Annotated in this window: 57 protein-coding genes and 2 pseudogenes (1 of these 59 running past the window's edge); 27 read left to right on the top strand and 32 right to left on the bottom strand. The window is 71.2% G+C overall.

The genetic code is table 11. The features are described from left to right. Positions 1–920, top strand: partial view of an SAV2148 family HEPN domain-containing protein gene (locus NW895_RS19910; RefSeq protein ID WP_289937391.1) — the 3' portion only. 349 nt of this gene lie to the left of the window's left edge; only the last 920 of its 1,269 coding nucleotides appear in the window; the start codon falls outside the window, past its left edge; the stop codon is at positions 918–920. 119 nt (positions 921–1,039) lie between these two features. Next, positions 1,040–1,762 (top strand): 3'-5' exonuclease, encoded by a 723-nt coding sequence (locus NW895_RS19905; protein ID WP_289937084.1) that lies wholly within the window; start codon positions 1,040–1,042, stop codon positions 1,760–1,762. Positions 1,763–1,816: 54 nt separating this feature from the next. Here NW895_RS19905 and NW895_RS19900 read toward each other — a convergent pair whose 3' ends face one another. Further along, positions 1,817–2,680 carry an aminoglycoside phosphotransferase family protein gene (locus NW895_RS19900; protein ID WP_289937083.1) on the bottom strand — a complete coding sequence of 288 codons (864 nt, stop codon included), beginning with the start codon at positions 2,678–2,680 and terminating at the stop codon, positions 1,817–1,819. Positions 2,681–2,907: 227 nt separating this feature from the next. Between NW895_RS19900 and NW895_RS19895 the strand changes: the two genes are divergently transcribed. From NW895_RS19895 to mgt, 5 genes and pseudogenes are all read left to right on the top strand, one after another. Further along, on the top strand, positions 2,908–3,843 hold the full coding sequence (locus tag NW895_RS19895) for a sugar ABC transporter permease (RefSeq protein ID WP_289937082.1): 936 nt from the start codon (positions 2,908–2,910) through the stop codon (positions 3,841–3,843). After that, positions 3,840–4,673 carry a carbohydrate ABC transporter permease gene (locus NW895_RS19890; RefSeq protein ID WP_289937081.1) on the top strand — a complete coding sequence of 278 codons (834 nt, stop codon included), beginning with the start codon at positions 3,840–3,842 and terminating at the stop codon, positions 4,671–4,673. Before NW895_RS19895 ends, NW895_RS19890 begins: the two co-directional genes overlap by 4 nt. Next, the gene (locus NW895_RS19885; RefSeq protein ID WP_289937080.1) at positions 4,673–5,953 is read left to right on the top strand and encodes a sugar ABC transporter substrate-binding protein; all 1,281 of its coding nucleotides are present in this window, start codon (positions 4,673–4,675) and stop codon (positions 5,951–5,953) included. The genes NW895_RS19890 and NW895_RS19885 overlap by 1 nt, the downstream gene beginning before the upstream one ends. 435 nt (positions 5,954–6,388) lie before the next feature. After that, on the top strand, positions 6,389–7,171 hold the full coding sequence (erm, locus tag NW895_RS19880) for an ErmE/ErmH/ErmO/ErmR family 23S rRNA (adenine(2058)-N(6))-methyltransferase (protein WP_289937079.1): 783 nt from the start codon (positions 6,389–6,391) through the stop codon (positions 7,169–7,171). Positions 7,172–7,185: 14 nt separating this feature from the next. Further along, positions 7,186–8,425, top strand: a pseudogene (gene mgt / locus NW895_RS19875) (macrolide-inactivating glycosyltransferase). Between the two features lie 63 nt (positions 8,426–8,488). On the opposite strand, the gene NW895_RS19870 reads toward mgt, so the two are convergent. Further along, positions 8,489–10,735, bottom strand: a complete 2,247-nt coding sequence (locus tag NW895_RS19870; RefSeq protein WP_289937078.1) for an MMPL family transporter — start codon at positions 10,733–10,735, stop codon at positions 8,489–8,491. Positions 10,736–11,090: 355 nt separating this feature from the next. Here NW895_RS19870 and NW895_RS19865 point away from each other — a divergent pair, with 355 nt between their 5' ends. Next, a complete protein-coding gene (locus NW895_RS19865; protein WP_289937077.1) occupies positions 11,091–11,639 on the top strand; it encodes a DUF1697 domain-containing protein in 549 nt (182 codons plus the stop codon). Beyond that, a complete protein-coding gene (locus tag NW895_RS19860) occupies positions 11,632–12,006 on the top strand; it encodes a DUF4440 domain-containing protein (RefSeq protein ID WP_289937076.1) in 375 nt (124 codons plus the stop codon). The genes NW895_RS19865 and NW895_RS19860 overlap by 8 nt, the downstream gene beginning before the upstream one ends. On the opposite strand, the gene NW895_RS19855 is transcribed toward NW895_RS19860, so the two are convergent. After that, positions 11,987–12,835: a transglutaminase domain-containing protein gene (locus NW895_RS19855; RefSeq protein ID WP_289937075.1), complete on the bottom strand. Its 849-nt coding sequence runs from the start codon at positions 12,833–12,835 to the stop codon at positions 11,987–11,989. The genes NW895_RS19860 and NW895_RS19855 overlap by 20 nt on opposite strands. 120 nt (positions 12,836–12,955) lie before the next feature. Here NW895_RS19855 and NW895_RS19850 point away from each other — a divergent pair, with 120 nt between their 5' ends. The 8 genes from NW895_RS19850 to NW895_RS19815 all read left to right on the top strand — a co-directional run bounded on the left by NW895_RS19850 (position 12,956) and on the right by NW895_RS19815 (position 16,468). Further along, the gene (locus NW895_RS19850; RefSeq protein ID WP_289937074.1) at positions 12,956–13,294 is read left to right on the top strand and encodes a gas vesicle protein; all 339 of its coding nucleotides are present in this window, start codon (positions 12,956–12,958) and stop codon (positions 13,292–13,294) included. A 160-nt stretch (positions 13,295–13,454) separates the two neighbouring features. Continuing rightward, the gene (gene gvpJ / locus NW895_RS19845) at positions 13,455–13,820 is read left to right on the top strand and encodes a gas vesicle protein GvpJ (RefSeq protein ID WP_289937390.1); all 366 of its coding nucleotides are present in this window, start codon (positions 13,455–13,457) and stop codon (positions 13,818–13,820) included. Then, positions 13,817–14,551, top strand: coding sequence for a GvpL/GvpF family gas vesicle protein (locus NW895_RS19840; RefSeq protein WP_289937073.1), 735 nt, complete (start codon positions 13,817–13,819; stop codon positions 14,549–14,551). Before gvpJ ends, NW895_RS19840 begins: the two co-directional genes overlap by 4 nt. Before the next feature lie 3 nt (positions 14,552–14,554). Further along, entirely contained in the window at positions 14,555–14,806 is a 252-nt protein-coding gene (locus NW895_RS19835) for a gas vesicle protein GvpG (protein WP_289937072.1), read from the top strand. A gap of 47 nt (positions 14,807–14,853) precedes the next feature. Beyond that, positions 14,854–15,171 (top strand): gas vesicle protein, encoded by a 318-nt coding sequence (locus tag NW895_RS19830; protein ID WP_289937389.1) that lies wholly within the window; start codon positions 14,854–14,856, stop codon positions 15,169–15,171. Beyond that, entirely contained in the window at positions 15,168–15,971 is an 804-nt protein-coding gene (locus tag NW895_RS19825; RefSeq protein WP_289937071.1) for a GvpL/GvpF family gas vesicle protein, read from the top strand. Before NW895_RS19830 ends, NW895_RS19825 begins: the two co-directional genes overlap by 4 nt. Continuing rightward, entirely contained in the window at positions 15,968–16,153 is a 186-nt protein-coding gene (locus NW895_RS19820) for a gas vesicle protein (RefSeq protein ID WP_289937070.1), read from the top strand. The genes NW895_RS19825 and NW895_RS19820 overlap by 4 nt, the downstream gene beginning before the upstream one ends. A gap of 6 nt (positions 16,154–16,159) precedes the next feature. After that, a complete protein-coding gene (locus tag NW895_RS19815) occupies positions 16,160–16,468 on the top strand; it encodes a gas vesicle protein K (protein WP_289937069.1) in 309 nt (102 codons plus the stop codon). 5 nt (positions 16,469–16,473) lie between these two features. Here NW895_RS19815 and NW895_RS19810 read toward each other — a convergent pair whose 3' ends face one another. The 17 genes from NW895_RS19810 to NW895_RS19735 form a co-directional block, all read right to left on the bottom strand. After that, the gene (locus NW895_RS19810; RefSeq protein ID WP_289937068.1) at positions 16,474–17,271 is read right to left on the bottom strand and encodes a hypothetical protein; all 798 of its coding nucleotides are present in this window, start codon (positions 17,269–17,271) and stop codon (positions 16,474–16,476) included. Further along, entirely contained in the window at positions 17,268–21,284 is a 4,017-nt protein-coding gene (locus NW895_RS19805) for a WD40 repeat domain-containing protein (RefSeq protein WP_289937067.1), read from the bottom strand. The genes NW895_RS19810 and NW895_RS19805 overlap by 4 nt, the downstream gene beginning before the upstream one ends. A 96-nt stretch (positions 21,285–21,380) precedes the next feature. Continuing rightward, entirely contained in the window at positions 21,381–22,118 is a 738-nt protein-coding gene (locus tag NW895_RS19800) for a sirohydrochlorin chelatase (RefSeq protein WP_289937066.1), read from the bottom strand. A 5-nt stretch (positions 22,119–22,123) separates the two neighbouring features. Further along, the gene (locus tag NW895_RS19795; protein WP_289937065.1) at positions 22,124–23,008 is read right to left on the bottom strand and encodes an ABC transporter permease; all 885 of its coding nucleotides are present in this window, start codon (positions 23,006–23,008) and stop codon (positions 22,124–22,126) included. Further along, positions 22,995–23,774 (bottom strand): ABC transporter ATP-binding protein, encoded by a 780-nt coding sequence (locus NW895_RS19790; RefSeq protein WP_289937064.1) that lies wholly within the window; start codon positions 23,772–23,774, stop codon positions 22,995–22,997. The genes NW895_RS19795 and NW895_RS19790 overlap by 14 nt, the downstream gene beginning before the upstream one ends. 32 nt (positions 23,775–23,806) lie before the next feature. Continuing rightward, positions 23,807–24,916: an aliphatic sulfonate ABC transporter substrate-binding protein gene (locus tag NW895_RS19785; protein WP_289937063.1), complete on the bottom strand. Its 1,110-nt coding sequence runs from the start codon at positions 24,914–24,916 to the stop codon at positions 23,807–23,809. Positions 24,917–25,151: 235 nt separating this feature from the next. Further along, on the bottom strand, positions 25,152–26,486 hold the full coding sequence (locus NW895_RS19780) for a GTP-binding protein (protein WP_289937062.1): 1,335 nt from the start codon (positions 26,484–26,486) through the stop codon (positions 25,152–25,154). Positions 26,487–26,488: 2 nt separating this feature from the next. Further along, positions 26,489–27,427 carry a sulfate adenylyltransferase subunit CysD gene (gene cysD / locus NW895_RS19775; protein ID WP_289937061.1) on the bottom strand — a complete coding sequence of 313 codons (939 nt, stop codon included), beginning with the start codon at positions 27,425–27,427 and terminating at the stop codon, positions 26,489–26,491. Beyond that, positions 27,424–27,960 (bottom strand): adenylyl-sulfate kinase, encoded by a 537-nt coding sequence (gene cysC, locus NW895_RS19770; RefSeq protein ID WP_289937060.1) that lies wholly within the window; start codon positions 27,958–27,960, stop codon positions 27,424–27,426. Before cysC ends, cysD begins: the two co-directional genes overlap by 4 nt. A gap of 35 nt (positions 27,961–27,995) precedes the next feature. After that, a complete protein-coding gene (locus NW895_RS19765; protein WP_289937059.1) occupies positions 27,996–28,706 on the bottom strand; it encodes a phosphoadenylyl-sulfate reductase in 711 nt (236 codons plus the stop codon). After that, positions 28,703–28,882, bottom strand: a complete 180-nt coding sequence (locus tag NW895_RS19760; RefSeq protein WP_289937058.1) for a hypothetical protein — start codon at positions 28,880–28,882, stop codon at positions 28,703–28,705. The genes NW895_RS19765 and NW895_RS19760 overlap by 4 nt, the downstream gene beginning before the upstream one ends. A 28-nt stretch (positions 28,883–28,910) precedes the next feature. Then, on the bottom strand, positions 28,911–30,608 hold the full coding sequence (locus NW895_RS19755; protein ID WP_289937057.1) for a nitrite/sulfite reductase: 1,698 nt from the start codon (positions 30,606–30,608) through the stop codon (positions 28,911–28,913). Between the two features lie 127 nt (positions 30,609–30,735). After that, positions 30,736–30,819, bottom strand: a complete 84-nt coding sequence (locus tag NW895_RS41225; protein ID WP_310591794.1) for a putative leader peptide — start codon at positions 30,817–30,819, stop codon at positions 30,736–30,738. A gap of 127 nt (positions 30,820–30,946) precedes the next feature. Then, positions 30,947–31,519, bottom strand: a complete 573-nt coding sequence (locus NW895_RS19750) for a GNAT family N-acetyltransferase (protein ID WP_289937056.1) — start codon at positions 31,517–31,519, stop codon at positions 30,947–30,949. A gap of 51 nt (positions 31,520–31,570) precedes the next feature. Continuing rightward, on the bottom strand, positions 31,571–32,857 hold the full coding sequence (locus NW895_RS19745; protein WP_289937055.1) for a hypothetical protein: 1,287 nt from the start codon (positions 32,855–32,857) through the stop codon (positions 31,571–31,573). Positions 32,858–33,010: 153 nt separating this feature from the next. Continuing rightward, complete coding sequence (locus NW895_RS19740) at positions 33,011–34,300, bottom strand: GAF domain-containing protein (RefSeq protein ID WP_289937054.1); 1,290 nt, start codon at positions 34,298–34,300, stop codon at positions 33,011–33,013. A 289-nt stretch (positions 34,301–34,589) separates the two neighbouring features. Then, the gene (locus tag NW895_RS19735) at positions 34,590–36,224 is read right to left on the bottom strand and encodes an acyl-CoA dehydrogenase family protein (RefSeq protein ID WP_289937053.1); all 1,635 of its coding nucleotides are present in this window, start codon (positions 36,222–36,224) and stop codon (positions 34,590–34,592) included. A gap of 121 nt (positions 36,225–36,345) precedes the next feature. Here NW895_RS19735 and NW895_RS19730 point away from each other — a divergent pair, with 121 nt between their 5' ends. Next, positions 36,346–37,470: a YihY/virulence factor BrkB family protein gene (locus NW895_RS19730; RefSeq protein WP_289937052.1), complete on the top strand. Its 1,125-nt coding sequence runs from the start codon at positions 36,346–36,348 to the stop codon at positions 37,468–37,470. 93 nt (positions 37,471–37,563) lie between these two features. On the opposite strand, the gene NW895_RS19725 is transcribed toward NW895_RS19730, so the two are convergent. Next, positions 37,564–38,400 carry an NmrA family NAD(P)-binding protein gene (locus NW895_RS19725; protein ID WP_289937051.1) on the bottom strand — a complete coding sequence of 279 codons (837 nt, stop codon included), beginning with the start codon at positions 38,398–38,400 and terminating at the stop codon, positions 37,564–37,566. 81 nt (positions 38,401–38,481) lie between these two features. On the opposite strand from NW895_RS19725, the gene NW895_RS19720 reads away from it, so the two are divergent. The 5 genes from NW895_RS19720 to NW895_RS19700 all read left to right on the top strand — a co-directional run bounded on the left by NW895_RS19720 (position 38,482) and on the right by NW895_RS19700 (position 41,337). Next, complete coding sequence (locus tag NW895_RS19720) at positions 38,482–39,420, top strand: AraC family transcriptional regulator (RefSeq protein ID WP_289937050.1); 939 nt, start codon at positions 38,482–38,484, stop codon at positions 39,418–39,420. Between the two features lie 143 nt (positions 39,421–39,563). Next, the gene (locus NW895_RS19715; RefSeq protein WP_289937049.1) at positions 39,564–39,983 is read left to right on the top strand and encodes a hypothetical protein; all 420 of its coding nucleotides are present in this window, start codon (positions 39,564–39,566) and stop codon (positions 39,981–39,983) included. Then, positions 39,980–40,372, top strand: coding sequence for a hypothetical protein (locus tag NW895_RS19710; protein WP_289937048.1), 393 nt, complete (start codon positions 39,980–39,982; stop codon positions 40,370–40,372). The genes NW895_RS19715 and NW895_RS19710 overlap by 4 nt, the downstream gene beginning before the upstream one ends. Positions 40,373–40,431: 59 nt before the next feature. Beyond that, positions 40,432–40,629, top strand: a complete 198-nt coding sequence (locus tag NW895_RS19705; RefSeq protein WP_289937047.1) for a hypothetical protein — start codon at positions 40,432–40,434, stop codon at positions 40,627–40,629. 24 nt (positions 40,630–40,653) lie between these two features. Beyond that, positions 40,654–41,337: a helix-turn-helix transcriptional regulator gene (locus NW895_RS19700; RefSeq protein WP_289937046.1), complete on the top strand. Its 684-nt coding sequence runs from the start codon at positions 40,654–40,656 to the stop codon at positions 41,335–41,337. Here the strand turns inward: NW895_RS19700 and NW895_RS19695 are convergent. Together NW895_RS19695 and NW895_RS19690 are read right to left on the bottom strand one after the other, a co-directional pair. Beyond that, positions 41,323–41,721, bottom strand: a complete 399-nt coding sequence (locus NW895_RS19695) for a VOC family protein (protein WP_289937045.1) — start codon at positions 41,719–41,721, stop codon at positions 41,323–41,325. The two genes, NW895_RS19700 and NW895_RS19695, sit on opposite strands and share 15 nt — an antisense overlap. Positions 41,722–41,951: 230 nt before the next feature. After that, positions 41,952–42,968 (bottom strand): DUF5954 family protein, encoded by a 1,017-nt coding sequence (locus tag NW895_RS19690; protein ID WP_289937044.1) that lies wholly within the window; start codon positions 42,966–42,968, stop codon positions 41,952–41,954. Positions 42,969–43,339: 371 nt separating this feature from the next. Between NW895_RS19690 and NW895_RS19685 the strand changes: the two genes are divergently transcribed. Further along, positions 43,340–43,879, top strand: coding sequence for a peptidoglycan-binding protein (locus tag NW895_RS19685; RefSeq protein ID WP_289937043.1), 540 nt, complete (start codon positions 43,340–43,342; stop codon positions 43,877–43,879). A 54-nt stretch (positions 43,880–43,933) separates the two neighbouring features. Here NW895_RS19685 and NW895_RS19680 read toward each other — a convergent pair whose 3' ends face one another. Beyond that, on the bottom strand, positions 43,934–44,356 hold the full coding sequence (locus NW895_RS19680) for a helix-turn-helix transcriptional regulator (RefSeq protein WP_289937042.1): 423 nt from the start codon (positions 44,354–44,356) through the stop codon (positions 43,934–43,936). 800 nt (positions 44,357–45,156) lie between these two features. Further along, a complete protein-coding gene (locus NW895_RS19675) occupies positions 45,157–45,492 on the bottom strand; it encodes a hypothetical protein (RefSeq protein WP_289937406.1) in 336 nt (111 codons plus the stop codon). Between NW895_RS19675 and NW895_RS19670 the strand changes: the two are divergent. Further along, positions 45,485–45,855 (top strand): annotated as a pseudogene (locus NW895_RS19670) (IS3 family transposase); the annotation flags it as partial. The gene NW895_RS19675 and the pseudogene NW895_RS19670 overlap by 8 nt on opposite strands. 607 nt (positions 45,856–46,462) lie before the next feature. Here the strand turns inward: NW895_RS19670 and NW895_RS19665 are convergent. Further along, on the bottom strand, positions 46,463–46,846 hold the full coding sequence (locus tag NW895_RS19665) for a nuclear transport factor 2 family protein (RefSeq protein WP_289937041.1): 384 nt from the start codon (positions 46,844–46,846) through the stop codon (positions 46,463–46,465). Between the two features lie 27 nt (positions 46,847–46,873). Then, entirely contained in the window at positions 46,874–48,046 is a 1,173-nt protein-coding gene (locus NW895_RS19660; protein WP_289937040.1) for an FAD-dependent monooxygenase, read from the bottom strand. An 82-nt stretch (positions 48,047–48,128) separates the two neighbouring features. Here NW895_RS19660 and NW895_RS19655 point away from each other — a divergent pair, with 82 nt between their 5' ends. Next, complete coding sequence (locus NW895_RS19655) at positions 48,129–48,833, top strand: TetR/AcrR family transcriptional regulator (protein ID WP_289937039.1); 705 nt, start codon at positions 48,129–48,131, stop codon at positions 48,831–48,833. 304 nt (positions 48,834–49,137) lie between these two features. Here the strand turns inward: NW895_RS19655 and NW895_RS19650 are convergent, their stop codons facing one another. The 5 genes from NW895_RS19650 to NW895_RS19630 all read right to left on the bottom strand — a co-directional run bounded on the left by NW895_RS19650 (position 49,138) and on the right by NW895_RS19630 (position 54,553). Then, positions 49,138–49,809: a response regulator transcription factor gene (locus NW895_RS19650; protein ID WP_289937038.1), complete on the bottom strand. Its 672-nt coding sequence runs from the start codon at positions 49,807–49,809 to the stop codon at positions 49,138–49,140. Beyond that, entirely contained in the window at positions 49,806–51,110 is a 1,305-nt protein-coding gene (locus NW895_RS19645; protein ID WP_289937037.1) for a histidine kinase, read from the bottom strand. The genes NW895_RS19650 and NW895_RS19645 overlap by 4 nt, the downstream gene beginning before the upstream one ends. A gap of 136 nt (positions 51,111–51,246) precedes the next feature. Beyond that, entirely contained in the window at positions 51,247–52,095 is an 849-nt protein-coding gene (locus NW895_RS19640) for an ABC transporter permease (protein ID WP_289937036.1), read from the bottom strand. Then, entirely contained in the window at positions 52,095–53,027 is a 933-nt protein-coding gene (locus NW895_RS19635; protein WP_289937035.1) for an ABC transporter ATP-binding protein, read from the bottom strand. Before NW895_RS19635 ends, NW895_RS19640 begins: the two co-directional genes overlap by 1 nt. A gap of 608 nt (positions 53,028–53,635) precedes the next feature. Beyond that, entirely contained in the window at positions 53,636–54,553 is a 918-nt protein-coding gene (locus NW895_RS19630) for a LysR family transcriptional regulator (RefSeq protein WP_289937034.1), read from the bottom strand. A 193-nt stretch (positions 54,554–54,746) separates the two neighbouring features. On the opposite strand from NW895_RS19630, the gene NW895_RS19625 reads away from it, so the two are divergent. Then, the coding region (locus NW895_RS19625; protein WP_289937033.1) for an NAD(P)-binding protein at positions 54,747–55,475 on the top strand (729 nt) is incomplete at its 3' end.

The following is a 55,475-nucleotide window of genomic DNA, read 5'->3' as shown; positions in this document are numbered from 1 at the left end:
AGCGCGCGGTCGCCGTGCGCGAGGTCAGCCGTCGCAAGGGCTATCTGCTCGACCCGGCCGACGACAACGTCCTCAGCTTCCTCACGCTGCCCCAGCTGCGCGAACTGATGGTGCAGCACTGGCCCTGCTTCGAGCCGTACGTCGATGAGCGCCGGGACGTCGAACTCGCCCTGGACGAGCTGGAGGTCACCCGCAACGTCGTCTCCCGCAACCGGGCGCTGTCCGAGGCCGTCCTCGCCCAGGCCGAGCGGGCCTCGGCACGGCTGCTGGAGATCCTCGGCGCGGGCAGCGACGTGCCGTCCGCGCGCCGGCTTCCCGTCGACGCGGTCGAGGACCTCGTCGGCGACCGGTACGCCGACGTGGTCGCCGTCCACCCGGACCGGGTGCGGCTGCTGCGGCAGTTCCCGGCCGAGGACATCTTCGGCGGCGCCCGTCGCCTCGACGCCATCGGCATCGGCCTCAACCTGCTCGTGCAGAACTTCTCCGGCCGGCGCCTGGTACGCCTCGCCGAGTCCGGCTGCCGGGTGCGGCTGCTGTTCCTGAACCCGGCCTCCAGCGCAGTCAAGCGGCGCGAGCGCGAACTCGGCATCAAACGGGGCGAACTGAGCCGCGCCGTCGAGATGAACATCCTGCACATGCGCCGGGTGCGCGCCCGGCTGCGCGACCCCGGCGCCTTCGAGATCCAGGTCTTCGACGAGACCCCCCGCTTCACGGCGTACCTCGTCGACGGGGACGGGGCGGACGGCATCGCGGTCGTGCAGTCCTATCTGCGGCGTACACGGGGGATGGAGGCGCCGGTGTTCGTCCTGCGCAACGGCAACAAGGTGGTCAAGTCGGGTCAGCTCGACGAAGGTGGCCTCTTCCCCACCTACCGCGAGGAGTTCGAGGTGATGTGGGCGGATTCGCGGCCAGTGTCGTGAAGTGCCCCGTGTCGTGAACTGCCGGAGCGGGTAAACGGAATGCGGTCCTCTGATTGTCAGTGGCGCATGCGATGGTGGAGGCCACTGGGGGAAAGCACCACCGAGAAGGGGGACGGCCCATGGGCTGGCACCGGGAGCTGCTGATCGGCTTCGACCTGGAGACGACGGGCACCGACCCGCGTGAGGCGCGCATCGTCACGGGCGCCGTGATAGAGGTCAGGGGCGGGGAGCCGATGGGGCGCCGGGAGTGGCTGGCCGACCCCGGAGTGGAGATCCCGGCGGACGCGGTGGCGGTCCACGGCATCAGCAACGAGCGGGCGGCCGCCGAGGGCAGGCCTGCCGACCAGGTCGCGGACGCCATCGCCGACGTCCTGGTGACGTACTGGAAGACGGGCGTCCCGGTCGTCGCCTACAACGCCGCCTTCGACCTCACCCTGCTCTCCGCCGAACTGCGGCGCCATGAACTGCCGTCACTGGGCGACCGTCTCGGCGGCCTCGCCCCCGCACCGGTCATCGACCCTTACACGATCGACCGCTCCGTCGACCGCTACCGCCGCGGCAAGCGCAACCTCGAAGCGGTCTGCGCCGAGTACGGCATCGAACTCGACTCCGCCCACGACGCCTCGGCCGACGCCCTCGCCGCGGCCCGGCTGGCCTGCGCGATAGCCGACCGCCACCCCAAGGTCGCGTCCCTCGGCCCGGCGGAACTGCACCGCCGCCAGATCGAGTGGTACGCCGAATGGGCGGCGGACTTCCAGAACTTCCTGCGCCGCAAGGGCGACCCGACGGCGATGGTCGACGGGACATGGCCGGTGCGGGAGTTGGCGGACGAGCGGGTCTGAGCCGGGCGTACGGGCAGGAACCGCTCAGCACGACCCACGGACCGCGTGCCGGGATCAGAACGGATACCACCGCACCGTCTCGTCCCCGTCCCGCAGCGACGCCACCCGGCGCTCGAACTCGGCCAGCGCCTCGGGGTTGCTCGGCGCGTGCTGGGCGACCCACGCGCAGCTGGCCGTCTCGCGGGCGCCGCGCAGCACCCCGCAGCCCTCCCACTCGCGTACGTCCCAGCCGTACGCGGATGTGAAGGAGTCGTAGGCCTCGGCCGGCAGCCCGTACCGGTCGCGGGACAGGGCCATGACCACCAGGTCGTGCTCGCGCAGGTCGGCGGAGAAGGTCTCCAGGTCGACCAGGACGGGCCCGTCGGGACCGACGTGCACATTGCGGGGCAGGGCGTCGCCATGGATGGGCCCCGGCGTCAGACGGGGCGTCAGCGCCGCCGCGGCCGCCGCGAAGCCGTCCCGGCGCTCGCGCAGGTATGCGGCGTCCGCGGGGTCGATCGCGTCGCCCGCGAGCCGCAGCCAGCGTTCCACACCGCCCAGCAGATCGCGGGGCGGCAGTGCGAAGGAAGGGGAGGGGAGCGTGTGCACGACCCGTAGCAGTTCGGCCAAATCCCGCGCCTGCGCGGGCCGTACCGGATCGGGCAGCCGGTGCCACACGGTCACTGGGTGCCCCTCGACCAGCAGCGCCTTCGGCTCGGCCGCCCGCACCGCAGGCACGCCCGCCTCGGCGAGCCACACCGCGATGGCCAGCTCGCGGCGCGCCCGGTCCAGGAGTTTGGCGTCCCGGCCCACCTTGACGACCAGGTCACCGGCGGCGAACACCGCGTTCTCGCCCAGGGCGAGCAGCCGCGCGTCCCGTGCCGGGCCCGGCAGCACACCCGCCGCGGCCAGTACGTCCCGCGCCCGTGCCTCGTCCATCGTCCGCCTCCGTGTCCGTCCTCGTCCGTGCCCGCGGCCTGCGCCGCCCTCGATGGCCGGTTCGCCACGACGGGTTCGTACCCGCCGCCGGGCACCGTCGGGTTCCCGCCATCCGTCGGCCAGTGTCGCATTCGCACAGGTCGGGCGGTGTGCGCGGTGCCTTGACGAGGCACAGCACCTTCACGACCATGACGTGGCCACCCGAGCCGTGCAAAGGGGCTGATTCCGTGACATCGGCGACCGAGGTGAGGAGACCGGCGCGATCCGCGCCCGGCCCGGGCCCCAGGCGGCGCGCCACCGACCACGGCGCCTGGTTCCTGGTGCTGCCCGCCCTGCTCCCGATCCTCGTCCTGAGTGCCGGACCGCTGCTCTACGGCATCCTGCTGGCGTTCACCGACGCCCAGTCGGGACGCACCGAGCCCACCCAGTGGATCGGCGGTCTCAACTTCCGGGACCTGCTGCACGACACACTGTTCTGGGAGTCGTTCCGCATCGGGCTGGTCTGGGCCGTCGGGGTGACCGTCCCGCAGTTCCTGCTCGCCCTCGGCCTCGCCCTGCTGCTCAACCAGGACCTGCGCCTGAGATGGCTGGCCCGCGCCCTGGCGATCATCCCCTGGGCGATGCCCGAGGTCGTCGTCGGCATCATGTGGCGGCTCGTCTACCACCCCGACGCGGGCATCCTCAACGAAACCCTGCGCGACCTCGGTCTCGGTGACGGCCGCGACTGGCTCAGCGGCCTGGCGACCGCCCTGCCCGCGGTGATCGTCGTCGGCGTCTGGGCGGGCATGCCGCAGACGACGGTCGCCCTGCTGGCCGGCCTGCAGAACACCCCGCGCGAACTGCACGAGGCCGCAGCGGTCGACGGTGCCGGCGCCTGGCGCCGCTTCCGCACCGTCACCTGGCCCGCCCTGAGACCGATCGCCCTCGCCATCACCGCCCTCAACCTCATCTGGAACTTCAACTCCTTCGCGCTGGTCTACGTCCTGACGAACGGCGGCCCCGGCGGACGTACCCGCCTGCCCATGCTCTTCGCCTACGAAGAGGCCTTCCGCTACGGGCAGTTCGGTTACGCGGCGGCGATGGGATGCGTCATGGTCGCCGTGATCTCGATCCTGCTGGCCGTCTTCCTGGCCGGCCGCCTCAGGGGAGGTGAGGAAGCGTGAGGACCGGTCGGGTCGCCCGTGTCGGCCAGTACGCCGCCCTGCTCGCGTATCTCGTCTTCCTCGCCTTCCCGTTCCTCTGGCTGCTCTCCACGGCGTTCAAACCACCGCGCGAGCTGGGCAGCCTGCACCCCACCTGGATCCCGAAGGACCCCACTCTCGCCAACTTCCGGCAGGCCTTCGACGAGCAGCCGCTGCTGCACGCCGCGGTCAACTCCCTGCTCGCCGCGCTCGCCGCGGCGGTGATCGCCGTACTGATCGCGACCCCGATGGCCTATGCGATGGCCCGGCACCGCGGTCCGCTCACCAAGGCGGCCACCGGGTGGGTGGTGGTCAGCCAGGCGTTTCCGTTCGTGCTGCTGATCATCCCGCTCTTCCTCGTGCTGAAGAACATCGGGCTGGTCGACTCCGTGCCGGGGCTGGTGATGGTGTACGTGGTGTGGGCGCTGCCGTTCGCACTGTGGATGCTCGTGGGATACGTACGGGCCGTACCGGCCGAGGTGGAGGAGGCCGCGGCGGTCGACGGGGCCGGGCGGGTACGGACGCTGGTGTCGGTGACCGCGCCGCTGCTCGCGCCGGGGATCGTGGCGACGGCGCTGTTCGCGTTCATCACCGCGTGGAACGAGTTCTTCTTCGCGCTCGTGCTGCTGAAGACCCCGGAGAAACAGACCCTGCCGGTCGTGCTCACCCACTTCATCGGCGCCGAGGGCGTCGCGGACCTCGGCCCGCTCGCGGCGGCCGCGTTCCTCGCGACGCTGCCCTCGCTGGTCGTCTTCGCGATCATCCAGCGGCGGATCACGGGCGGCATGCTCACCGGGGCGGTGAAGAGCTGATGCGCAGAAGAGTCCTGGCGGCACTCATCACGACCGCCCTGCTTCTTGCGGGGTGCTCATCGGGCGGCGGGCACGACGACGGCCGGATCACCCTGCGTTTCCAGTCCCTGGCCTGGCAGCAGCAGTCGGTCGAGGCGAACCGGGAGCTGGTGAGGGAGTGGAACGCCGGCCACCCGGACGTCCGGGTCGAGTACGTCCAGGGCAGTTGGGACAGCGTCCACGACCAGCTCCTCACCTCCTTCGAGGGCGGTGAGGCCCCGGACATCATCCACGACGCCTCCGACGACCTCGCGGACTTCGCCTACGGCGGCTACCTCGCCGACCTGACCGACCTGCTGCCCCAGCGGCTGAAGTCCGACATCCCCCGGCGCAGTTGGGAGACCGCCACCTTCGGGGACGGGATCTACGGCGTGCCGTTCCTGCAGGAGCCACGGGTGCTGATCGCCAACACCACCTGGCTGAAGAAGTCGGGCGTACGGATCCCGACATCCGAACGGCCCTGGTCCTGGGCCGAGTTCCGGCAGGTGGCGAAGAAGCTGAGCGGCGCGGGAAAGTACGGCGTGGCCTGGCCGCTCAAGGAACCCGTCTCCGCCACGCTCAACCTGTCGCTGTCGGCGGGCGGACAGCTCTTCCACCGCGGCGCGGACGGCAAGGTCACCGTCCGGTTCGACACGGCCGACCAGACCGTGCCGCGCACGATCCACGACCAGGCCACCACCGACCGCAGCGCCTCACCCACGACCCTGGGCAGCGGCGGCTCCGACACCCTGCCCGGGTTCTTCGCCGGCAAGTACGCCATGGTCCCGCTCGGCTTCTCCTACCGCCAGCAGATCGTGCAGCAGGCGCCGGAGGGCTTCGACTGGCAGGTCCTGCCCGCCCCGGCGGGCGCCGGCGGGCTCACCCAGGGGGTCAGCCCGCAGACGCTCTCCATCGCCGAGGACAGCCCGCACAAGAAGGAGGCCGCCGAGTTCATCGACTTCCTCCTCCAGCCGGAGAACATGGTCCGCCTGGCCCTCGGCGACTGGATGCTGCCCACCGGCAGCCAGGCACTGAAGGACCCCGCCCTGCGCACGACCGAGCACGGCTGGGCCACCGGCACCGCTCTCGCCGCCCACCTCCGCCCGGCGCCCGCCCAGTCCGTCCGGGGCTACCCCGAGTGGAAGGACAAGGTGGCGACCCCCGCGTTCCAGGAGTACTACAGCGGGGCCATCGGCCTCGACGAGCTGCGCGAACGGCTGGAGGAGGACGGCAATCTGGTGCTCGCGCGGTATCAGCGCTGAGCTGTCCGCACGGACCGGCGGGCGCTACCGCGTGGTGAAAGCGAGCGTCTCCGGGAAGCACGGCTCGTCGATGGGCTGCCGGAACGCGAACGCACCCGGCTCATCGCGCTGCCGGACAAGCTGATGGCCGACGTCCGGCACCGCGCGGCCCCCGGAAGCCGAGCCCCGGGAAAACCTGTTGCCCGTCGCTCCGGGCCCCGCCTAACGTGCCTCTCGTGGCAGCGAACAACGCGATCTCCATCTCCGGTCACGGCCGGGGCTGCACGCATTCCGTCCGGATGCGCCGCGGCCCCGGTGCCCTGACCGGCCCGGGGACCCCCGCCCGCTGATTCCTCGCGGCCGGGTACGCCTCCGCTTCTCACGTCACCTTCTGTCTTCCGGTCAGGGCCTTCGGCTGCCCTCTTTCCCCCTCACGGAAGACAAGGACCGCTGGCCATGGCCCGCCCCACCCCTCGCTCCCGCGCGCTCTCGCAGCACTTCCTCGCCGACCGCGCCGCCACCGCACGCTTCGCCCGACTGGCCGTCCCGGACGGCCGCGCCGCACCCCTGCTGCTCGAAGTCGGTGCGGGCAAGGGCGCGTTGACCGAGACACTCGCCCCCCGCTGCCGGAAACTGATCGCCTATGAGATCGACCCGCGGCTCGTGCCCGGGCTGCGCGCCCGCTTCTCGGGCGTCCCCCAAGTCCGGGTGACCGCCGGGGACTTCCTCGCCGCACGGCCCCCGCGCACGCCGTTCTCCGTCGCCGGCAACGTGCCCTTCTCGCGTACCGCCGCCATCGTCGACTGGTGCCTGAAGGCCCCCGCCCTCACCGACGCCACGCTCCTCACCCAGCTCGAATACGCCCGCAAGCGCACCGGTGACTACGGCGGCTGGACCCTGCTGACGGTCAGGACCTGGCCCCGCTACGAGTGGCGGCTGCTGGGACGGGTCGGCCGGCGCAGCTTCCGTCCCGCACCCGGCGTGGACGCCGGGATCGTCCGCATCGAGCGCCGCCGCAGCCCCCTGCTCGACGCCGCCGGGTACGCCGGCTGGTGCGCCCTGGTCGAACTCGGCTTCTCCGGTGTGGGCGGCTCGCTGCACGCCTCGCTGCGCCGGGCTCACCCTAGGCGCCGGGTGGACGCGGCGTTCCGTGCCGCACGCCTGGAGGCGGATGTGCTGGTCGGTGCGGTCGCGCCGGAGCGGTGGCTGCTCCTGCACCAGGCGCTGACGGTGGCTTGACCGAGTGTCACGGCATAAACAAGTTGCACGAGACGTCTCGTCTCGCCTACTGTCCCTCGCATGACCAGTCCCGCTCACATCGCCATGTTCTCCATCGCCGCGCACGGCCACGTGAACCCCAGCCTCGAAGTGATCCGCGAACTCGTCGCGCGCGGACACCGGGTCACATACGCGATCCCACCGGCGCTCGCCGAGAAGGTGGCCGAGACCGGCGCCGAGGTGATGCTCTGGAACTCGACGCTGCCCTCGCCCGAGGACCCCCCGGAGGACTGGGGGAGCACCCTGCTGGACAACGTGGAGCCCTTTCTCGACGACGCGATCCAGGCGCTGCCGCAGCTCATCGAGGCGTACCAGGGGGACGAGCCCGACCTCGTCCTGCACGACATCACCTCCTACCCGGCCCGCGTCCTGGCGCACCGCTGGGGCGTGCCCGCGGTCTCGCTCTCCCCCAACCTCGTCGCCTGGGAGGGCTACGAGGAGGAGGCGCTCGAACCGCTGTGGGCCGAGCCGAAGCAGACCGAGCGGGGCCGTGCCTACTACGCCTGCTTCCAGGCCTGGCTGGAGGAGAACGGCATCACGGACCACCCCGACCGGTTCACCGCCCGTCCCGCCCGGTCCCTCGTCCTGATCCCCAGGGCGCTGCAGCCGAACGCCGACCGGGTCGACGAGTCCGTGTACACCTTCGTCGGCGCCTGCCAGGGCGACCGCACCGCAGAGGGGCACTGGGAGCGGCCCGCCGGCGCCGAGAAGGTCGTGCTCGTCTCGCTCGGGTCGGCCTTCACCCAGCGGCCGGACTTCTACCGGGAGTGCGTCAAGGCGTTCGGCGACCTGCCGGGCTGGCATCTGGTGCTGCAGATCGGCAAGCACGTCGACCCCGCCGAACTCGGGGACGTACCGGCGAACGTCGAAGTGCGCTCCTGGGTTCCGCAGCTGACCGTGCTGAAGCAGGCCGACCTGTTCGTCACGCACGCCGGTGCGGGCGGCAGCCAGGAGGGGCTGGCCACCGCCACGCCGATGATCGCCGTACCGCAGGCCGTGGACCAGTTCGGCAACGCGGACATGCTCCAGGCCCTCGGCGTCGCCCGCCAGGTCCCCACGGAGCAGGCCACCGCCGAGACGTTGCGTGCCACGGCCCTCGCGCTCGTCGACGACCCCGAGGTCGCCGGGCGGCTGAAGGAGATCCAGGCCGGTATGGCCCAGGAGGGCGGCACACGACGGGCGGCCGATCTCATCGAGGCCGAACTGCCCGCCTGAACAGCACGAGCGAAGGCCCGTCGGTTCCCCGGAACCGACGGGCCCCCGGTGGACGGAAGCAGGTCAGACCCGCAACGGCGCACCCTCGTCGTCCCGCATCGCGGGCGCCACGGCCTCCGGTGACTCGTCGTGGGTCAGGTCCGGCAGCCGGTGCAGCCACTTCGGCAGGTACCAGTTGCGCTCCCCGAGCAGCGCCATCACCGCCGGCAGCAGCACGCCACGGATGATCGTCGCGTCGATGAGCACCGCGGCCGCGAGGCCGACGCCCATCTGCTTCATCGACTGCATCGACAGCGTTCCGAAGATCGCGAACACGGCGACCATGATGACCGCGGCACTCGTCACGACGCCCGCCGTGGTCACCACCCCGTGGTGGATCGCGTCCTTCGTCGTACGGCCCCTCAGACGCGCCTCGCGGATCCGTGAGACCACGAACACGTGGTAGTCCATCGACAGGCCGAACAGGATCACGAACAGGAACAGCGGCAGCCAGGTGATGATGGCGCCGACGCCCTCCGCGCCCACCAGTGACGCGCCCCAGCCGTGCTGGAAGACGGCGACGAGGATGCCGTACGCCGCGCCCACCGACAGCAGGTTCAGCGCGATCGACGTGATCGCCACCGTCAGGGAGCGGAACGACAGCAGCATCAGCAGGAAGGCGAAGACCACGACGAACGCGAAGACCGGGACGACGGCTCCGGCCAGTTGGTCGTTGAAGTCCTTCGAGCCCGCGACCTGCCCGGTGATCGGCGCCTCGACACCGTCGACCTTGCCGAGCGTGGCGGGCCGCACCTCGTCGCGCAGCTTGCCCAGGCTCGCACCCGCCCGGTCGAGGTCGGAGCCGCCGACCAGCGGGACGTACACGAAGGCCACGTTCTGCGCGTCGTGCAACTTGATCTCGACCGGCCCGCGCGAGGCGCCCGAGCTGATCGCCTGCTCCTTGAACCGCGCCAGCGCGTTCTTCACCTCGGGCGCGTTGATGTCGTCCGCCCTGACGACCACCTCAGCCGGTTCGGAGCCACCCGGGAAGGCCTCGTTCAGCCGGTTGTACGTCTGGACGATGGGCAGCGAGTCGCCGAACTCCTGGTCCAGGGTCAGCTGCTGCGTCTTCATGCCGAGCGCGGGGGCGGCGACCGCCAGCAACGCACCGGTCGCCACGACGACCGACAGGACCGGCCTGGCGAGCACGCGCCGCAGTACGGCCGTCCAGAACCGGCTGTCGGCGGGGCCGCTGGTCCCGCGCCGGCGCCGGAACGGCAGGCGGCCCTTGTCGACCCGCTCGCCCAGCAGGGACAGCAGCGCCGGCAGCACCGTCACGGAGCCGACCATGGCGACCGCCACCACCATCAGCGAGGCCAGGCCCATCGCCTCGAACTCGGCGAGCCCGGTGAACAGCATGCCCGCCATGGCCACGCACACCGTGACGCCGGAGACGACGATCGCACGGCCACTGGTGGCGGCGGCGATCCCGAGGGCCGTCCGCGCGTCCCGGCCGGCGGCGCGCTCCTCGCGCTCGCGGCGCAGATAGAACAGGCAGTAGTCGACACCGACCGCCATGCCGACCAGCAGCATCACGGAGTTCGCGGCGTCGGTCATCGGCACCGCATGGCTGACGACACCCATCAGGCCCATCGTCGCCATGATCGCGGTGATCGCCAGCGCCACCGGCAGCAGCGCGGCCACCAGCGCCCCGAAGGCGATGAGCAGAATGCCGAAGGCCACCGGTACCGCGGAGTACTCGGCCTTCTGGAAGTCGTCCCCGAAGGCGTCGGCGAACGTCTTCATCATGCTGGCGCCGCCGATCTCCTCGATCCGCAGTGCCTCGTGGTCCTTCTGGACCTCCTCGACGGCCTTCAGTACCGGCTCCACCCGCTCGCCCGCGGTGTCCGCCTCGCCCCGCATGTCGAACTGGACCAGCGCGCTGCGGCCGTCCTTCGAGATCGTGTGGGTCTCGTACGGCGACGTCACGTCCGTGACCTCGCCGGTTGCCTCCACCGCCCGGACGACCGCGGCGACGCCGGCCCTGAACTCGGCGTCGGTGGCCTTCATGGCACCGTCCTTCGCCTGGATCAGCACGGTCTCACCGGCCGGCTCGTCGATCCCCGCGTCCTCGATGATCTCCGCGGCGGTGTGTGTCTCCCCCTTCAGCTGGTCGCTGTCCTTGACGTCGACCCGGCCCGCCGCCGAACCGAGCCCCATCGCCAGGACGACGAACAGCACCCAGATGCCGACGGCCCCCCACCGGTGCCGGGCGCTCCAGCCGCCGGCCCGCGCGGCGATGCCGCGCACCCGCGATTCTCCGTTCCCCATGACCGGCTTTCCCCCCTCGTGCACGGCGGCGGCCCCCTGCCGCCCCCCTTCACTTCGAAGGTATGGGGCGGATAAAGGCATCTCCTCGTGCTGCCCGGTGACGTGCCGACGGCGCGAATCATCCCTCTGGACCCCGCCTTCTCCCCACTGGGGACGAAGAGGCCCCTTACATCTATGAGGGCCACCATTTGTTGTGACATTTGTTATGACAAAGTCTTGTTGAATGAGTCACAGAAGCGTGTAGCGGTTGATCCACGCCCGCCGCATCGGCCAGAGTTTCGCGAAGTCCGCCCCGTGCGGACGCGGCCGTCGTGCCCACCCCCACGGGGCACGACGGCCGCTCTATGGTGAGCGGATGACGACGACGTATGCGGCGCTGCTGCGCGGGATCAATGTGGGCGGGGCCAAGAAGGTCCCGATGGCCGACCTGCGCACGCTCATGGAGGGCCTCGGTCACGACGCCGTACGCACCTATCTGCAGAGCGGGCAGGCCGTGTTCACCTCCGACCACGGGGACGAGGAGTCCCTGGCGGCCGAGTTGAGGGGCGCCATCGAGAAGCGGTTCGGCTTCGGGGTGGACGTGATCGTGCGGGACCACGCGTATCTGAAGGCGGTCGCCGAGGCGTGCCCGTTCCCGGCCGCCGAGCTGGAGGCCCGGCAGCTGCACGTCACGTACTTCTCCGGGCCCGTCGACGCGGAGCGGTTCGCGGAGATCGACCAGGCCGCCTTCCTCCCCGAGGAGTTCCGGCTCGGTGACCGCGCGCTCTATCTGTACGCGCCGAACGGACTGGGCCGCTCCAAGCTCGCCGAGCAGCTGGCCAGGCCCCGCATCACCAAGGGTCTGATCGCCACCACGCGCAACTGGAACACCGTCGTCAAACTCGTGGAGCTGACCCGTGCCTGAGCGCGGTCCGGCCGTCGAGGCCGCCATCGAGGGGGAGTTGAAGCTGCTCGACCCCGAAGTGCGCCGCGCGCCGGAGCTGGTCGGGGCGCTGCTGCACCCGGACTTCCACGAGTTCGGCGCGTCCGGACGGCGCTGGGACCGGGCCTCGATCATCACCATGCTGGCCGAGACGGCCCAGCCCGGCGTCCGGCCCCCGGTCACCTCGGGGATGAGGGGCGTCCAGCTCGCCCCGGACCTCGTCCACCTGACCTTCGACACGGAGAACAACGGGCGCCGGGTGCACCGCAGTTCACTGTGGCGGCGGACGGAGAACTGCTGGCTGCTGTACTTCCACCAGGGAACGCCCTTCAGCCCAGGGGAAGAGTGACCTTCCGGGCTCCGAGGTAGGGCGCGTACGAGACGATCTCGGCCGGTACGGCCAGCCGCGGATCCTCGGACAGCCGCCGCCACTCGTCCTCGGAGCGGGCCGCGGCCGCCGCGTCGGCCGCCGCGAGGTCCTCCTCGGTGAGCGGCGCGCGGCCGAGGAACGCAGGGCCCCAGCCGTCCCAGGGGAGCAGCTCCACGCCGTTCAGGGCGGCCAGATCGCGGATGACGTTGCCGCGTACGAACCACAGCCCCCGGAACTCCTCCACGCCGCTGAGGCCGAACGTCTCCGGGTCGGCCCGCCCCTCCCGGCAGGCCCGCCAGGCGTCCTGGGCGACGAGGAAGCGGTCCCGCGGCACGTCCACGGGGTCGAACGGGATGTCGTACCCGTGATGGACCTGCGCGTCGGCCAACCGCCAACCCCCGTCCGGCGACCGGTACTCGGTGACCCAGTGGTCCTCGTGGAAGCCGTCGACGAAGTACGCGGCGAAACCGCAGCGCAGCCGTGCGGGCGTCCCCGTGGCCCGCAGCAGCGAGCAGAGCAGCAGCGAGAAGTCCCGGCACGTGCCCACGAACCGCTCCTCGGGCGGCCGCGCCCGGGTCAGCGGCCCGTCCCCGCGCTCCCGCAGGATCCGGAGCATCCCGGTGACGTACCGCGACTCGGCGTCCTCGTGCAGCCGCTGCTCGGGGACGAGGTAGTCGAAGAACCGGCCCTCCCCCCGATGGATGACCAGGTCCCGCACGGTCCGGGCGAGCTCGGAGACGTCATGCGGCAGTCCGCTCGTGTCCAGGCCGCCCGGGTCGCTGTACGGCGTCTGCGTCAGGAAGTCCATGCCCCCGGACACTCGGGTCTGCCCCAGGGGCAAGGTCAAGCCGGCGGAACGCGGTGGCGTCCGAGGCCTCATTGGCCGATTCGCTTCCCACGCGAGCGGCGGAGTTGGCACGGTAGGACCATGACGAGCACCGACCCCGACGTCCCGGAGACGACGACCTCCCCTGACCCGGCCGGAAGCCCCGCGGTCCCCTCCGGCCGTGTGAGTGCGGCCCAGGCCATGCGCGGCGCGGCGGCCCAGCTCGCCGAGCTGCTCGGCACCACACCGGAGGCCGTCTCCGCCCTCCGCCCGGCACAGGACGGCTGGACGGCCGACGTGGAGGTCGTGGAGCTGGAGCGGGTCCCCGACACCATGACCATCCTGGCGACCTACCGGGTCACCCTGGACCTCCAGGGCCAACTCCTCGGCTACGAGCGGGTGCACCGTTACGTACGCGGACGGCTCGACCGGGGACGTTAGCGCCAACTCCCGCTGTCGGTAAGCGTTTTCGGCTCCACCGTGAACAAGGCCGCCGCCCCGCCCGTACCTACGGGCGGCACCGCGCCCGCCCGGTGCCAGGTCGAGAACGGAGCCCAGCGAGAGGAACCGAACCGTGACCGTCATGACGCACACCGGCGGTATGCAACCCGCCGCCGTCGCCTCCAGTGGTTCGGGTAACGCCGGCCTCTACGACATCCTCGAACTCATCCTGGACCGTGGGCTCGTCATCGACGTGTTCGTCCGGGTCTCGCTCGTCGGCATCGAGATCCTCAAGATCGACGTACGGATCGTGATCGCGAGCGTGGACACCTACCTCCGCTTCGCCGAGGCCTGCAACCGCCTCGACCTGGAGTCCGGCCGCAAGGCCCCCGACAAGCTCAGCGACCTCGTCGGGAACCTCGTCGAAAGCGGAGCCAGGGGCAGGACCGGGGGCGCGATCAGCGGCGCCGTCGACGCGATCGGCGACATCTTCGACCGCGACAAGGACAAGGATGAGGACCGGTGAGCGGCGGCCGGGCCACGCCGCTCTACGTCTACGCCGTCACCGGCTCCGACCACCCCCTGCGCCTGGACGGCCTGCGGACCGTCGGCGGCGCCGGCGGCTCCCTGAGCACGGTCGTCCACGGCCCGCTCGCCGCCGTCGTCAGCCCCGCGCCCGCCGGCCTGCGGCCCAAACGCCGTGACCTCGCCGCCCACCAGGCGCTGCAGGAACGCCTGATGGCCGACGGGGCGGTCCTGCCCATGAGATTCGGACTGCTCGCCCCCGACGACACGGCCGTCAGAACGGCCCTGGAGGTGAAGGGCGAGGAGTACACCCGCAGGCTCGCCGAGCTGCACGGCACCACCGAGTTCAACCTCAAGGCCGCCCGCTCCCAGGACGATCTGCTGCGCGAGATCCTCGACGAGTCCGACGAGGCCCGCCGGCTCAACGAACGCACCCGCGACGGCCACGGCACCTACGAGGACCGGGTCGCCCTCGGCGAGCTGGTGGCCCGGCAGGTCGAGGCCCGGCAGCGGCGGCTGGCCGACCAGGTCGTCGAGCAGCTGTCCGGCCTGGCCCGCTCCCGGGTCGTGGCCGCACCGGCGAAGGACGACTTCCTCAACGTCTCGTTCCTCGTCGAACGCGCCCGCGCCCACGAGTTCACCGAAGCCGGAGCGCGCCTGGCGCACGACTACGGCGAGGCCTACGACTTCCGGCTGCGCGGCCCCCTGCCGCCGTACAGCTTCGCCGCCTGACCCATGGGCCTGCTCACCGGCATCCTCACCCTCCCGCTCGCGCCCCTGCGCACCACCCTGTGGGCCGCCGAGCAGGTGCAGAAGGCCGCCGAGGCGGAGTACTACGACCCGGCCCCCGTCCAGCAGGCGCTCGTGGACCTGGAGCGCGCCCTGCTGGAGGGGCGGATCGACGAGGACGAGTACGACCGCCGCGAGGACCGACTGCTGGACCGACTCGACGAGATCACCGCGCGGAGACGAGCCCTGCGACCATGACACACCCGGCACCAGGCGGACTCACCGGACCGCCCCGCCCCCCGTCCCTGTACGAGCCCCCCGGCGGCCAGGCCGCCTCGCTCGCCGACATCCTCGAACGCGTCCTCGACAAGGGCGTGGTGATCGCGGGCGACATCCGGATCAACCTGCTCGACATCGAACTGCTCACCATCAAGCTGCGACTGCTCGTCGCCTCCGTCGACAAGGCGAAGGAGATGGGCATCGACTGGTGGGAGCACGACCCCTCCCTCTCCTCCCGGGCCGCCCGCCCGGAGGTGTCCCTCGCAGAGGAGAACGAACGCCTGCGTGCCGAGATCGCCGCGCTGCGGGCGGGCAGCACGGCCGACAGGAGACAGGACCCATGACCGACACGGACATCGTCTACGCCTACGCCGTACTGCACCGCACCCCGCAGGCCGCCGAGGCGGTCGCGGACGTACGCGGGGTGGCCGGGGAACCGATACGCCTGGTGGATCCCACGGACCGCACCTCGCAGCTCGCCGCGGCCGTCGGCCGCGTCCCCGCCGCGGACTTCGACGAGACCCCCCTCAAGGCCCACCTGGAGAACCTGGACCGGCTGGAAGCCATGGCCCGGGCCCACCACGCCGTCGTCGCCGCGTTCGCCGGGCACGGCACCGCCGTCCTGCCGCTGCGCCTGGCCACCGTGTACCGCGACGAGGAGCGCGTCCGGCAGGCCCTCGACCTCCGCCACGACTTCTTCCTCACCCTGCTGGACCGCGTCACCGGACATGTGGAACTGGGCGTCAAGATCTACGCCGCCCCCACGGCCGCGCCGCCCGGCACGGACTCCGCCCAGGCCGCCGGCCTCGGCGCGGGCCGCGCGTACCTGGCCGGACGCCGCCGGCAACGCCGTACGGCCGAGGACGCCTGGGAAGCGGCCACCCGGACCGCCGCCCGCCTCACCGAGACGGCCCGCGCCCTCGCCGTCGACCGCGTGGCCCACCGCCCCCAGCGCTCGGACCTCGCCGGTCCGGCGCCCGGCCCCAACGTCAGCAACGACGCCTATCTGGTTCCCACCGACCGCGTCGACGACTTCCGCGCCCGTGTCCTGGCGGCCGCCGAGGCACAGCCCGGTGTCCACGTGGAGGTGACCGGTCCCTGGGCCCCCTACTCGTTCACGCTCCCCGCGGAGCCCGTCCTGTGAGCGTCGCCCCCCACACCGACCGTCCCGTCGCCCTCATCGACCTGCTCGACCGGCTCCTCCAGGGCGGCGTCGTCCTCACCGGGGACCTCGTCCTGTCCATCGCCGACGTCGACCTCGTCCGCATCGACCTGCGCGCGGTCATCGCCCCCGTGGCCGCCGCCCATCCGACCCTCCCGCTGTGAGGCCGCATGTCATCGCCCCCACACCCCGGCACCCGCGCCACCCACCGCCTGTCGACGGACCCGGACACCGTAGAGCGCGATCTTGTCAGACTCGTCCTGACCGTCGTCGAACTCCTCCGCCAGCTCATGGAACGCCAGGCGCTCCACCGCGTCGACGCCGGCGACCTCACGGAAGAACAGGAAGAGCGCATCGGCCTCACGCTGATGCACCTGCATGACCGCATGGAACACCTCTGCGCCCGCTACGACCTGCGGCTGGACGACCTCAACCTGGACCTGGGCCCGCTCGGCACCCTGCTGCCGCAGGCCGACTGACCGGGTCAGCGCGTCGTGACGGCCTTGGCCACCGAGGGGTGCCTGAGATAGTCGAGCACGCTGTGCGGCCACAGGGGCGCGATGCTGATCTCCGGAAGTTCCTCGACGCCCGGGAAAATCCGGGCCAGTTCGCCCTTCGGGACGGCCACGAAGTCACCGATGTCGGCGATGTTGACCCACCGCCGTACGTTCGGGGGCTTCGTGCCGAGGCCCTGCAGCGGCTCCGGGTCGAGACGGTGGAAGACCGCGTTGGGCAGCGCCAGGGGAGAGCCGAGCGTCACGAGCAGGTCCACGTCGAGTTCTCCGTCCAGCTCGTGGAGCGCTTCGTAGGCGACCACGCTGCCCAGGGAGTGCGCGACGACGACATCCGGGCGGTGCCGGAGAAGATGGGCCCTGACCCGCTCGCGCACGGCCGGGCGGCCGGTGGCGAAGTACCGGGTCACCTCCGGGAAGAACTGTTTCACGGTCTTCTCGACCACGGCCGGCTTCTGCCGCGTCCGCTCGGCGACCTGCCCGCAGACCCACCGGAGCCAGCCGGTGGCCCGCCCCTGGACGCCGTCCGGCGCGATGCCCCAGGCCCGTGCCCACTGCTCGACGAGGGCGAGTTCGTCGTCGTCCAGTTCCGTGCTCTGCTTCTCGCCGCGGAGCAGGTCGGCGTAGTAGGCGGTTTCCAGATCGAGGGACGAGGCCGCCTCCCCGAGCGCGGCGAGCCAGTCGGCGCGGAGGCGGGAGCTGCCGTGGTGCGGGCTGACGTCCACGGCCTTGTAGTTGCGGACGCCGTGGACGCCGAGGACTCGGGTCATGCGTGTCCTTCCGTGATGGTGCCGTCACAGGTGTAGACGGCGAGGGCTCTGTCCACGCTGACGAAGATTCTGTCCGGTCCTGCGAACCCGAAGGAGGCCGCATAGGAGGGCAGTGGAATCCGTGCCGTGAGCCTCAGACTCACGGAATCCCAGACCTTGATCACGCTGGTGCGTGAGTGGGGTTCCTCCATGGACAGTGCGATCAGCCTGCTGTCCGGGGAGAACTGCAGGTTGTTCTGGTGATGAGGGACCGTTCCGCCGATGTGGATGTTCTCTATCTCCGGAGGCGGGAGCGACCCGGTCCGCACGACCTGGAGGATGCCGTCGTAGGTGAGGATCGTCAGTATGCGGCTGTCCGGGGAGAAACGGAGTGTGCCGAAGGTAGGGGCCCACTTCAGGGGAACGGGCGCGAGCTCACGTCCGGTGGCGGGATCGCGGAGCGTCAGGCATCCCCTGTCGCTCTCGTAGGCCGCGAGGAGTCGCCCGTCGGGGGAGGCGGCTGCGGCGATGTACTGGAACTGCGTCGGCTGAGGAAGTTCCGTCTCGTCCGCGAACGCGGACCACAGACGCAGGCTGCCGTCGGAACCGCTCGTGCTCACCAGAAGTGAGGCGTCCGCGGGGTGGAATGCCGCTGTGACGGTGTAGCTGCCCGAGGCGAGACGGCAGATCGCGCGCCGCGAGGAGACCTCGATGAGCTGAAGGGCGCTCCAGCCGCCGACCGCGAGGAGGGATCCGTCCGGCGAACAGGCGAGGCTCCGGCCGTCCGCGTCGACCGGCTCGATCCGTATCGGCCTGTCGAAGGTGTCGCCGGACCAGATCGTCACTCTTCCCTCGTGGAGGCCCGCCAAGTAGCCGCCCGGCGCGGAGAAGGCGACAGCCAGGGTCTTCTCCCGGCTCAGTGGGACCTTGGCCTCCCAGCCGTCCGTCCGCCAGAGGGTCAGTCCGGCGTCGCCGCAGACCGCGAGGAAGCGTCCGTCGGGACTGAACGCCACTTGCGTGGTGTCCTCACTGCCGTCCAGCCGGGCCACGTCCACGGGATGGTCGCCCGTGATGTCCCAGACCGAAACGTCGAGGTCCTCACTGCCCACGGCGAGCAGGCGACTGTCCGGGGAGAAGGCCAAAGTGGCGACCGTTCCGGTGTGACAGCGCCACGGTTTGCCGACGAGAACACGGTTGTGCACGTCCCACAGCTGGATGTTCCGCGTCCACGACCCCGCCGCGAAGGCCAGGAGACGGCCGTCCGGCGAGAAGACGACATCGCAGAGCGCGTCATCCAGCGAGTCACCGATCAGCGGGGTGATCTGACGCCAGGTCTCCGTCTCCATGACCCGCACGCCCACGTGGCCGGCGGTGGCGAACAGGGCGCCGTCCGGGGAGAACGCCGCACGGGTCACCGAGGGGTGCCCGCTCTCGACGATCCGGGCGTTCGACACCGCCCTGCCACCCTCCGCCCACAGGAAGGAAGGAGCCACGCTCTCCGGCTGGTACGCCAGCTCCTTCTCGATACGGGCGAACTCCTTCTGGTGTTCCGGAAGGTTCAGGCGAGCCGCGTCGAAGGCGAACACCCACGCGCGGTCGGTGCCGCTGCTGAGCTGAGCGTGGGTCGACCACGAGGCGTTGAGCAGCCGGATGTAGGTCGCGGCCCGCTCGGAGCGGGCGAGGTCGAGGGCGCGGTGGTCCTGGCGCGGGTCGAAGCGGATGAGGAAGTACGGGTCGGTGAGCAGCGCCTCGGCGTGCTCCGCGGAACCGGCCGCCGTGACGTGTCCCAGCGCGTGCCGGAAGACATACGGTTCCGCCGGGTTGTCGGCCGACTCCCAGCGGTCGGAGCGCTCGTCGGGATCGGCCATGTACGGGTCGACGAGTGCGCGGAGCACCCTCCGCTCCAGCTCGACGTGCCGATGACCGTCCCACGGGTCCTCGTCCACGGGGTGGTCGTGGAGATAGTCCGCCAGCCCCTGCTGGAAGATCCGGTACAGAGCCTCCTTGCTCACGGGGTCGATCCCGGTCCGCAGGAAGGGGGAGGCTTCCCGCAGGGTGCCGAGGAACTGGTCGTCGGTGATCCCGTCGGCGTTCAGGGCCCTGAGGCAGCGACGCAGAGCCGTCCGCGGCATGCCGTCGCCCCGTGAGCGGGCAAGGATCGCGAGAACGGCACGCAGCGAGGGGAACTCCTCGTCACGCGCGCTCAGCACCGCTTCCAGCAGGTCCGGCAGGTGAGCCGAGGCCCGCCCCGCGTGCGCCTCCGCGTTGACCTTGTCCTGCGGCGGGTACTTCAAGGTCATCAGGTAGTGGACGTACAGCCCCGCGAGCAGGAACGGCCCCCAGGGGCTGTCCGGCCGCAGACCACGGACGATGCCCTGAGCCCCCTGCTTGGCGAGCAGGTCGACGAACTCCGAGGCGGCGCCGGTGGCGTAGGGCTCGCGGGTCGCCAGCAGCTGGGCGATGTAGCGGCGAACGTCCTCCTCGACGGCGAGCGGGTCGGCGGTGTCCAGGTCGATACGGTCGACCGGGATCTCCGGCATCTCGTCGACGGCGGACAGCGCGTCGATCACCTCCCGCCGGCCACCCAGCAGGATCCGGCACGGCGGGTCGACGGACACGCCGTCCCGCTCCGTGGGGGCGATGAGCTCGGCGACCACGCGGAGCACCGACTGCGGGTCCGTGCTCTCGTCCACCGCGTCCAGCACGATGAGACGGTTCTTCCCCTCCAGCTCCAGAGCCTTGCGCAGGAGTGTCGCGGTCCACGGGGCGGAACCCGCCGCCCCGGAGGAGCCGGAGAGGTCGGGTGCGGTGCCGTCCTCGGTGCCGTCCTCGCCTTCGTCCTTCGGGCGTTGCAGCCGGGCGTGCCCGGCGATCGTGTCGATCACCTGCTGCGGCGAGCGTTGCCGCGCGTGCAGGGCCACCAGGTGCGCGACCTCCGGGAGCTGCTGCTCGGCGGAGGCCCACAACTCGCGGAAGCGTCCGCGCAGATCGGGGTGCGCGGCACAGACGACGACGCCCAGCAGACCCGACTTGCCCGCGCCGGCCGCACCGGTGACGGTCAGCAGCGGACTGTCGCCCGCCTGCCACACCATGTACTGCTTCAGCTCCGCGGCGCGGCCCGAGAAGAAGCCGGCGCCGGTGTCGACGGGCACGAGGCCGCGCCCGGAGGCCCGGTCGATGAAGTAGAGCGCGTCGCCGATCTCCTCACCCGCCGCGATCCGGCTGGCCAGGTCCCGGCGCAGATCCTCCTCGCCCGGGACATAGCCGAGCGAGCGGCGTCGCAGCCGGATCTGCTCGGGGGTGAGGCTGGCCCGCTGGGGGGTGGGAAGGAAGGACCAGTCGCCGTCGCCCTGGGTCAGGCTGAAGCCGAGGGACATACGCTGACCTGCGGTGTCCGCCCTGACCACCTGGGTCAGGCTCTGGACGAACAGGGTGAAGCTGATCGCCTCCGCGTTCAGGGAGAAGTCCCGGTCCCGCAACCGGTGCAGTGCGGTGGCGATCCAGCCGCTGAACCGTCCGCGTTCCGTCGGCGAACTGCTGACGGACGCCCCGAGCACCCACACGCCGCGCTCGCTGCCCAGTTCGGAGATCTGCTGCCGCCCCGTCGCGGCCCCCGCCGAGCACGTGTCCACGAGGAAGACCACACGACGCCGGTTCCCGCCGCGCTCGACTTCCTGCTGCGCCTTCTCGATCCACCGGTCCACGTCGACATCGCGGTCGTCACGCGCGACGAACCCCAGACGACCACTGCGGTCCGTACGACCGTGCCCAATCAGGTGGACGACGGTCACATCGGCGGGCTCCCGCTCCTCGACGAGCCACCGGCGCAGCAGCGCCTCGACCTCACCCTCGTCGGCATCCAGCGCCGCTTCGACCCTGGCCCCCAACTGCTCGAAGGCGGACCGTACCTCGTCCATCCGGGACGAGACGAAGCCCAGCTCCTCCACGTCGGCACCGTCGTCGAAGCCGCCGACCCCGATCGACAGCACGAAGACGCTGTGCGCGTCACGACAGCCGCCCGAACCCTTCAACACGTCCCCCGCACACATCCTTGGCGCAGCTCAGGAACCCGACGCTACCCGATCGCGGAGCGCGTCACGGCCGTCGCGCACACAGAGGTGCCGGCAGGCTCAGGCGCCGAGAGCCGCCAGCGCCGGCACGCGCGCCTGGTCGTACCGTTCCAGCAGCACCCGCGCCACCTCCGGCGCCGGACCCAGCACGTCCGCCAGTACGTCCGCCTGCGCCGCGCCCCGCGCGATGCGGTCCGGCAGGAAGCCGGGGGCCAGGACGTACGGGGCGACGGCGACGCGTGCGCAGCCGAGGGCGCGGAGCTCGCGTACGGCTTCCTCGGTGCGAGGAAGGGATGCGGAGGCGAACGCAGGCCGCACGGCGCACCAACCGGTGTGCCGCCACTCCCGCGCGATGTCAGCGATCACTGCGATCGCCTCCGGGTCGGTGGACCCCGCCGAGGCCAGCACGACCCCGGTCGAGGACTTGTCGGCGGGGCTCAGCCCCGCCTCGTACAGGCGTCGTTCCAGCGCGGTGAGCAGCAGGGGCGACGGGCCGAGGACGTCCGCCTGACGGATGCGCAGCTGCGGGGGCGCGTCCGCGAGGACGGCGGGGATGTCGGCCTTCGCGTGGAACGCGCGGGTCAGCAGCAGCGGCAGGGCCACGACGTCGCGGACGCCCTGCGTCGCCAGGGACTCCAGCACCCCGTGCACCGACGGGATGTTGAAGTCCAGGAACCCGGTCTCCACCCGCACGTCCGGGCGCAGCGACCGTACCCGGCGCACCAGGGCGTGCACCGTCGCGGCATGGCGCGGATCGCGGCTGCCGTGGGCGATGAGGAGGAGGACCGGGTTGCGCATGGGGCTCAGCCCTTCACCAGCAGGCCGCGGCTGCGCAGCACCCACCGCTCCAGCGGGCTGAAGATCAGCAGGTCGATGGCGATACCGACGACCAGGATGAGCAGGATCGCCTCGAACACCATGGCCATGTCGCTGGCGTTGCGCCCGTTCTCCAGCAGCTGGCCGAGGCCGACGCCGAGGTCGGGGAAGGACGCGATGATCTCCGCCGCCATCAGCGAGCGCCAGGAGAACGCCCAGCCCTGCTTCAGGCCCGCCACATAGCCGGGAAGCGCGGCCGGCAGGGTGATGAACCAGGTGCCCTTCAGACCCGTCGCGCCCATCGTGCGGCCCGCCCGCAGGAACAGCGGCGGCACCTGGTCGACGCCGGACACCAGGCCGTTGGCGATGGACGGCACGGCACCGAGCAGGATCACCGCGTACATCATCGAGTTGTTCAGACCCAGCCAGAGCACGGCCGGCGGCACCCACGCCACCGACGGCAGCGACTGCAGACCGGACAGGATCGGGCCGATGGCCGCGCGCACCACCTTCACACGCGCCACCAGCAGACCCAGCGGGGTGCCGATGAGCAGGGCGAAGAAGAAGCCCAGCAGACCGCGCGAGACGCTGGTCCAGATGTAGCCGAGCAGCTCGCCCTTCAGCCAGGCGTCCCGGAACTCGCTCGCCACGTCCGCGGGCGAGACCAGCTTGGACGGGTCGTCGACGATCTTGTAGGTGATCTGCCACGCCACCAGCACCAGCGCGATGGCGATGATCGGCGGCATGATCTTCTCGACGAAGGTCTGGCGGAACGGCTTGCGTCGCTGCTGCACCGTCTCCAGGGCATCGAGGCCCGCCTCCAGACCGGCCAGGTCGTTGCCGTCCTTGGCGGTGGTTTCAGTGCTGGCCATGGCGACGGATCTCCCCCCGCAGTTGTTCGGTGATCTCGACGGACAGCTCCGCCACGGCGGCGTCCTCGATACGGCGCGGCTGCGGGATGTCGACGGCCCACTCGTGCGCGATGCGTCCAGGGCGGGAGGACAGCAGCACCACGCGCTGGGCGAGGCGCACCGCCTCGCGCACGTTGTGCGTGACGAACAGGACGGACACCTGCGTCTCCCGCCAGATCCGGGTCAGCTCGTCGTGCAGCACGTCCCGGGTGATCGCGTCGAGCGCCGCGAACGGCTCGTCCATGAGCAGGATCTGACTGTCCTGGGCGAGCGCCCGGGCCATCGCGACACGCTGGCGCATACCGCCGGACAGTTCGTGGACGCGCTTGCCGTAGGCGCCCTTCAGCCGGACCAGTTCGAGCAGCTCCTCGGCCCTGTCGCGCCGCTCGCTCTTCGGAACCCCCCTGAGCCGGAGGGCGAGTTCGATGTTCTTGCCCGCGGTCAGCCACGGGAAGAGGGCGTGCTCCTGGAACATCAGGGCCGGGCGGCCGTCCGTCGTGATCGAGCCGGTGGTCGGCTGGTCCAGTCCCGCCACCAGGTTCAGCAGCGTGGACTTGCCGCAGCCCGAGGCCCCCAGGAGCGTGACGAACTCGCCGGGCGCGACATCGATGCTGATGTCGTCCAGCACGAGCTGCTGCCCACCCGGTCCCGCGAAGGACTTGGAGACATGCTCAAGGCGGGCCGCGTACTCGACGGACTCGGCGGCCTTGGCGAGGGTCGTGGCCATGGTCGTCACCTCCTGGGGAGTCGGGGTCGGGCTCAGGAACCGGCGCCGAGACCGGCGTCGCTGACGGTGCTCTCGCCCTCGGCCTTGAGGACCTTGTTCAGCGGGGTGAGGTCGTAGATGCCCTTGAGGTCGGGCTTCTCCAGCAGGCCGGCCTTGACCGCGTGCTCCGCCTCGGTGTTGAGCGTGGCGGCCAACGGGTCGTTGGTGAACTGGATCGACTTCCACGCCGGGTCCAGGACGTTCGCGGGCAGCGCCTTGCCCGAGTCCGCCTCCAGCTGCTTGTTCGCCGCGGCCTTCGCCTTGTCCGGGTTGGCGTTGATCCACTTGTTGGCCTCGACGGAGGCCTTCAGCACTGCCTCGACGGCCTTCGGGTGGTCCTTGAGGAAGCCCTGCCGCACGATGATGTTCGTGATCACGAACTTGCCGTCCGGCCACAGCGTCTTCTCGTCGAGCAGCACCTTGCCGCCCTCGGCGACCAGCTTCGACGCGGTCGGCTCCGGCACCCAGGCGCCGTCGACGGATCCCGCCTTGTAGGCGTCCGGGGTGACCTTGTTGTCGCTGCGGACGACCGTGACGTCGCCCTTGCCGCTCTCCGCGTCGACCTTCCAGCCCTGGTCCGCGATCCAGTTGAGGAACGCCACGTCCTGCGTGTTGCCCAGCTGAGGCGTCGCGATCTTCTTGCCCTTGACGTCCTTGAGGGACTTGATCTTCTCCGGGTTGACCACGAGCTTCACACCGCCGGACGCCGAACCGCCGATGATGCGCAGGTTCTTGCCGCCCGACTTGGTGTAGCCGTTGATCGCCGGGGACGGGCCGATCCAGCCGATGTCGATGGAGCCGGAGTTGAGCGCCTCGATCTCGGACGGACCGGCGTTGAAGGTCGCGTACTCGGCCTTCGTGGCGCCGAGCGCCTTCTGGAAGAAGCCCTGCTCACGGCCGACCAGCGCGGTCCCGTGAGTGAGGTTGCCGAAGTAGCCGATCTTGACGGTGTCCAGTCCGTCGATCTTCTTCGCCCCGGCGGCGACCTTCTGGTTGGCGTTCTCGTCCTGGGCCTGGGATCCGTAGCCGCAGGCGGCGAGGGTGAGGAGGGGGAGGGCGGCCACGGCCGCGAGGGTGCGGCGGAGGGCGGTTGAGGCAGGCACGGGAGGGGTTCCTCTCGTTGGCCCGGCGGTCACGGTCTTTCAGGTCGTGGCCGGGAGATCGGCAAAGGGTTTTCGTCTCTTCCGGGACGGCGGGTGGGGGGTGAGGGCGCGCAGGCAGTGCGCGTACGTCAGCGCACACATCGCGCCACTCCGCCCTGCCCGCTGCCGAGGGCGCCGCTGCCGACGCGGCCGCCCTCCTTCGCGAACGTGGAGTAGAAATCGGTGGGGTTCATGCTCAGAAGTCCCACCCGTCGTCGTCGGTCTCGTCCTTGACCGGCTCGGGGGAGGCGAAGGACTCGCCGACCATGCCCGCGGTGAGCGTGGTGCCGTCGTGCGGGTCGATCAGGATGAACGAACCGGTGCGCCGCGAGTCGGCGTAGGAGTCGACCGGCAGCGGCTCGGCGGTACGGATCTTCACCCGGCCGATGTCGTTGGCGACGAGCTGCCCCGGGTGCGGGTGCAGGGACAGGTCGTCCAGCGTGAGGCGGGACGGGATGTCCTTGACGATCGCCTTGACCGTGCGGGTGCCGTGCTTGAGCAGCACCCGGTGACCGACGGTCAGCGGCTGGTCGGCGACGTGGCACACGGTGGCCTCGACGTCCTGGGTGGTGTCCGGCGCGTCCTTGGTCGGCACGATCAGGTCGCCGCGGGAGATGTCGATGTCGTCCTCCAGCAGGACGGTCACCGACTGGGTGGTCCAGGCGACGTCGACCGGCTCGCCGAGCAGGTCGATCCCGGCGATCTTCGACGTACGGCCGGAGGGCAGGACCGTCACCGACTCGCCGACACGGAAGGAACCGGCCGCGATCTGACCCGCGTACCCCCGGTAGTCCGGGTGCTCGGCGCTCTGCGGCCGGATGACGTACTGCACGGGCAGCCGGGCGTGGCAGTGGCTCAGGTCGTGGCTGACCGGGACCGTCTCCAGGTGCTCCAGGACGGTCGGGCCGCCGTACCAGTCCATGTTGGCGGAGGGGTCCACCACGTTGTCGCCGACCAGCGCCGAGATGGGTATCGCGGTGACCTCCGGGACACCCAGCTCGGTCGCGTACGCCGTGAACTCCTCGGCTATCGCGGCGAACACGGTCTCCTGGTAGCCGACCAGGTCCATCTTGTTGACGGCGAGGACGACGTGCGGCACCCGCAGCAGCGCGGCGATCGCCGCGTGGCGGCGGGTCTGCTCCACGACGCCGTTGCGGGCGTCGACCAGGATGACCGTCAGCTCGGCCGTGGACGCGCCCGTCACCATGTTCCGCGTGTACTGCACATGGCCCGGGGTGTCGGCGAGGATGAACCGGCGCCGGGGCGTGGCGAAGTAGCGGTAGGCCACGTCGATCGTGATGCCCTGCTCCCGCTCGGCGCGCAGGCCGTCCGTCAGCAGCGCGAGGTCCGGGCCCTCCGTCCCCCGGCTGGCGGAGGCGCGCTCCACGGCCTCCAGCTGGTCGGCGAGGACCGACTTGGAGTCGTGCAGCAGCCGGCCGACGAGGGTGGACTTGCCGTCGTCGACGGAGCCCGCGGTGGCGAACCGGAGCAGGGTGGTGGCCGAGAGCTCCTCGGTCGTGGTCGTGCTCATGCTTAGAAGTACCCCTCGCGCTTGCGGTCTTCCATCGCTGCCTCGGAGAGCTTGTCGTCGGCGCGGGTCGCGCCCCGCTCGGTGAGCCGGGAGGCGGCGATCTCGACGATCACCTTCTCGATGGTGTCGGCGTCGGAGTCGACCGCGCCGGTGCAGGACATGTCGCCGACGGTCCGGTAGCGGACGAGCCGCCTCTCGACGGTCTCGCCCTCCTTCGGCCCGCCCCACTCGCCGGCGGTCAGCCACATGCCGCCCCGCTGGAACACGTCGCGCTCGTGGGCGTAGTAGATCTGCGGCAGCTCGATGCCCTCCCGGGCGATGTACTGCCACACGTCCAGCTCGGTCCAGTTGGACAGCGGGAAGACCCGGACGTGCTCGCCGGGCGCGTGCCGGCCGTTGTACAGGTTCCACAGCTCCGGCCGCTGGCGGCGCGGGTCCCACTGGGAGAACTCGTCCCGCAGGGAGAACACCCGCTCCTTCGCGCGGGCCTTCTCCTCGTCCCGGCGCCCGCCGCCGAACACGGCGTCGAACCTCTCGCTCTGGATCTTCTCCGTCAGGGGCACCGTCTGCAGCGGGTTGCGGGTGCCGTCCGGGCGCTCCTTGAGCACACCCCGGTCGATGTAGTCCTGCACGGAGGCGACGTGCAGCCGCAGCCCGTGCCGGGCGACCGTACGGTCGCGGTAGTCGATGACCTCGGGGAAGTTGTGCCCGGTGTCCACGTGCAGCAGGGAGAAGGGGATCGCCGCCGGGGCGAACGCCTTCAGCGCGAGGTGGAGCATGACGATGGAGTCCTTGCCCCCGGAGAAGAGGATCACCGGGTTCTCGAACTCTCCCGCGACCTCGCGGAAGATGTGCACGGACTCGGACTCCAGTGCGTCGAGGTGGGAGAGGGCGTACGGGCTGTCCGTACCCTCGTCGACCGCGGCCACGGTCGTCGTCATGCCAGTCCCCTTTCGCTGAGCAGCGCGTACACCGCTGCGGCGGATTCCTGGACGGTCTGGTGCTGGGACTCGATCCGCAGGTCCGGCGACTCGGGCTCCTCGTACGGGTCGTCGACCCCGGTCAGGCCCTCGAGTTCGCCGGCGGCCTGCTTGGCGTACAGGCCCTTCACATCGCGTACGGAGCACACCTCGACCGGGGTCGCCACGTGCACCTCCACGTACGCCGTGCCGTTCTCCTGGTGACGCTTGCGCACCGCGTCCCGGCTGTCGGCGTACGGCGCGATCACCGGGACCAGCGCCTTGACGCCGTTACGGGCGAGCAGTTCGGCGACGTAGCCGATGCGCTGGACGTTGGTGTGCCGGTCCTCGCGGCTGAAGCCGAGGCCCGCCGAGATGAACTCGCGGATCTCGTCCCCGTCGAGCACCTCGACGCGGTGGCCCTCCTCGCGGAGCCGGCCGGCCAGCTCGTTCGCGATGGTGGTCTTGCCGGCACTCGGCAGACCCGTGAGCCAGACGGTGGCTCCGGTCGTCACGTGGTTCTCCCCAATCGTTGAAAGCCCGGTCATGGTCAGCCGTGCAGCCCGCACTCGGTCTTCGAACGACCCGCCCAGCGGCCGGCGCGCACGTCCTCCCCCTGGAGGACGCGGCGGGTGCAGGGGGCGCAGCCGACGGAGGCGTAGCCGTCCATCAGCAACGGATTCGTCAGTATGCCGTGCTCGGCGACATATGCGTCGACATCGTCCTGAGTCCAGCGTGCGATCGGCGAAATCTTGACCTTCTGGCGCTTTTCATCCCATCCCACCACGGGGGTGTCGGCCCGGGTCGGGGACTCGTCGCGGCGCAGGCCGGTCGCCCAGGCCTGGTAGTCCTTCAGGCCCTCCTCCAGCGGCTGGACCTTGCGCAGCTTGCAGCACAGGTCGGGGTCGCGGTCGTGCAGCTTCGGGCCGTACTCCGCGTCCTGTTCGGCGACCGTCTGACGCGGGGTCAGCGTGATGACGTTGACGTCCATCACGGCCTCGACCGCGTCCCGGGTGCCGATGGTCTCCGGGAAGTGGTAGCCGGTGTCGAGGAAGATCACGTCGACGCCGGGCAGCGCGCGGGAGGCGAGGTGGGCCACCACCGCGTCCTCCATCGAGGAGGTCACGCAGAAGCGCCTGCCGAACGTCTCGGCGGCCCACTGGAGGACCTCCAGCGCGGTGGCGTCCTCCAGCTCACGGCCCGCCTGCTCGGCGAGCGCCTTCAGATCCTCGGTGGTGCGCTCTTCCTGAGCGGTCGTCATATTTCTGCCTTTCCGGTGGTGCCTTGCCGAAGCCCCCGGGCGAGCAGCCCGAGGAACCTCAGCTGGAATGCGCGGTTGCATGCCGCGCATTCCCAGGCACCGTGGCCCTGTTCGTTCGGACGCAGGTCCTCGTCGCCGCAGTAGGGGCAGTAGAAGGGGGCCGCACGCTCGGTCATACCGCGTCCTTCGTTTCGTTCGCCGCGCTCACGAAAGCGCCTCCTCGGAGGCGCGGGCCGCCCAGGTGGCGAACCGCTCGCCGTCCTCGCGCTCGGCCTGGAACCGCTTCAGCACGCGCTCGACGTAGTCGGGAAGCTCCTCAGCGGTGACCTTCAGACCGCGGACCTTGCGGCCGAAGCCCGCATCGAGGCCCAGCGCTCCGCCCAGGTGCACCTGGAAGCCCTCCACCTGCTCGCCCTTGTCGTTCAGGACCAGCTGGCCCTTGAGACCGATGTCCGCGACCTGGATGCGGGCGCAGGCGTTCGGGCAGCCGTTGAGGTTGATGGTGATCGGCTCGTCGAAGTCCGGGATCCGGCGCTCCAGTTCGTCGATGAGCTGGGAGCCGCGCGCCTTGGTCTCGACGATCGCGAGCTTGCAGTACTCGATTCCGGTGCAGGCCATGGTGCCGCGCCGGAACGGGGACGGCTTGGCGGTGAGGTCCAGCGCCTCCAGGGCCTCCACGAGGGAGTCGACCTGCGTCTCCTCGACATCGAGGATGATCATCTTCTGCTCGACGGTGGTGCGGACCCGGCCGGAACCGTGCGCCTCCGCCAGGTCGGCGATCTTCGTCAGGGTGGTGCCGTCCACGCGGCCGACACGCGGCGCGAAACCGACGTAGAAACGGCCGTCCTTCTGGCGGTGCACCCCGACGTGGTCGCGCCACTGCTGGACCGGCTGCTCGGGGGCCGGTCCGTCGACCAGCTTCCGCTTGAGGTACTCGTCCTCCAGGACCTGGCGGAACTTCTCCGCACCCCAGTCGGCGACCAGGAACTTCAGGCGGGCGCGGGTGCGCAGCCGCCGGTAGCCGTAGTCGCGGAAGATGGACAGCACGCCCTCGTAGACGTCCGGCACCTCGTCGATCGGCACCCAGGCGCCCAGCCGTACGCCCAGCTTGGGGTTGGTGGACAGGCCGCCGCCGACCCACACGTCGAAGCCCGGGCCGTGCTCGGGGTGCCGGACGCCGACGAACGCCACGTCGTTGATCTCGTGGACCACGTCCAGCAGCGGCGAGCCGGAGATGGCCGTCTTGAACTTCCGGGGGAGGTTCGAATACGCCTTGTTGTTGAGGACGCGGCGCTTCATCTCCTCCAGCGCCGGCGTGGCGTCGATGATCTCGTCCTCGGCGATACCGGCGACCGGGGAGCCGATCATCACGCGGGGCGTGTCACCGCAGGCCGTGACCGTGGACAGCCCGACGCCCTCCAGCCGGTTCCAGATCTCGGGCACGTCCTCGACCCGGATCCAGTGGTACTGGACGTTCTGGCGGTCGGTGATGTCCGCGGTGCCGCGCGCGAACTCCTGCGAGATCTCGCCGATGACCCGCAGCTGCTGGGTGGTCAGCGCCCCGCCGTCGATCCGGACCCGGAGCATGAAGTACTTGTCGTCCAGCTCCTCCGGCTCCAGCACGGCCGTCTTGCCGCCGTCGATGCCGGGCTTGCGCTGGGTGTACAGGCCCCACCAGCGCATACGGCCACGCAGATCGTTGGGGTCGATCGAGTCGAAGCCCCGCTTGGAGTAGATCGTCTCAATACGTGTCCGAACGTTGAGACCGTCGTCGTCCTTCTTGAACTGTTCGTTGCCGTTGAGCGGGGTGAAGTGACCCACGGCCCACTGACCTTCACCGCGGTGACGGCTCACCTTGCGGCGGGGAGTCGCGGCGGCAGGGTTCTGCGGGGTGGCGGCCATGGCTGATACGTCCTTCGGGACAGGCGGAAAGCGGCTCTGACCTGCGCGTGCGGGCGCATGGGCATACGTGCGCTTCGTTGCGCAGAAATGAGGCTGAAGAGGGGATGTCGGCGCTGCGTGAGTGCTCTCAGCGCGCCGGACAGATGGCGCTGGACATGCGGCCGAGGTCGACGTGCCGCCGACTCACCAAGGCGATCCCAGTTCCAGACATGACGGAAGCGTGTCACGGCGATCTGGACACAGTCCAGCTTCGTCCATCATGCGGACACCCTTGTCTCGGATCGCGGGACAAGGGTGTTGTTGGTCACATGACGCGTGTTCCTGTGCGTCTGTGCAGGTCAGACAGGAAAGGCCCCCGGCCAGGGCCCCGGCGCGGGTGCCTCCCGCTCCTCCTCGACCTTGGTGTCGAACAGCCTGAACCCCCGGCGCTGGTAGTTGGCCATCGCGTGCTCACCGTCCTTGCTGCACGTATGCAGCCACACCCGCTTGGTCGGAGCCAGACCCGGCCAGCGGTCCGCGAGGTCCCAGGCGCGGGCGGCGCCGTACGACAGCAGGTGCCCGCCGATGCGCCGGCCCCGGAAGGCCGGGACGAGGCCGAAGTAGGCGATCTCCACGACCCCCTCGTCCTGCGGGTCCAGCTCCACGTACCCCGCCGGCGTGCCCCGGTCGTACGCGACCCAGGTCTCCACGCCGGGCCGGTCCAGGTACTCCTGCCACCGCGCGTACGTCCAGCTCAGCCGGTCCACCCAGCGGATGTCACCGCCGACCGAGGCGTACAGGAAACGACTGAACTCGGGCGAGGGCACCTCGGATCGGACGATCCGGACGTCTCCCTCGGGCGCGGCGGCCGGCAGAAGGTCGGTCGGCGCGGTCTGCTCCAGGGACCAGGTGGTCACGGCGATGGTGGTCATGGCGCTCAGGGAACCATCCACTCCACCGACCTGTCGATCGCGGGCCTCTGGCTAGCCCACCGACCGGTCGACCGAGGACAGCGGCAGCGCGAACAGCACCCGGCCGGACTGGGTCCACACCTCGCCGGTCTCCTCCCAGTAGGAGAGCGACTCCGCGTGCCCGCTCCAGCAGTGGTGCGTCTCGTCCGCCCCGCACCGAGCGGCCCGCGCACCCCGCGCGTCCTGCCGCCACAGCGTGCCCCGCCCGTCCGGCGTGGCGGCGGCACGGCCCACGTACCAGGCCGACCGGTACGACAGCACGCCCCGCACGTCCGTGGCCTTCGTCTCGTAGGCCTCCTCCGCCTTCGCGTGCCCCGAGGAATCGGTGGCCAGCAGCCCGGCACGCGCCGGGTCGCTGCTGAACGCGTACCTCCACAACCGGGTGTGCCGGTCGCCGTCCGAGGGCACCCACTCGCTCGCGACCAGGCTGTCCGGCGCCGTGCTGCGGTCCAGGGAGATGCTGTCGGGACGCGGGGCGCCGTGGCCGCCCAGCGTGTACGAGGCGACGGCGGGCAGGACGTACCGGTAGCCGTGCGCCGACCAGCCGCCGGGCACCCGGCCGACGGCGTCCGCGGCCACGCCGGCGCGCTGGACGCGGTCCAGGTCGTACACGTACAGCGCGCTGCGGTCCCCGGACTTGGCGGTCACCAGCAGCTTGTCCTGGTACCAGACCATGCCGTACACGGGGGAGACGAGCCCCCGGTAGTCGCGTCCGCCGTCGACCGGCACGGCGAGCAGCGCCCAGGTGTAGCCGAGGCGGTTCGGGTTGTTCGCGTCGACGAAGGCGACCCTGGCCAGGCCCTGGTCGGCCGCGCCGTCGTCCCGGCTCCAGGCGGAGAGGATCACCCGGTTCCGGCCCCAGCGGCCGTCGTCGTCGGCGTCCCCGGAGGTGGTGACCGCCCCGGCCCGCCAGCCCCGGGTGTCGGCGGGGTCCCAGCAGTACGCGCGGTCGGCCACGGGAGTGACGGGCAGCGCCTCACGCTCCTCGGCCGTGCAGTCGGCGGCGTCGCGCAGGGTGTGGTCGGCGTCGGACAGGACGGCACCGACACCGACGGGACGGCCCATCGCCGAGGCGAGCCGGTCGAGGGAACGCTGTGGCACCCGGTGCTCCGTGATGCCGGACCGGGCCGTCCCGGCGGAGGCGGTGAGCGGCTTCAGCGCCCCCGGGTCGTCGGTGACCGTGGCCTGCGAGGCGCTGATCATGGTGGCCGCGGCGGTCAGTGCGAGGGCGGTCCCGGCCAGGAAGGCGCGCAGCGCTTTGCCCCGTCTGCGTCGGCGATGTCTGCCGCGATGCTTCATCCATCCTCCCGAGGCCGGGCCAACTGCGCCTGGTGATCAGTACGTTGACCGAGGAGCAGGTGGGGTGACCCGTACGGGATGTTACGGCAGGCGGACCGCCTGCGGACGAAGACCTCGCAAATATGCGGAAGACACCGCCCCCAGGCCTGACGTTCAGGACAACCGAGCGGACGCGCGTCGCCCGGCCACCGCCGGCGCCGTCGAGTGCGGCAACAGGTCGCACGGGTCGTCGGGCAGCAGCATCTCGACCTCGGCGTCCTCACGGAAGCGGTACGGCCGGTGTTCCAGTAGACCCCCGAGATAGCGCCGTACCCGCGACATCTCGGCACGCACCGTCACCGTGCGGCCGGGGTCACCGAACAGGTCCTCGGCGAGCCCCGAGGCGCTGCGGCCGGTGCGGTGCACGGCCAGGAGGTAGAGCAACTCGGCGTGCCGGGGGCTCAGTTCGTGGCTCCAGGAGCCCGCGCTGCCGAAGACCCCCACGCACCAGCGGCGCGGCTGTCTGAGGTCCAGCACGATCCGGGCGGCCCGGCACGGCACCGGCTCGTCGGCGGGCCGCACCAGCCAGCCCCCGGCGAGCGGCTCCACCGAGCACAGCCCCAGCTCCGGCAGCCACTTCAGACCACCCGTCAGCGACGTGGGCAGTGCGATCCGCTTCGTGTACGGCATCCCCGTGACGGCCGCCGTCCAGCCGTCCCGGTCCACCACCAGACCGCGCCCGTCGATCCGGGCCAGCGCCGGCGCCGCCACCGCACGCAGCCGCTCCAGCGACTGAAGGTGCACCTCGCGCAGCCGGGCCTCGGCCAGCTTGGCCACGGAGTCCACCCAGGCGAGCGTCGACGGGTGCATCGTCTCCAGCGGCCCGCTCACGTCGACCACGCCCAGCAGCCGCCCGTCGCGGGGATCGGTCAGCGGGGCTCCGGCGCAGGTCCAGGTGACCTGCGAACGCACGAAGTGCTCGGAGCCGAAGACCTGGACGGGCCTGCGCACCACCGCCGGGGTCCCCACACCGTTGGTTCCCACGACGTCCTCCCGCCAGTCCGCGCCGGGTTCGAGGCCCAGCCCGTCGGCCTTGCGCAGCACGGGCGCGCTGCCCTCGCGCCACAGCACCCGGCCCTCCTCGTCGGCGACGACCATGATGTGGTGGGCGATGTCCGCGACCGAGAGCAGGCCCTCTCGCAGCACCGGCAGCACATGCCGCAGCGCCGAGGTCTCCCGCCGCCGCTGCACCTCGTCACGGGAGAGCAGCCCCGACCGGAAGTCGTGGTCGGGGTCGACACCGCCGCGCAGCATGCGCTGCCAGGACTGCTCGATCACCGGGCGCGGCGCCACTGGAGCGCGCCGGCCGGAGAGCTTGGCGGAGCGGACCTCGCTGAGTACCCGGGCCGCCTGTGCCGTGTCGACGGCGGCGAGGTGCGTCACGTCCATCGGCGAGAGCGCCACTGGTCCTCCCGGAAGAAGGGCTCGGGCGGGCGATGTCCGCGGTCTGCCGGCCCCGGCCCCGGGGCCCGTCCCGAATGTTCGTCTCATGGTGACCGCTTGCTCTGACGGAGGGGCACAGTCCGCACACAGTCAGCAGCAAGTTGCAACCTCTTGCAACCCTGGTGGACGGCCCCGCGCTGGCTGAAACTTGAGCGACGCCGTCCCGAGCGGCGTTCGTGGCCTCGAACGGGCCAGTAGGCGGGGGTGGTGCCGTGTCGGCGCAGCACCACCCCCGTCCCTTGCGTCCGGGTCAGGACACCGGCCGGGCCCGCTCCACCACCGACGCCAGGTCCAGCGTGTGCGGCAGCGTCCCGAAGGCCGCGCCCCCGTCCCCGCCCAACCGCGAGGCGCAGAAGGCGTCGGCGACCTCCGGCGGCGCGTACCGGACCAGCAGCGCCCCCTGGAGCACCAGCGCCAGCCGCTCCACGAGCCGCCGGGCACGCGCCTCGATGCCCTCCAGGTCGGCGAGTTCGGTCAGCAGGTTCTTGATCGCCGCGTCCAGCCGGTGGTCGGCCCCGCGCGCCGCCCCCACCTCCCGCAGATAGGCGTCGAGCGCCCTCGGCTCCCGCTGCAGCGCCCGCAGCACGTCCAGCGCCTGGACGTTGCCCGCGCCCTCCCAGATCGAGTTCAGCGGCGACTCGCGCACCAGCCGGGGCATCCCGGACTCCTCGACGTACCCGTTGCCGCCCAGGCACTCGGCCGCCTCGACCGCGACCGGCGCGCAGCGCTTGGTCACCCAGTACTTGGCCGCCGGCACCGCGATCCGCAGCAGCGCCCGCTCCTGCTCGCCGCCGTCGTCGTAGGCGGCCGCGAGCCGCAGCGCCAGCGTCGTCGCCGCCTCCGACTCGATCGCGAGATCGGCGAGGACGTTGCGCATCAGCGGCTTGTCGATCAGCTTCCCGCCGAACGCCTCGCGGTACGTGCAGTGGTGGACCGCCTGTGCCACGGCCTGCCGCATCAGCCCCGCCGAGCCCAGCACACAGTCGAGCCGGGTCGCCGCCACCATCCCGATGATGGTGCGCACCCCGCGCCCCTCCTCGCCGACCCGGCGCGCCCAGGTCCCGTCGAACTCGACCTCGGCGGAGGCGTTCGACCGGTTGCCCAGCTTGTCCTTCAGCCGCTGGATCAGGAACACGTTGCGGCTGCCGTCCTGCAGCACCCGAGGCACGAGGAAGCAGGTCAGACCGCCCGGAGCCTGGGCCAGGACCAGGAACCCGTCGGACATGGGCGCCGAGCAGAACCACTTGTGCCCGGTCAGCTCGTACGTCCCCTCCTGCGCCAGCGGCCGGGCGGACGTGGTGCCCGCCCGTACGTCGCTGCCGCCCTGCTTCTCCGTCATGCCCATCCCGAACAGGGCGCCCGCCTTGAGCTGCGCCGGCCGCAGCCCTCGGTCGTAGACCGTGGACGTCAGCCGCGGCTCCCACTCGGCGGCGAGGGCGGGGTCCGTGCGCAGGGCGGGCACCGCCGCGTGGGTCATCGACAGCGGGCAGCCGTTGCCGGCCTCCACCTGCGTCCACATGAGGAACCCCGCCGCGCGGCGTACGTGCCCGCCGGGCCGCGTCCAGGCCGCGGTCAGGCCCGCCGAGACGCCCTTGCCGAGCAACCGGTGCCAGGCCGGATGGAAGTCGACCTCGTCGATCCGGTGGCCGTAGCGGTCGTGCGTGCGCAGCCTCGGCGGGTTCTCGTTGGCCAGCACCCCCCACTCCTGCACCTGGAGCGAGCCGCAGGTCCGGCCGAGGCCCGACAACTCGTCCAGCGCCTCGCCCAGCAGCTCAGGCGCCACATGCCGTTCGACCGCCTCCACCAGGGCGCGGTCGGCGGTGAAGACGTCGTACCCGACGAGCGGCGGGGCCTGATTCGTCACGATGTGGGTGCTGCCTGCCATGTCTGCGAACCTACCCCGAGAGGAGACCGGCAGGCAGAAGATCCGGCCGCCGGTGCCGTACGCCCAGGTCTGCGGGCGGGCGCGGGTGAGTGCGGGCAGGCGCGACGGATACCTTTAGGACGTGCAGGCAGCAAGCGAAACCCCCGACAGGCACTCCGGCCGTCTCCATCGGGCACGAGCCCTCTACCGGAACGTATCCAAGCGCAGGACCGCCTGGCTGTTGCTCAAGGACACCGTCAACTCCTGCATGGAGTACCGCATCCTGGGTCTCGCGGCGGAGGCCGCGTTCTTCACGCTGCTGTCCGTGCCGCCGCTGCTGCTGAGCATGATCGGCCTGCTCGGTTACGTCGACGCCTGGACCGGCGCCGACACCATCCAGAGCCTGGAGACCAACCTCCTGGAGGCCGCGCGCACGGTGCTCTCCGACCGGGGCGTCAAGCAGATCGCGGAGCCGATCCTGCACGACGTGATGAAGGGCGGCCGGCCCGACGTCATCTCCATCGGCTTCCTGTTCGCGCTGTGGTCGGGCTCCCGCGCGGTGAACGTCTTCATCGACACCATCACCGTGATGTACGGCCTCGACGGCGTCCGGGGCATCGTCAAGACCCGCCTGATGGCCTTCCTGCTGTTCATCGTCGCCCTGCTGATCGGCTCGGTCGCGCTGCCGCTGATGGTGGCGGGCCCGGACGCGGTCGTACGGTTCGTCCCGTGGTCGACGACGGTCGTCCAGGTCCTGTACTGGCCGGTCGTGATCGTTCTGTCGATCGCCTTCCTGACCACGCTGTACCACGTCTCGGTGCCCGTCCGCTCCCCGTGGATCGAGGACGTGCCCGGCGCGCTGGTCGCCCTCGGCATGTGGGTCCTCGGCAGCTTCCTGCTGCGCATCTACCTCACCAACACCGTCGAGGGCCCCACCATCTACGGCTCCCTCGCCGCGCCCGTCGCCGTCCTGCTGTGGATCGGCGTCTCCGCGTTCGCCGTCCTCGTCGGCGCCGCGGTCAACGCCGCGATCGACCGCGTCTGGCCGGCCGCCGCCACGGCCGCGGCCCGCGAGGCCAACGAGCGCCTGCGCCAGGCCCAGGTCGCCGAGTACGTGGCCCGCGCCGCCGCGAACGGCGAGTCCGACCCCGACATGCCGTCCGAGTTCCCGGAGCGGTGGTCCCGGTTCCTGCCGCCGGAGGACGTGACGTCGCGGCTGCGGACGCATGTGAAGAGCGCCCATCCGCCGCACAAGCCGGAGGACTAGGCCCTGTCGTGTGGATCAGGCCGGCCGTGAGGTGCGGTGCCGCAGATGTGCGTGCCGGACCCCGCGACGCCGGGATGATCCAAACGACAGGGCCTAGACTTTCCAGGCTCCTGCCGCCGCGGCGTCCCGGACGTACTCCGAGAAGTCCCGCGGCTCGCGGCCCAGGACCCGCCGCACGCCGTCCGACACGTGGGAGTTGCGGCCGTCGAGCAGCGACTCGAACAGCCCGACCAGGAAATCGGCCTCCTCCGGCGGCACCCCGAAGGCGGTCAGGTTCTCGCCGTACCGGCGCGGCGGCACGGGCACGTACGTCAGCTCGCGCCCCGTCGCCTCGGCGATCTCCGCGACGGCCTCGCCGAAGGTCAGCAGCCGGGGCCCGGAGACCTCGACGGTCTGCCCGGCGTATGGGTCGCCGCTCGTCAGCGCGGCCACCACCACGTCCGCGATGTCCCGCACGTCGACGAACGGCTCGCGCACCCCGTCCGCCGGGAACACCAGCCGCCCGCTCAGCCGCAGCTCCTCCACCAGCGGACCCTCGCTGAAGTTCTGCGCGAACCAGGCGGCCCGGACCACCGTCCAGTCCGCGCCCGCCTCGCGCAGCGCCTCCTCGGTGGGCCGCGCCTGCTCCTCGCCCCGCCCCGACAGCAGCACCAGCCGCCGTACGCCGAGACCGGCCGCCTCCCGCGCCAGCGCGCCGACCGCGTCGGCGGCGCCCGGGGCGCCGACGTCGGAGGGGTAGGCCAGATAGGCCGCGTCGGCGCCGCGGAGGACGCCCGCCCAGGTCGACCGGTCCTGCCAGTCGAAGCCGTTCGCCCGGGACGCCGCCCGTACCGTGAGGCCGGCCGCCCGCGCGGCCTCGGCCACCCGGCTTCCCGTACGCCCGGAAGCGCCCGTCACCACAACCGTCATGTGTTCCGTGTTCTGTGTCATGCCTCCGAGTCAACTGCCGTACGGCGCACGGTCCCATCGCTGAACGGCTCGTTCCCATGCGCGCGCGTCTACGCTGGCGCCATGGACGTCCTCGCAGGCCTGCTGGAGGGGCCCCGCGCCCGGGGTGCGTTCATGACCCGGGCGTCCTTCGACCCGCCGTGGGCGGTGCGCGTCGAGGACCGGGCGCCGCTGACGGTGATGCTCATGGTCCGCGGCGAGGCCTGGGTCATGCCGGACGCGGGGGAGCGGGTGCGGCTGCGGGCCGGGGAGCTCGCCATCGTGCGCGGCCCGGTCCCGTACACCTGCGCCGACGACCCCGGTACGGCACCGCAGGCGCTGATCCTGCCGGGCGGTGAGTGCAGCTACCCCGACGGGCGGCCCCTGAACGGCTCCATGGACCTCGGCGTGCGCAGCTGGGGCAACCGGCCCGACGGGTCCACGGTGGTGCTGATCGGCACGTACCTCATGCAGAGCGAGATCGGCGGGAGGCTGCTGGATGCGCTGCCCCCGCTGCTGGCCCTCACCACCGACGCGTGGGACTGCCCGCTGACCCCGCTGATCACGGAGGAGATCGTCCGTGACGAGCCCGGTCAGGAGGTCGTCCTGGACCGCCTCCTCGACCTGCTGGTCATCGCCGCGCTGCGGGCCTGGTTCTCCCGCCCGGAGGCCGAGGCACCCGCCTGGTACCGGGCCCTGGCGGACCCGGTCGTGGGCAGGGCCCTGCGGCTGTTGCAGGACGACCCGGCACACCCCTGGACGGTGGCGTCGCTCGCCGCCAAGGCCGGGGTCTCGCGCGCCGCGCTCGCCCGCCGCTTCACCGACCTCGTGGGCGAACCCCCCATGTCCTATCTCACCGGCTGGCGCCTCGCCCTCGCCGCCGACCGCCTGCGCGACACCGACGACACCCTGGAGGCGATCGCCCGCCAGGTCGGTTACGGCAGCGCGTTCGCGCTGTCGACGGCGTTCAAGCGGGTGTACGGGGTGAGCCCGCAGAAGCATCGGATGCGGCCGAAAGAATAGAACGCGAATCCGGAAAGCGCGTTCCGTGAACATCCCTCGGTTGCCATGATGATCGCGTCCCCGGGGGGAGGGGGCGCGGGGGCGCGTGCGCAAGGACGTCGCGGGGCGCGCGTACCAGTAGCGAAACGGGAGGGAGAACTCTCATGCGAACGGAGTTCGAGCTGACCCGCGAGGGGGACGACTTCGTTGCGCGGCTCGACCCGGCCCAGGCGAACGCCCTGCACGAGGCGCTGAGCTACGCGCGCCGCGGAGATGCCACCGACGCCTACCTGAAGGTGCTGCTCGGTGCCGACCGGGGTGTGGTCGACGGCCTTGTGCAGCGCCTGAGCGGTCCTCGCACCGAGCCGCTCGACGTGCGGCTCCGGCCCGAGGAACTGCATGTGGTGCTGAGCGCGCTGACGAATGCCGCGGCGCACTTTGTCACGGCCGACGGCCTCTTCTCCCAGGAGCCCTTCCTCATACGGCTGGGTTTCTACCGGGAGAACTTCGATGCCCTGGCGCTGGCCATCGTCAACGCCGCTTACCGGGCGTACGAGGCTCAAGCCGACGAGGTGACCGAATGAGATTGCGCATACGCCTCTCCCGTGACGGAGAATCGTTCATCGCACGGCTCAGCCCGTACCACGCCGATGTCCTCCACCGGGCACTGACCTGCCTGCGGGCCCGGCAGCGTGGGGACACGGCCCTGGCCGTGCAGGTCGGCGCGGGTGCGAAAGCCGTGGACGCCCTCGCCGCACGCCTGGCGGGCGACCACGCGAGGTCATTCGACCTGCGACTGTCCGCAGCTGAGGTGCACGTTCTGCACAGTGCGCTGACCGCCGCGCCACTGATGTTCCTGGACGGCCGCGACCGTCTGTTCTCGGAGGAGCTGTTCCACCGGGAGACGGGCTCCTTCAGAGAGCATTTCGACGCCCTGGCGCGCAGCCTCGTGGAAGAAGTCTCCAAGGCATGACCTTGACTTCCGTGTCTGAGAAGATCAGAACGACCGTACGAATGCAGAGGTGGGGGAACATGGCCGTTCTGGTGCTGCTGGGTGTCCTGGTGCTCGTCATCGGCGGGTGCGTGTGTGTGGTGTGGGCGGAGCGCGGTGGTCCCCGCTGGGTCCGCATCGTGGCCGCCGTGACGCGTGGCGCGGGCGAGCTGCTGCACAGCGCCGGCAAGGGCAGCCGAGGGGGATCGAACCGGACCGGTGACGACGGCGGAGAGTAGCCGGTAGGGCGTAGCCTCGACCACGTGTATACGGAGCGCGCGTCCCGGCTCGCCGGTGCGGTGGTGTGGACGAACACCCTGGTCGGCGGCGGTGCGGGGCGCATTCTGCCCGACGGCTGCATGGATCTGCTCTGGAACGACGGCCGGCTGCTGGTAGCGGGACCGGACACACGGGCGTACGTCACCGAGGGTGGGCCCAGCAGCTGGGCGGGCGTTCGGTTCTGTCCGGGGACGGCCCCGGCCCTCCTCGGCGTGCCCGCGCACGAGCTGCGCGACCGGCGGGTCGCCCTCGCCGATCTGTGGCCGGCCTCGGTCGTACGGCGCCTCACCGCCCGCGTCGACGCGGCCCCCGACCCGGCGAGCGGGCTGGAGCAGGTGGCGCTGGCCCGGGCGGCCGACACCGAGCCCCCCGACCCGCTGCTCCGGCAGGTCGTCGTGGCCCTGGGGGCGGGCCGTCCGGTCGCCGCGATCGCCGACGAACTCGGCCTCGGCGCCCGTCAGCTGCACCGCCGCTCGCTGGCCGCCTTCGGTTACGGTCCCAAGACGCTGGCCCGGGTGCTGCGGATGCAGCGCGCCCTCGCGCTGGCCCGGGACGGCGTACCCCTCGCGGAGACGGCCGCCCGGGCCGGGTTCGCGGACCAGGCCCATCTGGCCCGGGACGTGAAGGAGCTGGCGGGCGTGACGGTGCGCGCGCTACTGGGCCGGTAGGGGAGCGAACAGGTCGACGCCGTTGCCGTCCGGGTCGGCCACCACCGCGTACCGCTGCCCCCAGAAGGCGTCCCAGGGCTTGAGCTCGCCGTGGTGGCCTGCGGCCACCAGCTCCTCGTACAGCGTGTCCACCTCCTGCGGGCCGTCGCACCGGAAGGCCAGCGAGGACCGGCCCCCGCCGGTGGGCGGCTGCCATCCGGCGTGGAACGAGCGGACCGTCTCCTCGGTGTCGAGCAACAGCCGCAGCCCGCCCGGCAGTTCGGCCTCGGCATGCGGCTCACCCTCGGAGCCCTCCGGGAAGACGAACCCGAGGCGGCGGTAGAAGGTCACGGACGCGGCCATGTCGGAGACGACGAGGCCGATGGCGTTGAATCGTGCGGTCATGCGGCCACCGTAGGCAGGGTCCGCCGGGCCGGTCTTGAAGGAATCGGACAGAAGCGTGTGGCGGGGTCGGGCGGCCCGGCGTCAGGGGGTGCCGGCAGTGGGTGCAGCGGCTGATGGGGCCGTGCCGGCGGGCGTCGATCAGCTCTGCCGACGGGTCGAAGGGGCAGCCGGACCGACGCGCCGTCGGCAGCGCCGTGGGTGAGTCCGGCCGGGAGGACGGTTGACCCGGCTCACTCGTAGGTGATCGTGCCGTCCTCGTCCATCGTCGGGTGGATCTTCATGGGCCCGTACTCGTCGATGTCCGAGGGGCGCGGCGGCTCCGGGCCGTCGGGGCCCATGCGGAGCATGCGTTCGGTACGGCAGATCCGGAACAGCCGGTCGTCGACGCGGAACTCGTCGGCACGGCCGAGCGCCTTGTACTCCTCGGCCGCCTCCGCGTACCGGGCCTTCTTGGCGTCGTCGTACTCGTAGAGCATCGCCCAGATCTCGGACAGGCCGTTGTAGAGCATGCGCCGGGCGTCGTGCGGTGTGGTCATGAGCGTGCCACACGTCTGCCAGCCGTGCCCGTCCCGCTCGACCACGCCGAAACCGGTCGGCAGCAGCACGATCTCCGGGTGACTGGCGATCGCCCGCTGCGAGTCCGCGCGTACGCCGGAGGGGAAACGGGTGCCCGTGTAGGCGAAGTCACGCAGCCCCAGCTTGAGCGCGCCCTCCAGCGGGCCGCCCGAGCGGGACGGGTCCAGGACGAAGCCGACGTCGGGGGACGGGGCGTCCTTCGTCCGCTTGTCCCACGAACGCTGCCTCGGCTCCGGGTCGGTGGGCCGGGGCGGCTCCAGCCCGTCGTCGTTCATCCGCGCGAACTCGTCCCCGCGCACCACCCGGTAGCGAACCCCGCACGCCTCCACCTCGTCCACCGGCTCCCGCTCCAGCACCGCGACGGCCGCCAGCAGTTCACGCCGTACGGCCGGATCGTCGGTGCCGTCCTTCGCGGTGAACCACAGATGCGAGTTCAGCCCGTCCCGGGCCATCTGCGGCATGCCGTCCACCACCGGCTTCAGCAGCCGCCACTCGGGGCCCGCCGCCGGATCCAGCGCGGCGACCCCGAAGACCGGCCCGCGCATCGCGATACGGGGATAGCGCCGGGAGGCGTCCACCGCGTCGGCCTCCCGCACCCAGGCGGCGGGGTCGTCCCGGCGGATCAACTCCTCGTGGAGCGCGTCGATCTGTTGCTGCCAGTCATCGGTCATGCGCGTATTGTTGCCGGGCGCGGCGGTGCGGGGCAGCCGGAACGGCTCAACAAGTGGGGTCGTTGGGCAACTTCAGGAAAGTGGTACGACTTCCGCACCGACCCGCGAGGGGCGGTGCGTGCGGGGCCCGGCCGAGGGCATTGGCCGAAACCGTTCCCGTCCCGTCCCAGCCCGTCCCACGAGGTCCCCGTACGACCCGCCGTCGGCGGGGACGCCGCCGGACCGGGCGTGGACCGTCCCGTGCCGGTCCACGTACTCCGGCAGGCCTCGCCGTGCCCACCCCCTGGCCGTGACTCTTTGCCATGCCAAGCGAAACGAGCCGCCCCAGGGGGAACCCACGGGTGTCGGCGGTTCGGGGAGAGGAAGACTTCATGAGCATGCGCAAGCGGGCCGTCGCGATGGTGACGGCCGCGTTGCTGGCGGCCGGGAGCACCGGGATCGCCCTGGCGCCGGCCGCGAACGCCGCGGCGTACCACGGCATCGACGGCAGCGGTCCCGTCTTCGACGACTGGGGAGAGGAAGAGGACCTCGGCATCGAGAACTACACCGAGAGCAACGCCACGGCCCTGTGGCAGACCGTCCTGTGGGCGGACGGAGCCCAGTGGGAGGACGAGGACGGCGACCGGCACCCCTTCAAGAAGAACCAGATCGACGGCACCTTCGGCGCGGAGACCGAGTCGGCCACCCAGTGGTGGCAGGAGCAGCGCGGCCTTGCGGAGACCGACGGCGTCGTCACCGACGAGACCTGGGAGCGGGCTCAGTTCCGGCTCCGCGGCCCGTTCTCGGCCAACAGCGTCCAGTACGCGGGCATCGCGCACATCGCGACCTTCAAGCGGGTCAGCAAGAAGTACCAGGTGAAGCTCAAGGGCAACGGGCCCTGGAAGAGTGCTCACTACGACTCGCGCGGCTGAGCGCACCGCGTACCGGCGGGAGCGGGTGGCCCCGCGGCCACCCGCTCCTGGCGGTCACCCGCTCCCTGCGGGCAGTGTCCACAACAGCCCGGCCACCACCAGCAGCACGATGACGGCGAACGCGACCAGCGCCGCCGTCCGCCAGCGCCGGTACTCCGCGCCGCTCGGCACCCGCGTCGCCTCCGGCGGCCCGGCGGGCACCACCGCACCGCGCGGCCACGTCTGGTCGGCCAGGTCCCAGAGCGCCACCAGCCGCGCCTGGTCCGTCCCCGCCACCCGGCACAGCGCCTGCACCGCCCCCCTCGGCGGCTGTTTGGCCCCGCTGAGATACCGCTGCCAGGACGACTTGCTGTACGCGGTCCGCCGGGCCAGTTCGGCGAGGCTCAGGCCCGTACGATCCTTCAGGCCCCGCAGTTGTTCGACCAGGTGCCGCGCCTCCCTCGGCAGCGCGTCCGGCAGAGGTCGCCAGCGTGTCATCGTCGCCCCCCAAGCGCTCGCCGCAGCCCCGCCCCGGCCACGGCCCCTCCCCGCCGCAACGTTCGACGCCGGGTCTTCCCGACCAGTTCCCTTGCTTCGTAAATGCGCACATGTGAGTGCCTGTTCCCAAACCGCTTGGTGGGCAGCCGCGGGCTCTGCGCTGGCGTGGTGTCCGAGGACGCGGAGCGGGCCGAGGAGCGGGTGTGCGGCGGCTGCGGCGAACGGCTGCGGCCGGACGCGCGACCCAGCGCCGTTCACTGTTCGACGGCATGTCGTTCCAGGCAGTGGCGTCGGGCCCGCCGGCTGCGTAAGCGGGTAGTGGCGGAACTCAGTGACGAGGGCCGGGCGAAGTGCCCGGCCTGCGGGGCGAGTCTCTGTGATCGCCGACTACATCGAAGCCTGACCGGCGGGACCGGCCGCCAGGCGGCCGGACCCGCCCCGTCTTCGGGGAGGAAACGTTGGCACGGCGCCGCTGCTACCCCTCCGACACCTTCGACGAGGAATGGGCCCTGCTCGAGCCGCTGCTTCCGCCGCCGGCGCTGGGCATGGTCGTGCTCAATCGGCCACGGCGGCCGGACGTACCGGCGAGCCGATGGGACAGACGTCAGACTCCGCACAGACGGGATAACCGGTCACTCGAGCTCAGGAGACTCCAGTACCGGCGGTCAGCGTGGTGAACCGCCCTTCCAGGTCGGCCAGGAACTTCTCGCCGTCGGGCAGTATTCCGGCGATCGCCCGTACGGTGGTGCCGGCCGGAGCCAGGCCGTGCCCCCGTATGGTGGCACGGCCCCGGGCGGACTTCAGCGGGCGAGCAGTCCGCGGAGAACCACCCTTTCCACAGCTGCGACGAGTTCCGTCAAATGGGAGGCGTCAGCGCGGAGTCGGTCCGCGCGCCAGGAGAGGCCGAGAACGCCGTTCATGGCAGCCCACAACGCGGTGGCGGTGGTGACGGGATCGAGGTCGGAGGCGAGCGAGCCGTCGGACACCCCGTCGGCCAGGGCGGCGGCGAGTTTGGCGTTCTGCTCGTCGACAAGGGCGGCGACCCGTTCCAGGGCCGCGGGTTCGTCCGGCGGCTCGGCTAGCAGGCGGAACTGGTGTGGGCGCTCGGAATGGCGGGCCGGCCGCGCAGCCCGCACCGCGCGCGAGCGGGCCGACGCGGCGCTTGCCGAGCGGATCCGGGCCGTGCACGCCGAGTGGGACGGCACCTACGGCCGCCCCCGGATCACCGCCGAACTGCGCGAGGAGGTCGAGTATGTGAACCACAAGCGCGTCGGGCGGGTGATGCGGAAGTTCGGTATCGCCGGGCTGCGGCTGCGCAAGCGCCAGGTCACCACGGTGCCCGAGCCGTCCGCCACACCGGTGCCGGACCTGTTCCGGCGCGACTTCACCGCGAGTGCGCCGAACACCAAGTACGTTGGCGACATCACCTACCTGCCGGTGGGCGACGGCGAGTTCCTGTATCTCGCATACGCCGCGATCTCGCACGGGTGATGCCGGGGGCCCCAGTGTCCGAACTGCCCGCCCGCACCATGTCGGCCCGGGGCCGCGCAAGGCCATGACCCGGCGGGCGCCCTTCCCTCCTCCCCGCCCGAACCCGCCGCGCCGCGTGCGGCCGTGGTCGGGCGGGAGGGGAAGACCCTCGTCCGACGCCTGCGCCCCGGCCTGCGCTCCCGGGGCGGAGCCGTTGCATGAGGGGGAGTAGGGAGTGGGGTCGCCACCAGGGAACTCGTGGAGCTTGTGAACCCAGTACTTGCGGTGAAGACCGTTCTGGATGGTGCGGCGATCCGCATGCCCGGCAGAAACCCGAGTTCGTGGTCCGCACACGCGGTGTAGCCGACGGATGTGGTGGAAGTCGGTGATCCAGCTCGCGATATGGACCCTGGCCTCCGTGTCCCGACGGTGTCTGCTGGTGTGGCCGTCCGCTTCCCGCGGCAGCGCGACGTGCTGTGACAGGTTCCGTCCGAGTCCATCACGTGGATCTTCGCCCAGACGACGTTGTCGTCCTCGTCGAGCAGCCTGGAGGCGATCCACCAGGAGTCGCTCTTGCCGGGAGCGGTCGCGGCGAGGTCGTCGGCGGCGCGCTGGTCAGGGTGGGGTGGAACGCGCTCATCCCGCCTTCTGTGTCTCGGGACCGAGGACACGCAGCTGCGTGATCAGCCCGTTCGCGTCGACGGTCACGTGCTCGACGGCGCCCTGGGACGCGAGGTGCCCGTCGGTGGTGCGCCAGGACGCTATGAAGCGGACTTCGAGTGTCCCGTCGCCGAGCGCCGTGGTGGTCCACACGTGCTTGCTGTCGGCCATCTCGGAGTAGAAGTTCCGGTAGAACTCCGTGATGTCGGCCAGGCCGGTCACCGGCGGGAGGTCGCCGAACTGCACGGTGGCCCCGGGCGCGAACACCGATCCCAGTTCCTGCAGTGCCTGCGGTTCGTGCACGGCGCGGTCCACAAGCGTGATGTAGCGGTCGGCCACCGTCTCGGTCGTCTGGGTCATCGCATGTCCTCCTTCTCGTGTGGTGGGTCAGCCCATCAGGGCTTTGCCGAGCCTGGCGCCGGCCGGGGTGGAGATCGCGCGGATCAGGGTGCTGCGAGCGACGCGGCCGAAGCGGTTGGCGGGCATGAAGAAGTGCCGCATCCGCAGGGCTTCCTTCTGGTGGCGGGTGACATGCGGGCGCATTTGCTGTTCCCAGCTGCCCAGGGCGGTGGGCAGGTCGCCGTGTTCGGTGAGCAGCCGGGCCAGCAGTTCGCCGCCGGCGATGCCCATGCCGGAACCCTGGCCGGAGTGCAGGGTCATGCACCAGGCGGAGTCACCGAGCAGGACCACCCGGCCCTGGCTCCAGCGGCTCATGTGAATCTGGCTGACCTGGTCGAACAGGACGGATTCGGAGCGGTCCATCGCCTCGAGCATGGCGGGCACGAGGTCCCCACCGAAGCCGGCGAAGGCCTCGCGCAGGGCGACCGAGGGCTTCTTGCGGATCTCGGCGGCGGGCCAGTCGGTGCGGTAGAGCAGGAAGGCGACCGGGGGGTGGTCGCGATAGCTGTTGATCCAGGCGGAGCGCCCGGGGGCGGTGGCGACCGCGCTGTCGCCCTCTTGCAGACCGGACAGCGGGCCGTCCATGAGGCAGGCGGCCACGACGTGGTCGAAGTCCTTGCGGTAGAGGTCCTCGGGGCCGAAGACCAGTGAACGGACGGTGGAGTGGATGCCGTCGGCCCCGATGAGCAGGTCCGCGCTCTCCACGGACCCGTCGGTGAGGGTCACCGTCACCTGGTCGCGGTCCTGGGTGATGGTCGCGGGCCCGGTGCCGTAGCGGATCTCCACCAGGTCCTTCACGGCCTCGTACAGGACACGCTCCAGGTCGCTGCGCAGCAGCATCCGCATCGGGGTGCCGTTGACCTGTTCGGGAAAGGTCAGGCCCGGTGTGAGACGGCCACGGGCATCGACTTCGAACATACGCCCGTCGGGGTCGCGGCGGTCCGGGAGCGAGTCCAGGATGCCCAGGCGTTCGGCGGCGGTGTAGCCGGGGCCGTTGAAGCGGACGAAGTAGCCGCCGGTGCGGCGCTCGGGGGCCCGCTCGACGATCAGGGGCTGCCAGCCGGCCCGGTGCAGGCTCAGCGCCGCGGCCAGCCCGGAGATGCCGGATCCGACGATGAGGGCGCGACGGGCGCCCTGCGGGGGGAGTGACGAAGAGGTCATGCCTCGACCATACCCTTGATCCGTACTGGATGACCAGATTCGAAATTTGGTCATCCAGTAAAGGGGGTGGGATGCTGTGCTCATGACCTTGGACCGCTCGGCCGCTGCCCCGCAGGCCGACCACGCACGCGCCGAGCGCATCCTGGCCGCCGCGCGCGAACTGCTGTTGGCATGGGGCTACAAGCGGGTCACCGTGGATGAGATCGCGCGCCGCGCCCGTATCGGGAAGGGCACCGTCTACCTCCACTGGAAGACGAAACAGATGCTGTTCGCCGAACTACTGCGGCGTGAACTCCGCGAGGCGCTCGGCGTCCTCGCTGCCGAGATCAGAGAAAACTCCGCTGCCGCCCTGCCCAGCAAGGTGGTACGGGAGGTGTTCGTGCAGCAGACCCGCAACCCCGTCACGCGGGCCATCCACGCCGGTGACAGCGACGTCCTCGGCGCGCTCGCCGTCACCCCGGCCGGCCGTCCCGTCATCCAGGAACTCGGCTTCCACACCCTGCTCGCCCGCCTCGTCGAGGTATGGCGCGCGCACGGGCTGATGGCCGTCACGACCCCGGCGGCGGACCAGATCTACACGATCGACGCGGTGCTGACCGGATTCATCACGGGGGGCCTCGCCGTCCCGGGCGAGGACGTCCGCCCGGACCATCGGGCGGACCTGCTCGGCCACACGATCAAAGCAGCCCTGGAAACCTCCGTCACGCCGGACGAGGCCGTACTCCGTGAGGCGGCCCAGGACGTGCTCGCCGCCCTGGGTGCGGCCCGGGACACGCTCATGACCTGACGGCGGCCCTCCGTGCCGGCCGCAGCTCCGCTGTTCCCCGGGCGCCGGTGATCACCGCGGGGCGGGCCGACGGCCACCCGACACCGTGCCGCGTGCAACGACGACGGCGGCGCCCGGCAACTCGAACAGTCCTGCCGTTGCCGCCCTCGACGGCATCGATCAGCTGCCGCCCACCCGCGAGCCCCATCAACTGGGCGGCCGCTGGACAACGTCACAGCCACCCGATCGGTGTTGCGGCTATGCCTTGCACCATCTCGTGACAGCGGCGGTGGCCGCCGAACCCCTTGCGAGCCGTTGCGGCGGCTCAGGAGCGGGGCCTGACCAACCCGGCATCGTAGGCCATGATCACGGCCTGGATGCGGTCGCGCGCACCGATCTTCGCGAGGACCCGGCCGACGTGCTTCTTGACGGTGGATTCCGTGAGGACCAGCCGCTCGGCTATCTCCGCGTTGGTCCAGCCTTTGCCGATCGCCACCAGGACCTCGTGCTCGCGCTCGCTCAGCGTCCGCAGCCTGGGATCGGTGTGCGGCTCTGCGGGGGAGACGGGAGAGAGCACCCGGTGGGCGTGGGCGTCCAGCAGGCGTCTGGTCAGTCTCGGAGCGACGACCGCGTCGCCTGTCGCCACCGCATGGATCCCGGCGACGACTTCCTCGGGGCGGGCGTCCTTGAGCAGGAAGCCGCTGGCTCCGGCGCGCAGCCCCTCGTAGGCGTACTCGTCCAGGTCGAAGGTGGTGAGGATCAGCACGCGGGTACGGCCGCCGGCGGCGACGATCCGCCGGGTGGCCTCGATGCCGTCCATGCCGGGCATGCGGACGTCCATGAGGACGACGTCCGGGCGCAGGTCGGCGGCGATGCGGACGGCTTCGGCTCCGTGTCCGGCCTCGCCCACGCACTCCATGTCCGGGGTGCCCTGGAGCAGCATGCGGAAGCCGAGGCGTTGCAGAGGCTGGTCGTCGGCGATCAGCACGGTGGTCATGGGGTCTGCTCTCCCTGGGGCTGCGGGTCTCCTGGGGCGGGGGCTTGTGCGGGGGGCGGGGTGGTCGCCGGCGGATCGGTGAGTGTCACGTCCACGGTCCAGCCGGGCCGGTCGTCACGTGGCCCCGCGGTGACGGTGCCGCCGTACATGGCGGCCCGCTGCCGGATACCCACCAGTCCGTGTCCCGGACCGTCAGCCTCTGCCAGGGGCCGCGCCGATGTTCGGGCGCCGGGGGGCGGCCCGGTGTCGGAGACGCTGATCCGGATGTCTCCGTGCCCGGCGGTGACGGTGACGTGTGCGGCTGAGCCGGTGCCGGCGTGCTTGAGGGTGTTGGTCAGGGCTTCCTGGACGACGCGGTAGACGGTCAGTTGCACCCCGCCGCCGAGGGCGTCGATGTCTCCGGACGTCCGGCAGGTGACATGCACACCGGCCGCACGGACCCGGGCCAGCAGCGGATCCAGATCGCGGACACCGGGCTGCGGGCTGAGCCGCTCGGCCTGGTCGTCGGCTGCGTCGCCCAGGACACCCAGGACGCGCCGCAGTTCGCTCATCGCCTGCCGTCCGGTGTCCCCGATGATGCGCAGGGCCTCTTCGGACCGCTCGCCCGTGCTGGAGGCGAGGATGGCGGCGCCGTCCGCGAGTCCCACCATGACGGACAGGTTGTGGCCGACGATGTCGTGCATCTCACGGGCCACGCGGGAGCGTTCGGCGGCGGCGGTCAGCCTCTCGCGCTGCTCACGCTCGATCTCCAGTCGGGCCGCCCGGTCCTCCAGCGCCGCGAGGTACACCCGCCGGGTGCGCAGGGCCAGGCCCACGGCGATCGCGGCGATCTCCTGGCTCGCCACCGTCAGCAGGCCCTGCCACAGGCGGTCGGCGGGTGCGAGGAACCACACCGCCGCGTTCAGCTCGACGGCCGTCGCGGCGGCCGCCCAGCCCAGCCGCCGCAGGGGGCCGTTCAGTGCCAGGTTGAACAGGGCGATGAGCAGACACCCGCCCGTCGGCAGCAGCAGGCCGAGCGCCATGGAGGCCGGGGCGCACACCGCGATCACCGTGAAGACGGCGGTCGGCGCCCTGCGCCGCCACCACAGCGGAACGACGAGCACGGCGGACAAGGCCGTCTGTAGGCCCAACGGCAGGTCGGCGAGAGTCCGGATCTCGCCGAACGGGCCGTGCTCGCCCGGGGAGTAGGTCTGGAACGCTGTCACAGCGGCGACCACCAGCACGATCGCCGAGTCGAACAGCCCCGGATGCCGACGGCTGCTCCATGTCAGGTGCCGCTGCGCGCGCAGCAGACGCCCCATGAGCGGATGCGACCAGGCCGCCTCCAAGCCGGGGGGCGGCGCGAGGGCCGGCCGGCCGGAGCAGGGGCGGCGGCCCGCGCCGGCGGCCTTCGCCCCTCCTGCCGTACCCGTTACAGGCATGCCCTCCCCCAGCCGGTCAGACGTCCGTACGGACAAGCCGGTACGCCGCCCCGGCCAGTGTCAGCGCCACCCATCCGGAGAACACCGCCAGGCCCGCCCAGGGGCCGAGCGAGTCGCTGGCCTGGTGCAGGTGCGTCACCGCTTGGCCGGCGTTGCTGGGCAGATACGGTGTGATGTCGTCCTTCCAGGACGCGGGCAGCAGCGAGGTCAGGCCCGGCAGGATCAGCAGGCTGCTCACCAGGACGGTGATGCCGCTGGCGGTGGAGCGCAACAGCGAGCCCAGGGCCACACCCCACACGCCCACCAGTCCCAGATAGAGGCCCGCTCCGATCAGGGAGCGCAGCACCCCGTCGTCCCCGAGGGACAGGGAGATGCCCTGGCCGTCCAGGGACGGAACACCCAGCCCGAACGCCGCCAGCGCGCCGATGACGGCCACGGGCACGACGAGTACGCCGGTGACGACGCTCTTCGACCACAGCACCGGCAGCCGCCTGGGCACCGCCGCCAGCGTGGAGCGGATCATGCCCGTACTGTACTCACCGGCTGACATCAGGACCCCGAGGACGCCAACGGCCAGTGAGGCGAACGTCAGGCCCGTCAGGGCCACGCTGACGGCGTCCTCGGGGCCGGAGGACGGTCCGGGCGGACCGCCGCCGTCGCTGCCCGGGCTGTATGTGGCGGCGGCGATCGTACCGATGGCGGTCAGCAGGAACAGGGACACGCCCAGGGTGATCCAACTGGACCGCAGCGACCAGAACTTGCCCCACTCCGAGCGAAGCACCCCGAGCGCGGTGACCCGGTAGGCGGGCCGGTCGGGGCGGGCAGGTGCGGCGTCCGCGGTGTCCGGCGTGATGGTGATGGTCATCAGGCGGCCCTCCGGTCGGCGGTGTCGGCGGGGACGCTGTGGTACTCCACCGCGTCACTGGTGATGTCCATGAACGCCTCCTCCAGGGAGACGGTCTGCGGGGTGAGCTCGTACAGCGGAATCCCGTGTTGCGCGGCGATCGCGCCGATGCCGCGCGCGTCCACGCCCAGGACGACCAGTTCCTCCGCGGCCGAGGACGTGATGGTGACGCCCGGTCCCGACAGCAGCGAGCGCAGCTGTTCCGGCTCGGTGGTGGCGACCCTCACGCCCCTGCCTCCGGCCTCCTGGATCAGTCCGTCGACCGTGGTGTCCGCCAGCAGCCGGCCCCGGCCGACGACGACCAGGTGATCGGCGATCAGCGCCGTCTCACTCATCAGATGCGAGGACAGCATCACTGTCCGTCCCTCGGCGGCCAGCCCCGACAGCAACTCGCGCACCCACAGCACGCCCTCCGGGTCCAAGCCGTTGACCGGCTCGTCGAGCATGATGATCTCCGGGTCGCCGAGCAGCGCCGCCGCGATGCCGAGCCGCTGGCCCATGCCCAGGGAGAAAGCCCCGGCCCGCTTGTGAGCCACACTGTGCAGCCCGGCCAGTTCGATGACCTCGTCGACGCGGCGGCGCGGTATCCCGTGGGTACGGGCGAGGGCCATCAGGTGGGCGAAGGCGGTGCGGCCCGGGTGGACCGAGCGTGCCTCCAGCAGCGAACCGATCTCCTGCAGCGGCGCGGCGTGCCGGTCGTAGCGTCGGCCGTTCACCGTCGCCGAGCCGCTGGTGGGCGCGTCCAGGCCGATGATCACGCGCATCGTGGTGGACTTGCCGGCTCCGTTGGGACCGAGGAAACCGGTGACCTGGCCTGGCTTCACGCTGAAGCTCAGCCGGTCCACCGCGGTCTTGTCCCCATAACGTTTGGTCAACTCTCGTACTTCAATCATGGGTTGATCCCGATCCACTCCCGCCGCTCCGGCCAATCCGGAGCGCGTGCCTCAAAGCTAGGAACGGAACAGATCGCGTCCCTGGGACCAGGGGGGACACTTCGGCATCGCAGTGGTACCTCGGTACCACTGGGGCGACATCCTCCCCTGGCCTGACCAGCCCGCTGAACAGGGCCCGCTCCTGGCCGTTTCCGAGCGGTGACGACATGCGCCGCTACGTCCGCTGAATACGGCACATCTCCCTGGGTGTGCTCGCACACGCCTTTCTCGTGGTCCGGCCAAGCGGCGGCGAAGAAGGACGCGGCAACTCGCTCCAGCGCCGGCCTGGCCAACTGCTTCGTCTCCACGCAGTGCACTGGTCGCGGCGCAGGCGCCAGGCTGTCGCCCGCCCCTACCACTCCCTCCAACGCCTCCGCATGTCGGCACTGCCATCCAGCCCTCCGCCGGAAGGTCCCAGCCACGTATCACCAACAGCCTGCTGCGCTCTGGGAACGGGCTCCTGATCATTCGCGACCGCATGACGGCCCGACCGCGTCCGCGGTCGGGCCGTGCACCGGTGTCCGAGGGTCCAAATTTGGACATCCGGAGGCCAGCATGATGTTACAGATTTAAACCATAGGGCCGTTCCCGACTGTCTGGCCGGCCTGGGCGGCCATGCGGCGCAGCCATATGTGGGCCGGTTCCCGCTCATGGAGGGGATGCCACCACAGGGACTCCACCAAGTGACCGATCTCGAAGGCGGGTTGCACGACGGTGATCGGTTGTCCGGAGAGGGTGGGGACCGCTACCCGTTCGGGCATCAGGCCGATCCGGTCGGTCCCCGCGACCAAGTGGGGAATGGCCAGGAAGTTCTCCGTGACGATCTCCGCGTGCGGTTCGATGCCCTCGGAGTGCAGGCGGTTCAAGGGGGAGAAGACCGGCGACGGGTGACGGTAGGGCAACACCCAAGGGCGCTCCGCCAGTTCCTCCCGCCCGAGGACTGCCGGGGCGCCGTCGGCGGACACCACGCACACCCAACGGTCCTTGTACAGGTCGAAGGTGGGGATGTTCGACAGGATGCCCTGGGGCAGGACGAGGGCGTCCACCGTGCGCAGGTTGTCCAGCGCCTGCTGCACGACCCGTTCGGTGCTGTGCTGGAACCGCAGCCGCACGTTCGGCGCGGCAGTGCGGACCAGGTCGGCCAAGGCCCGCCCGAACGTGGGCAGTTGGCAGTCGGCCATGATCACGGTGAACTCGTGCCGGGCCTGCGCGGGATCGAAGTCGGGGCGCGTCTGGAGGACCCGGTCCGCCCAGCCAAGGGCCTGCTCGGTGTGTTCCACCAGTCGTTCCGCCAGGGGGGTCAGCTCGTAGCTGTTGCCCACCCTGACGAGGAGTTCGTCGCCGTAGTGCCGGCGCAGCCGGGCCAGGGCCGCGCTCAGCGAGGGCTGGCTCAGACCGAGCCGTTGTGCGGCCCGCGTCACACTGCGCTCCTGGAGGAGCGCGCCCAGCGGCGGCAGCAGGTTGAGGTCCAGAGTCACAGCACCCACCACTAATGATCATCAGCTCTGTCTATGCCAAGCATAAGGGATTTCGGCTTCCCTGATCCCAGGGGCGGACGCGACAGTGGTGACAAGGCTCCGCGGGACCTCGTGTCAGACGAACCGCCACCACCTCAGACGTTCGCATGCTCGGGCCTGCACCGATCGATGCAGGTGCTCCGAACCCATCAAGGAGGCGACAATGCCGTCGTTCCATGTCCTGATCGCCGGCGGAGGCATCGGAGGGCTCTGTCTCGCGCAGGGACTTCGCCGCGCGGGCATCAGCTGCACCCTCTTCGAGAGCGCGCCGGGCATCGGGCGGGCCGGCTATCGCCTGCACATGAACGGCGCGGGTGGCCGCGCTCTCCAGCAGTGCCTGCCGGACAACCTCTTCGAGCTGTACATGCAGACCTCGCGCGAGACGCCGCGCCGTGAGGTCATGGTCATGCTCGACCACCAGGCCCGCGAACTCGGCGCCCGCCCCCACATCGGCCCGCCCAACGACCCGCGGCGGCCCCACACAGCGGTCAACAGGCGCACGCTGCGCCAGATCATGGGCCTGGGCCTGGAGGACATCGTCCGCTACGACAGCACCGTCACCGGCTTCGAGACGGACGGCGAGAAGGTCCGGGTGCTGCTCGACGACGGCACGAGCGAAACCGGGGACGTACTGGTGGGCGCCGACGGCATCAACTCCGTCGTACGCAGGCAGCTGCTGCCCGACGTCGCGGTCGTGGACACCGGAACGCGCGGCCTGTACTCCACCGCACCGCTGACCGACGACCTGGCGGCGAGCCTGCCCGAGGCACTGTTCGACGGCTTCGCCGTCGCCGCGGGACCGAACGGCGCGATGTTCGCGTACGGCGTGTACCGGCCGCGCAGGCCGGTCGCCGAGGCGGTGGCCGAACTGGCGCCCGGCGCCCCCGTCGAT

Source organism: Streptomyces sp. S.PNR 29 (assembly GCF_030386795.1).
Lineage (GTDB): Bacteria > Actinomycetota > Actinomycetes > Streptomycetales > Streptomycetaceae > Streptomyces.
Note: the sequence above shows the minus strand (reverse complement) of the source record. Positions and strands in the feature narration are given on the sequence as shown.

Bases quoted from the DNA above. Each gene is read 5' to 3' on its own strand.
- gvpJ (WP_289937390.1), top strand. From the start codon at position 13,455: ATGCAACCCGCCGCCGTCGCCTCCAGTGGTTCGGGTAACGCCGGCCTC.
- NW895_RS19720 (WP_289937050.1), top strand. From the start codon at position 38,482: ATGGACGTCCTCGCAGGCCTGCTGGAGGGGCCCCGCGCCCGGGGTGCG.
- NW895_RS19800 (WP_289937066.1), bottom strand. From the start codon at position 22,118: ATGCGCAACCCGGTCCTCCTCCTCATCGCCCACGGCAGCCGCGATCCG.
- erm (WP_289937079.1), top strand. From the start codon at position 6,389: ATGGCCCGCCCCACCCCTCGCTCCCGCGCGCTCTCGCAGCACTTCCTC.
- NW895_RS19685 (WP_289937043.1), top strand. From the start codon at position 43,340: ATGAGCATGCGCAAGCGGGCCGTCGCGATGGTGACGGCCGCGTTGCTG.
- NW895_RS19660 (WP_289937040.1), bottom strand. From the start codon at position 48,046: ATGACCTCTTCGTCACTCCCCCCGCAGGGCGCCCGTCGCGCCCTCATC.
- NW895_RS19865 (WP_289937077.1), top strand. From the start codon at position 11,091: ATGACGACGACGTATGCGGCGCTGCTGCGCGGGATCAATGTGGGCGGG.
- NW895_RS19695 (WP_289937045.1), bottom strand. From the start codon at position 41,721: ATGACCGCACGATTCAACGCCATCGGCCTCGTCGTCTCCGACATGGCC.
- NW895_RS19885 (WP_289937080.1), top strand. From the start codon at position 4,673: ATGCGCAGAAGAGTCCTGGCGGCACTCATCACGACCGCCCTGCTTCTT.
- NW895_RS19705 (WP_289937047.1), top strand. From the start codon at position 40,432: ATGGCCGTTCTGGTGCTGCTGGGTGTCCTGGTGCTCGTCATCGGCGGG.
- NW895_RS19905 (WP_289937084.1), top strand. From the start codon at position 1,040: ATGGGCTGGCACCGGGAGCTGCTGATCGGCTTCGACCTGGAGACGACG.
- NW895_RS19760 (WP_289937058.1), bottom strand. From the start codon at position 28,882: ATGACCGAGCGTGCGGCCCCCTTCTACTGCCCCTACTGCGGCGACGAG.
- NW895_RS19835 (WP_289937072.1), top strand. From the start codon at position 14,555: ATGGGCCTGCTCACCGGCATCCTCACCCTCCCGCTCGCGCCCCTGCGC.
- NW895_RS19650 (WP_289937038.1), bottom strand. From the start codon at position 49,809: ATGACCACCGTGCTGATCGCCGACGACCAGCCTCTGCAACGCCTCGGC.
- NW895_RS19635 (WP_289937035.1), bottom strand. From the start codon at position 53,027: ATGATTGAAGTACGAGAGTTGACCAAACGTTATGGGGACAAGACCGCG.
- NW895_RS41225 (WP_310591794.1), bottom strand. From the start codon at position 30,819: ATGTCTGGAACTGGGATCGCCTTGGTGAGTCGGCGGCACGTCGACCTC.
- NW895_RS19745 (WP_289937055.1), bottom strand. From the start codon at position 32,857: ATGAAGCATCGCGGCAGACATCGCCGACGCAGACGGGGCAAAGCGCTG.
- NW895_RS19810 (WP_289937068.1), bottom strand. From the start codon at position 17,271: ATGACCCGAGTCCTCGGCGTCCACGGCGTCCGCAACTACAAGGCCGTG.
- NW895_RS19680 (WP_289937042.1), bottom strand. From the start codon at position 44,356: ATGACACGCTGGCGACCTCTGCCGGACGCGCTGCCGAGGGAGGCGCGG.
- NW895_RS19640 (WP_289937036.1), bottom strand. From the start codon at position 52,095: ATGACCATCACCATCACGCCGGACACCGCGGACGCCGCACCTGCCCGC.
- NW895_RS19815 (WP_289937069.1), top strand. From the start codon at position 16,160: ATGTCATCGCCCCCACACCCCGGCACCCGCGCCACCCACCGCCTGTCG.
- NW895_RS19900 (WP_289937083.1), bottom strand. From the start codon at position 2,680: ATGGACGAGGCACGGGCGCGGGACGTACTGGCCGCGGCGGGTGTGCTG.
- NW895_RS19870 (WP_289937078.1), bottom strand. From the start codon at position 10,735: ATGGGGAACGGAGAATCGCGGGTGCGCGGCATCGCCGCGCGGGCCGGC.
- NW895_RS19790 (WP_289937064.1), bottom strand. From the start codon at position 23,774: ATGGCCACGACCCTCGCCAAGGCCGCCGAGTCCGTCGAGTACGCGGCC.
- NW895_RS19750 (WP_289937056.1), bottom strand. From the start codon at position 31,519: ATGACCACCATCGCCGTGACCACCTGGTCCCTGGAGCAGACCGCGCCG.
- NW895_RS19715 (WP_289937049.1), top strand. From the start codon at position 39,564: ATGCGAACGGAGTTCGAGCTGACCCGCGAGGGGGACGACTTCGTTGCG.
- NW895_RS19795 (WP_289937065.1), bottom strand. From the start codon at position 23,008: ATGGCCAGCACTGAAACCACCGCCAAGGACGGCAACGACCTGGCCGGT.
- cysD (WP_289937061.1), bottom strand. From the start codon at position 27,427: ATGACGACGACCGTGGCCGCGGTCGACGAGGGTACGGACAGCCCGTAC.
- NW895_RS19725 (WP_289937051.1), bottom strand. From the start codon at position 38,400: ATGACACAGAACACGGAACACATGACGGTTGTGGTGACGGGCGCTTCC.
- NW895_RS19855 (WP_289937075.1), bottom strand. From the start codon at position 12,835: ATGGACTTCCTGACGCAGACGCCGTACAGCGACCCGGGCGGCCTGGAC.
- NW895_RS19710 (WP_289937048.1), top strand. From the start codon at position 39,980: ATGAGATTGCGCATACGCCTCTCCCGTGACGGAGAATCGTTCATCGCA.
- NW895_RS19645 (WP_289937037.1), bottom strand. From the start codon at position 51,110: ATGGGGCGTCTGCTGCGCGCGCAGCGGCACCTGACATGGAGCAGCCGT.
- NW895_RS19780 (WP_289937062.1), bottom strand. From the start codon at position 26,486: ATGAGCACGACCACGACCGAGGAGCTCTCGGCCACCACCCTGCTCCGG.
- NW895_RS19850 (WP_289937074.1), top strand. From the start codon at position 12,956: ATGACGAGCACCGACCCCGACGTCCCGGAGACGACGACCTCCCCTGAC.
- NW895_RS19735 (WP_289937053.1), bottom strand. From the start codon at position 36,224: ATGGCAGGCAGCACCCACATCGTGACGAATCAGGCCCCGCCGCTCGTC.
- NW895_RS19655 (WP_289937039.1), top strand. From the start codon at position 48,129: ATGACCTTGGACCGCTCGGCCGCTGCCCCGCAGGCCGACCACGCACGC.
- NW895_RS19665 (WP_289937041.1), bottom strand. From the start codon at position 46,846: ATGACCCAGACGACCGAGACGGTGGCCGACCGCTACATCACGCTTGTG.
- NW895_RS19825 (WP_289937071.1), top strand. From the start codon at position 15,168: ATGACCGACACGGACATCGTCTACGCCTACGCCGTACTGCACCGCACC.
- NW895_RS19690 (WP_289937044.1), bottom strand. From the start codon at position 42,968: ATGACCGATGACTGGCAGCAACAGATCGACGCGCTCCACGAGGAGTTG.
- NW895_RS19755 (WP_289937057.1), bottom strand. From the start codon at position 30,608: ATGGCCGCCACCCCGCAGAACCCTGCCGCCGCGACTCCCCGCCGCAAG.
- NW895_RS19765 (WP_289937059.1), bottom strand. From the start codon at position 28,706: ATGACGACCGCTCAGGAAGAGCGCACCACCGAGGATCTGAAGGCGCTC.